At 62.4% G+C, this 57,671-nt stretch carries 44 protein-coding genes and 3 pseudogenes (2 of these 47 cut by a window edge); 10 read left to right on the top strand and 37 right to left on the bottom strand.

Annotation, left to right across the window (positions count from 1 at the left end):
• The 4 genes and pseudogenes from gabP to BKX96_RS02350 form a co-directional block, all read right to left on the bottom strand.
• Window positions 1-416, bottom strand: the start of a protein-coding gene (gene gabP, locus BKX96_RS02360; protein WP_077182566.1) for a GABA permease. The gene continues 985 nt to the left of window position 1, outside the view; the window shows 416 of its 1,401 coding nt (coding positions 1-416); it begins with the start codon at window positions 414-416; its stop codon lies beyond the left edge, outside the window.
• Window positions 417-567: 151 nt separating this feature from the next.
• A complete protein-coding gene (locus tag BKX96_RS33460) occupies window positions 568-1,353 on the bottom strand; it encodes a methyl-accepting chemotaxis protein (protein ID WP_410454516.1) in 786 nt (261 codons plus the stop codon).
• A gap of 78 nt (window positions 1,354-1,431) precedes the next feature.
• A pseudogene (locus BKX96_RS33455) lies at window positions 1,432-1,620 on the bottom strand (HAMP domain-containing protein); the annotation flags it as partial.
• Between the two features lie 1,097 nt (window positions 1,621-2,717).
• A complete protein-coding gene (locus BKX96_RS02350; protein ID WP_046815118.1) occupies window positions 2,718-3,188 on the bottom strand; it encodes a MarR family winged helix-turn-helix transcriptional regulator in 471 nt (156 codons plus the stop codon).
• Between the two features lie 289 nt (window positions 3,189-3,477).
• Here BKX96_RS02350 and BKX96_RS02345 point away from each other — a divergent pair, with 289 nt between their 5' ends.
• From BKX96_RS02345 to BKX96_RS33055, 3 genes and pseudogenes are all read left to right on the top strand, one after another.
• Complete coding sequence (locus tag BKX96_RS02345; protein ID WP_077182565.1) at window positions 3,478-4,431, top strand: PDR/VanB family oxidoreductase; 954 nt, start codon at window positions 3,478-3,480, stop codon at window positions 4,429-4,431.
• Window positions 4,432-4,464: 33 nt separating this feature from the next.
• Entirely contained in the window at window positions 4,465-5,532 is a 1,068-nt protein-coding gene (locus BKX96_RS02340) for a Rieske 2Fe-2S domain-containing protein (protein ID WP_046815116.1), read from the top strand.
• A 70-nt stretch (window positions 5,533-5,602) separates the two neighbouring features.
• Window positions 5,603-5,749, top strand: a pseudogene (locus BKX96_RS33055) (MFS transporter); the annotation flags it as partial.
• Window positions 5,750-7,578: 1,829 nt separating this feature from the next.
• On the opposite strand, the gene BKX96_RS02320 reads toward BKX96_RS33055, so the two are convergent.
• From BKX96_RS02320 to BKX96_RS02260, 13 genes are all read right to left on the bottom strand, one after another.
• Window positions 7,579-9,222: an arylsulfatase gene (locus BKX96_RS02320; protein ID WP_077182562.1), complete on the bottom strand. Its 1,644-nt coding sequence runs from the start codon at window positions 9,220-9,222 to the stop codon at window positions 7,579-7,581.
• 44 nt (window positions 9,223-9,266) lie between these two features.
• The gene (locus tag BKX96_RS02315; protein ID WP_077182561.1) at window positions 9,267-10,061 is read right to left on the bottom strand and encodes a cyclase family protein; all 795 of its coding nucleotides are present in this window, start codon (window positions 10,059-10,061) and stop codon (window positions 9,267-9,269) included.
• The gene (locus BKX96_RS02310) at window positions 10,039-11,043 is read right to left on the bottom strand and encodes an NAD-dependent epimerase/dehydratase family protein (protein WP_077182560.1); all 1,005 of its coding nucleotides are present in this window, start codon (window positions 11,041-11,043) and stop codon (window positions 10,039-10,041) included. Before BKX96_RS02310 ends, BKX96_RS02315 begins: the two co-directional genes overlap by 23 nt.
• Window positions 11,044-11,053: 10 nt before the next feature.
• Window positions 11,054-12,037, bottom strand: coding sequence for a fumarylacetoacetate hydrolase family protein (locus BKX96_RS02305; RefSeq protein WP_046815109.1), 984 nt, complete (start codon window positions 12,035-12,037; stop codon window positions 11,054-11,056).
• Window positions 12,034-12,615: a cupin domain-containing protein gene (locus BKX96_RS02300; RefSeq protein WP_046815108.1), complete on the bottom strand. Its 582-nt coding sequence runs from the start codon at window positions 12,613-12,615 to the stop codon at window positions 12,034-12,036. Before BKX96_RS02300 ends, BKX96_RS02305 begins: the two co-directional genes overlap by 4 nt.
• 13 nt (window positions 12,616-12,628) lie before the next feature.
• Window positions 12,629-13,879 carry an MFS transporter gene (locus BKX96_RS02295; protein ID WP_077182559.1) on the bottom strand — a complete coding sequence of 417 codons (1,251 nt, stop codon included), beginning with the start codon at window positions 13,877-13,879 and terminating at the stop codon, window positions 12,629-12,631.
• On the bottom strand, window positions 13,869-16,334 hold the full coding sequence (locus BKX96_RS02290; RefSeq protein ID WP_077182558.1) for an efflux RND transporter permease subunit: 2,466 nt from the start codon (window positions 16,332-16,334) through the stop codon (window positions 13,869-13,871). Before BKX96_RS02290 ends, BKX96_RS02295 begins: the two co-directional genes overlap by 11 nt.
• A 4-nt stretch (window positions 16,335-16,338) precedes the next feature.
• On the bottom strand, window positions 16,339-17,442 hold the full coding sequence (locus tag BKX96_RS02285) for a WD40/YVTN/BNR-like repeat-containing protein (RefSeq protein ID WP_046815105.1): 1,104 nt from the start codon (window positions 17,440-17,442) through the stop codon (window positions 16,339-16,341).
• A 61-nt stretch (window positions 17,443-17,503) separates the two neighbouring features.
• Window positions 17,504-18,892, bottom strand: coding sequence for a DUF1329 domain-containing protein (locus BKX96_RS02280; RefSeq protein WP_077182557.1), 1,389 nt, complete (start codon window positions 18,890-18,892; stop codon window positions 17,504-17,506).
• Window positions 18,893-18,904: 12 nt separating this feature from the next.
• Window positions 18,905-20,602 carry a DUF1302 domain-containing protein gene (locus BKX96_RS02275; protein ID WP_077182556.1) on the bottom strand — a complete coding sequence of 566 codons (1,698 nt, stop codon included), beginning with the start codon at window positions 20,600-20,602 and terminating at the stop codon, window positions 18,905-18,907.
• A gap of 44 nt (window positions 20,603-20,646) precedes the next feature.
• The gene (locus tag BKX96_RS02270; protein WP_077182555.1) at window positions 20,647-21,771 is read right to left on the bottom strand and encodes an FAD-dependent oxidoreductase; all 1,125 of its coding nucleotides are present in this window, start codon (window positions 21,769-21,771) and stop codon (window positions 20,647-20,649) included.
• A gap of 87 nt (window positions 21,772-21,858) precedes the next feature.
• On the bottom strand, window positions 21,859-22,269 hold the full coding sequence (locus BKX96_RS02265; protein WP_077182554.1) for a Rieske (2Fe-2S) protein: 411 nt from the start codon (window positions 22,267-22,269) through the stop codon (window positions 21,859-21,861).
• Between the two features lie 15 nt (window positions 22,270-22,284).
• A complete protein-coding gene (locus BKX96_RS02260) occupies window positions 22,285-23,223 on the bottom strand; it encodes a VOC family protein (RefSeq protein WP_046815100.1) in 939 nt (312 codons plus the stop codon).
• A 257-nt stretch (window positions 23,224-23,480) separates the two neighbouring features.
• On the opposite strand from BKX96_RS02260, the gene BKX96_RS02255 reads away from it, so the two are divergent.
• Both BKX96_RS02255 and BKX96_RS02250 read left to right on the top strand, forming a co-directional pair.
• Window positions 23,481-24,443, top strand: a complete 963-nt coding sequence (locus BKX96_RS02255) for a LysR family transcriptional regulator (RefSeq protein WP_046815099.1) — start codon at window positions 23,481-23,483, stop codon at window positions 24,441-24,443.
• A gap of 60 nt (window positions 24,444-24,503) precedes the next feature.
• Window positions 24,504-25,661, top strand: a complete 1,158-nt coding sequence (locus BKX96_RS02250; protein ID WP_077182553.1) for an alpha/beta hydrolase family protein — start codon at window positions 24,504-24,506, stop codon at window positions 25,659-25,661.
• 474 nt (window positions 25,662-26,135) lie between these two features.
• On the opposite strand, the gene BKX96_RS02245 is transcribed toward BKX96_RS02250, so the two are convergent.
• The gene (locus tag BKX96_RS02245; protein WP_046815097.1) at window positions 26,136-26,522 is read right to left on the bottom strand and encodes a nuclear transport factor 2 family protein; all 387 of its coding nucleotides are present in this window, start codon (window positions 26,520-26,522) and stop codon (window positions 26,136-26,138) included.
• A 259-nt stretch (window positions 26,523-26,781) separates the two neighbouring features.
• Here BKX96_RS02245 and BKX96_RS02240 point away from each other — a divergent pair, with 259 nt between their 5' ends.
• Window positions 26,782-28,131, top strand: coding sequence for a metal-dependent hydrolase family protein (locus BKX96_RS02240; protein WP_077183111.1), 1,350 nt, complete (start codon window positions 26,782-26,784; stop codon window positions 28,129-28,131).
• Between the two features lie 11 nt (window positions 28,132-28,142).
• Complete coding sequence (locus tag BKX96_RS02235; protein ID WP_046815096.1) at window positions 28,143-28,589, top strand: GlcG/HbpS family heme-binding protein; 447 nt, start codon at window positions 28,143-28,145, stop codon at window positions 28,587-28,589.
• Here BKX96_RS02235 and BKX96_RS02230 read toward each other — a convergent pair.
• Window positions 28,574-29,509 (bottom strand): LysR family transcriptional regulator, encoded by a 936-nt coding sequence (locus BKX96_RS02230; RefSeq protein ID WP_077182552.1) that lies wholly within the window; start codon window positions 29,507-29,509, stop codon window positions 28,574-28,576. The two genes, BKX96_RS02235 and BKX96_RS02230, sit on opposite strands and share 16 nt — an antisense overlap.
• 275 nt (window positions 29,510-29,784) lie before the next feature.
• Between BKX96_RS02230 and BKX96_RS02225 the strand changes: the two genes are divergently transcribed.
• The gene (locus BKX96_RS02225; RefSeq protein ID WP_077182551.1) at window positions 29,785-38,433 is read left to right on the top strand and encodes a glycoside hydrolase family 94 protein; all 8,649 of its coding nucleotides are present in this window, start codon (window positions 29,785-29,787) and stop codon (window positions 38,431-38,433) included.
• Window positions 38,434-38,460: 27 nt separating this feature from the next.
• On the opposite strand, the gene BKX96_RS02220 is transcribed toward BKX96_RS02225, so the two are convergent.
• Window positions 38,461-38,640, bottom strand: a complete 180-nt coding sequence (locus BKX96_RS02220; protein WP_046815093.1) for a hypothetical protein — start codon at window positions 38,638-38,640, stop codon at window positions 38,461-38,463.
• Between the two features lie 147 nt (window positions 38,641-38,787).
• On the opposite strand from BKX96_RS02220, the gene BKX96_RS02215 reads away from it, so the two are divergent.
• Complete coding sequence (locus tag BKX96_RS02215) at window positions 38,788-39,513, top strand: Crp/Fnr family transcriptional regulator (RefSeq protein WP_077182550.1); 726 nt, start codon at window positions 38,788-38,790, stop codon at window positions 39,511-39,513.
• 21 nt (window positions 39,514-39,534) lie between these two features.
• Here BKX96_RS02215 and BKX96_RS02210 read toward each other — a convergent pair whose 3' ends face one another.
• On the bottom strand, window positions 39,535-40,428 hold the full coding sequence (locus BKX96_RS02210; RefSeq protein WP_077182549.1) for a LysR substrate-binding domain-containing protein: 894 nt from the start codon (window positions 40,426-40,428) through the stop codon (window positions 39,535-39,537).
• A gap of 155 nt (window positions 40,429-40,583) precedes the next feature.
• Between BKX96_RS02210 and ampC the strand changes: the two genes are divergently transcribed.
• A complete protein-coding gene (gene ampC / locus BKX96_RS02205; RefSeq protein WP_077182548.1) occupies window positions 40,584-41,741 on the top strand; it encodes a class C beta-lactamase in 1,158 nt (385 codons plus the stop codon).
• A 129-nt stretch (window positions 41,742-41,870) separates the two neighbouring features.
• On the opposite strand, the pseudogene BKX96_RS02200 reads toward ampC, so the two are convergent.
• From BKX96_RS02200 to tssK, 16 genes and pseudogenes are all read right to left on the bottom strand, one after another.
• Window positions 41,871-42,101, bottom strand: a pseudogene (locus BKX96_RS02200) (type VI secretion IcmF C-terminal domain-containing protein); the annotation flags it as partial.
• Between the two features lie 90 nt (window positions 42,102-42,191).
• On the bottom strand, window positions 42,192-42,338 hold the full coding sequence (locus tag BKX96_RS32760; RefSeq protein ID WP_179092117.1) for a hypothetical protein: 147 nt from the start codon (window positions 42,336-42,338) through the stop codon (window positions 42,192-42,194).
• Entirely contained in the window at window positions 42,326-42,898 is a 573-nt protein-coding gene (gene tli1a / locus BKX96_RS02195; protein ID WP_082240442.1) for a Tli1a family immunity protein, read from the bottom strand. The genes BKX96_RS32760 and tli1a (BKX96_RS02195) overlap by 13 nt, the downstream gene beginning before the upstream one ends.
• Window positions 42,885-43,160, bottom strand: a complete 276-nt coding sequence (locus BKX96_RS02190; RefSeq protein ID WP_077182546.1) for a hypothetical protein — start codon at window positions 43,158-43,160, stop codon at window positions 42,885-42,887. Before BKX96_RS02190 ends, tli1a (BKX96_RS02195) begins: the two co-directional genes overlap by 14 nt.
• Complete coding sequence (tli1a, locus tag BKX96_RS02185; RefSeq protein ID WP_082240441.1) at window positions 43,148-43,720, bottom strand: Tli1a family immunity protein; 573 nt, start codon at window positions 43,718-43,720, stop codon at window positions 43,148-43,150. The genes BKX96_RS02190 and tli1a (BKX96_RS02185) overlap by 13 nt, the downstream gene beginning before the upstream one ends.
• On the bottom strand, window positions 43,707-46,007 hold the full coding sequence (locus tag BKX96_RS02180; RefSeq protein WP_077182545.1) for a T6SS phospholipase effector Tle1-like catalytic domain-containing protein: 2,301 nt from the start codon (window positions 46,005-46,007) through the stop codon (window positions 43,707-43,709). The genes tli1a (BKX96_RS02185) and BKX96_RS02180 overlap by 14 nt, the downstream gene beginning before the upstream one ends.
• A complete protein-coding gene (tli1a, locus tag BKX96_RS02175; protein WP_082240440.1) occupies window positions 45,995-46,579 on the bottom strand; it encodes a Tli1a family immunity protein in 585 nt (194 codons plus the stop codon). The genes BKX96_RS02180 and tli1a (BKX96_RS02175) overlap by 13 nt, the downstream gene beginning before the upstream one ends.
• Window positions 46,566-47,534 (bottom strand): T6SS phospholipase effector Tle1-like catalytic domain-containing protein, encoded by a 969-nt coding sequence (locus BKX96_RS33050; RefSeq protein WP_077182544.1) that lies wholly within the window; start codon window positions 47,532-47,534, stop codon window positions 46,566-46,568. The genes tli1a (BKX96_RS02175) and BKX96_RS33050 overlap by 14 nt, the downstream gene beginning before the upstream one ends.
• Window positions 47,522-48,019, bottom strand: a complete 498-nt coding sequence (tli1a, locus tag BKX96_RS02165; protein ID WP_077183108.1) for a Tli1a family immunity protein — start codon at window positions 48,017-48,019, stop codon at window positions 47,522-47,524. Before tli1a (BKX96_RS02165) ends, BKX96_RS33050 begins: the two co-directional genes overlap by 13 nt.
• A gap of 71 nt (window positions 48,020-48,090) precedes the next feature.
• On the bottom strand, window positions 48,091-48,861 hold the full coding sequence (gene tla1, locus BKX96_RS02160; RefSeq protein WP_077182543.1) for a toxin Tle1 chaperone Tla1: 771 nt from the start codon (window positions 48,859-48,861) through the stop codon (window positions 48,091-48,093).
• Entirely contained in the window at window positions 48,858-51,254 is a 2,397-nt protein-coding gene (locus tag BKX96_RS02155; protein WP_077182542.1) for a type VI secretion system Vgr family protein, read from the bottom strand. Before BKX96_RS02155 ends, tla1 begins: the two co-directional genes overlap by 4 nt.
• 2 nt (window positions 51,255-51,256) lie before the next feature.
• The gene (gene tssH, locus BKX96_RS02150; protein WP_077182541.1) at window positions 51,257-53,920 is read right to left on the bottom strand and encodes a type VI secretion system ATPase TssH; all 2,664 of its coding nucleotides are present in this window, start codon (window positions 53,918-53,920) and stop codon (window positions 51,257-51,259) included.
• 136 nt (window positions 53,921-54,056) lie between these two features.
• A complete protein-coding gene (locus BKX96_RS02145; protein WP_046817247.1) occupies window positions 54,057-54,548 on the bottom strand; it encodes an Hcp family type VI secretion system effector in 492 nt (163 codons plus the stop codon).
• A 34-nt stretch (window positions 54,549-54,582) separates the two neighbouring features.
• Complete coding sequence (locus BKX96_RS02140) at window positions 54,583-56,304, bottom strand: OmpA family protein (protein WP_077182540.1); 1,722 nt, start codon at window positions 56,302-56,304, stop codon at window positions 54,583-54,585.
• 10 nt (window positions 56,305-56,314) lie between these two features.
• Complete coding sequence (gene tssL, locus BKX96_RS02135; RefSeq protein ID WP_077182539.1) at window positions 56,315-56,995, bottom strand: type VI secretion system protein TssL, short form; 681 nt, start codon at window positions 56,993-56,995, stop codon at window positions 56,315-56,317.
• Window positions 56,992-57,671, bottom strand: partial view of a type VI secretion system baseplate subunit TssK gene (gene tssK / locus BKX96_RS02130; protein WP_046817244.1) — the 3' portion only. Its footprint extends 676 nt past the window's final position; 680 of the gene's 1,356 nt are visible here — the last part of the coding sequence; its start codon lies off the right edge, out of view — the gene reads right to left on this strand; its stop codon occupies window positions 56,992-56,994. Before tssK ends, tssL begins: the two co-directional genes overlap by 4 nt.

The following is a 57,671-nucleotide window of genomic DNA, read 5'->3' as shown; positions in this document are numbered from 1 at the left end:
GCAATGATCGACGCCAGGGCGAACAGCCAGGCATCGACCTGGGGAAACCACTGGTTCAGCACATGCCCGGCAGCCAGCGCCTCGATGGGAATTACCAGGACCCAGAACCACCAGTACAGCCAACCGATGGTGAAGCCGGCCCAGCGCCCGATGGCCTGGTCGGCATAGGTGGAGAAAGACCCGGTATCGGGATTGGCCACCGCCATTTCCCCGAGCATGCGCATGACCAGCACCACCAGCAGCCCGGAGAACAGATAGGCCAGCAAGACGGCCGGGCCGGCCGCCGCAATGGCATGCCCGGACCCGACGAATAATCCGGCACCGATGATGCCGGCAATGGAAAGCATGGTGACGTGACGAGGCTTGAAGCCCTGCGCCAATTGGCCGTTCGAATCCTTGGAACTCGGGCTTGTCATTGTGTGCACCGCGGCAAAAGATGCGCCACCTTACCCGGCTTTTCCGTCAAATCAGTTACCTGATCGCGCCGCCTCCGTACCTGATCTCGACACGCGCGAGCCATTCGTTCACGGCCAAGACTCATCGGTCATCAACGCAGAGCTGCTGGTTTCAGCTGTTTGCGCGAAACGCTCCGACCGCTGCGCCCAGGCTTGCACTGAGGCGCTGCAGGTCGCCATTGGCCATTTCCAGGCGTCCACACTCCTCGGCATTCTGCTCCACCACCAGGTCCACCTGACCCAAGGCAGCGTCGACCTTGCAAACCAGCTCATGCTGAGTCGCTGCCGCCTGTGCGATGCTCTGTCCGGTGTGTTCGACACGCGAGATCGCCTCGGTAATCGCGTCCAGCACCTGGTTCGCGCGCGCCGTCAGATCAACGCCCTCGGCGGTCAGGCGCTGGCTGTCACACAGGCTGGCGGCAGTCTCCGCGGTCACCTGGCCGAGACGCTGAATCATGCTGTCGATCTCCCCCGTCGACGCTCGCGTACGACTGGCCAGGGCCCGCACTTCGTCCGCAACCACTGCAAAACCACGCCCCTGCTCACCGGCACGGGCAGCCTCGATAGCCGCGTTCAACGCCAACAGATTGGTCTGCTCGGCGATGGCGCTGATCACGTCCAGCACACGGGTAATGGCCTGGCTCTCTTGTTCCAGCAGGTGCATGGAGCTGGCACTGCTGGTCATTTCCAGCGCCAACCGCTGCAAACTTTGACTGGCTTGTCGTACCAGATCGTCGCCCTGATGGATCAGCTCGCAGGTCGCACCCAGGGTTTTCTGGTTGTCTGCGACTTGCCGGGTCACCTGTGCCGCAGCCAGGGTCATATGCTGCATGGACTGCACGACCTGCGCGGCCTGTTCGCGCTGAGCCCGCACGCCCTGCCCTGTGCGCTCGACCATGGCGTCCAGGGTGATGGCAGCACCGTCAAGCTGTTGCACTTCGCTGCCGATGCGTCCGACCAGGTTGCGCAGCGCCTGCATCATCAGGTCGATCGCGTGGCCGAGCTGGCCCAGTTCGTCGTGCCGAGCGAGTAATCCGGGACGCTCTTGCAGGTCCCCCGCCGCCACCCGTTGCGCCAGCTCAAGCATCGACTTCAGCGGGGTAACAATCGAGCGCCGGATCAACAGGCAGGCACCGACACTGAGCACCACCGCCAGCAGCACCATCGCCGCCAGTTGCAACTGCAGACGTTGGCGGAGCAATTCGTAGGATTGCGCGGCCCTGACGCGCTCGTCTTCCAGCAGCATCGTCACTTTCTCGGCCGAACTCGACATGTTCAGCTGTTGCGCCATGGCCTGTTCGCCACTGGCGGCATAAGCCAGGAAGGCCTGTCGATATTCGCTGAGCGCGGCGCTGGCCTCATCCAGTGCCCGATGCCGATCGCCGTCGAGTTGCGCATTCAGGCTGTTCAGCGCCGTCGCCAGCTCACTGACCCGGTTGACCCAATCGTCCTGGTAGCGCTTCTGCGGGTCCAGGGAAAAAAACAGCTCGCTGTCGCGCAGGTTGGCCAGGCGTTCGCGTAAGGCCACCGCCTCTTCCAGTTGCTGCATGGACTGCGCATCGGGCAACCGCTGCTGCTCGAGATTCAGGTTGATATCGTCCAGTTGGTCGAGGAACACCTCGCCGAAACGTTGCCCCGCCGTCTGCGCCAGCTCTTGCATGCGCAGACGCGCCTGTAACGCCTGCTGGCGCGCCTCGGCATAGGCTTGGAACGCCTTCAGGTAACGCTCGGCGGCGTCCGAAAGCGCAGGTGCGAATTCCTCGCCCACGCCGGCGCGCAACTGACTCAACGCTTGCCCGACCTGCGCGGCAGCCTCCGCCGACGGCAGCAAACCGAAGTCCTTCTCCGCCAGCCGCGCCTGGGCGAGGCTGGCTTTCTGTTGGTCCAGCTCGCGTAAACGGGTGGCGCTGGCTTGGCTGACCTGCACCGCATACCAGGCGCTGAGCGCCATGCCCAGTGTGCAGACAAGCACCAGCCCGAAGCCGAGCGACAGCTTGCCGCCCACACTCAGGCGAATCGTCAAGGCACCGAGGAAGTGGCTGGTCATCGGCAGGAAAAACCTGGCACCCGCGGCGATGCAGCGATGGAGCAAATAGCCATCGAACGAACCCTCTTTTATTGTTTTTGTTGGCAGACCAAACGACGGATACAGGTTGCCGGGACAGAGGGGGGGATGACTAATCGCTTGTCGGGATGCGTCCTATCGGCAGGCGCAATACCTCAACGACGGGCGAGCGGAACCTCAGGTATTGATGCGCAGGCTCAAGCGTCGACCGGATCGTAGTCGTTCACGTTGGACACCTGGGCATGCAGGCGGCCCAACAACTCGATCAGCGTGTCCACTTCCTCGGCAGACAGCCCGCTGAGCAAGCGCCGCTCGCGCTCCAGTGCGACCTTGAGCACCCGGGCATGCAGGGCTTTTCCGCTGTCAGTCAGGCTGACGGTGTAGCGCCGCGCATCCTTGGAATCGACCTGACTGCAAATGTGCCCGGCCACTTCCAGCGACTGCAGCGAGCGGCTTACCGCACTCTTGTCGAGGCCGATCGTCTGGCAGATTCGATTGGCGGTGATGTCGTTTTCCACGGCCAGCATCGAGAGCATCCGCCACTCGACCACACCGATGCCGAAATGCTTGCGATAGCACTGCGATGCCCCGGAAGAGAGCTTGTTGGAGAGGAAATTCAGCAGTGCAGGGACGTAACGCGTCAGGTTCAGTTGGGCTTCTGCGGACATAGAGCAAACACCTTGGATCGGCGGGGCCTGAATATTAGTTGACACCGCAACTAAATAATCGGAGGATTTCTCTACCGAACGTCACGGGCGGGGACCTGCATGATAGGCCGTCGCCCTGACTCATAAAAATAATTATCAGGTCCTGGTCATGAACCCCTTCAATCTCATCGCCTTCGCCTTGCCCAAGCCAACGACCGTCCTCCACGCGCCAGCGCCCGGCTGACCCGTCCCCTCGCCTAAGCGCTAACCCATTTTTTTCAGCAGCCACTTCAGTGTGGAGGGATAAGTCATGCTTCAAGTCAACGTCACCCGCAAAGCGGACGAAGCCGAAGGCATCTGCAGTTTCGAACTATGTGCCGCGGACGGCAGCACGCTGCCGGCGTTCGAAGCCGGTGCCCACATCGACATTCACATAGCCGAGGGCCTCACCCGCCAGTACTCCTTGTGCAACGATCCCAGGGAACGCCATCGCTACATGATCAGTGTGCTCAAGGACCCAAGTTCCCGTGGCGGCTCCAGGGCCATGCACGAGCAGGTACGGTCGGGGCAAACGCTGACCATCAGTGCTCCGCGCAACCTCTTCCCGCTGGATCGCTCAGCCCGCCGACACCTGTTGTTTGGCGGCGGTATCGGCATCACGCCCATGCTGGCCATGGCCTATGAGCTGGCGCACCAGGGCGCCGACTTCGAGTTGCATTACTGCTTTCGCTCAAGCGCACGCGCGGCGTTCGTGGCGCTGCTGGCACAAACGCCGTTCGCCGATCGCATCAAGCTGCATGACGACAGCGGCTCGGCCCTGCAGAAACTGGATGCGCCCGCCCTGCTCGCCACACCCGACGCCGGCACCCACCTTTATGTGTGTGGCCCGGGCGGTTACATGAACTACATCCTCGAGGCTGCGCAGAACGCAGGCTGGTCCCAGCACCGCGTACACAAGGAGTTCTTTGCCGCAGACCCTGTCGATCAAAGCGCCAATGCGCCCTTCGAGGTCGAACTCGTACGCAGCGGCCAGGTTATCCAGATTCCAGCCGAACGCACGGTGTTCGAAGTACTGGACGAGGCCGGCATAACAATCGAGTCATCCTGCGAGCAAGGCGTCTGCGGCACCTGCGTAACCCGTGTGTTGAAGGGCATCCCCGAGCACCGGGACCAATTCCTGACAGCGGCCGAACGCGCCGCCAACGACCGCTTTACCCCCTGCTGCTCTCGCGCCAGATCGCCACGCCTGGTGCTGGATCTCTGAATCGAACAACAACATCAAACCTGGAGAACACCCATGAACATCCAGTCGCTTGCCGAAGAAATTGCAGCGCCGACCTTGCCTGCCTTTCCCCTGGACCAGTGGTACGTCGCGGCCCTCGGTTGGGAGTTGAAGGACAAACCCGTGGGCCGGACACTGCTCAACAAGCCGGTCGTGCTGTTTCGCAAACCCGACGGCGAGGTCGCTGCGCTGGAGGACCGCTGCTGCCACAGGGCACTGCCCCTGTCGAATGGCACCCTCGAAGCGTCTGGCATTCGTTGTGGCTACCATGGCCTGCTGTTCGATGAACGCGGCACATGCGTGGAAATCCCGGGCCAGGACAAGATTCCGAGCAAGGCCAAAGTGCCCGCCTATCATGTGCGAGAGCAGGACCAGATCGTCTGGATCTGGCTGGGCAGCGAGGCGCATCCCGAGCCGACCTGCGAGCCACCGACCTACCCTGTCCACAGCAGTGGCAAGTACTTGTTCGACGGCAACGTCTACCACTACGACGCGCCTTACCAGCTGATCCACGACAACCTGATGGACTTGAGCCACCTGGGTTATGTGCACCTGCACACCATCGGCGGCAACGCCAGCATCCACATGAATGCCCGCATGAGCGTGGAGAGTGAAGGCGATGTGGTGCGGGTCGTGCGCCACATGCCGGACTCTGTTCCACCCCCCACCTACACCGCCGCCTACCCGTTCAAAGGCACCGTGGACCGTTGGCAGGAAATCGAATTTCACGTCAGCCACCTGCGCATCTGGACCGGTGCGGTGGATGCCGGTACTGACAACCTGGACGACCCCGATCGTGGTGGTTTCCATATGCGCGGGTTCCACGGGGTCACACCCGAGACCGCCACCACCAGTCACTACTTCTGGACCATTGCCACCAACCCCGAAAGCGATCCCGAAGCCATCAAGGCCAAGGTGGTTGAGCAGACGATATTGACCTTCGACGAAGACAAGGTGGTGATCGAAGCCCAGTACCGAAACATGTGCCGGTTCGGCGTACGCCCGATGATCGACATCCATGTCGATGCCGGCGCCAATCGCGCCCGCCGCATCATCGAGCAACTGCGCCAGTCCGCTTCCTGAAGTCCCCGGCGCACGCTTACCGATTGAGTGTGCGTGCGCATTTTCCAGGCCCTTGCATGCTCCATCGCCGGGGGAGTACGCCAACTAGAAGTGGCGCAGCCTGGCCATCAGCCTGCAATCCACCGCCTACGCACTGGGCGCCACGATCGGCGGTCTCATCGCGGCGCAAATCATTCCGTCCCTGGGCTGGCGTTCAGTGTTCTTTTACGGCGGCATCTCGGCCTCCACCACGAAATCATATCGCCCTTAAGAGGTGTCCGGAATAATTAGGCCAGTTCAGACCCACCGCCTTCGCCGGCAAGCCGGCTCCTACAGAGGATTAGGCCCGGCGCAAATTCCGCTAGCGCCCAGTAAACCTGTAGGAGCTGGCTTGCCAGCGAAGAGGCCGACACAGCCAACATCTCCATCGCCTGACCCACCGCCTTCGCCGGCAAGCCGGCTCCTACAGAGGATTAGGCCAGACGCAAATTCCGCCAGCGCCCAGTAAACCTGTAGGAGCTGGCTTGCCAGCGAAGAGGCCGGCACAGCCAACATCTCCATCGCCTGACCCACCGCCTTCGCCGGCAAGCCGGCTCCTACAGAGGATTAGGCCAGACGCAAATTCCGCCAGCGACCAGCAAACCTGTAGGAGCTGGCTTGCCAGCGAAGAGGCCGACACAGCCAAGATCTCCATCGCCTGACCCACCGCCTTCGCCGGCAAGCCGGCTCCTACAGAGGATTAGGCCCGGCGCAAATTCCGCCAGCGCCCCGTAAACCTGTAGGAGCTGGCTTGCCAGCGAAGAGGCCGGCACAGCCAACATCTCCATCGCCTGACACACCGCCTTCGCCGGCAAGCCGGCTCCTACAGAGGATTAGGCCCGGCGCAAATTCCGCTAGCGCCCAGTAAACCTGTAGGAGCTGGCTTGCCAGCGAAGAGGCCGGCACAGCCAACATTTACATCGCCTGACCCACCGCCTTCGCCGGCAAGCCGGCTCCTACAGAGGATTAGGCCAGACGCAAATTCCGCCAGCGCCCAGTAAACCTGTAGGAGCTGGCTTGCCAGCGATGAGGCCGGCACAGCCAACATTTCCATCGCCTGACCCACCGCCTTCGCCGGCAAGCCGGCTCCTACAGAGGATTAGGCCAGACGCAAATTCCGCCAGCGCCCCGTAAACCTGTAGGAGCTGGCTTGCCAGCGAAAAGGCCGACACAGCCAACATCTCCATCGCCTGACAAGCCGGCTCCTACAGAGGATTAGGCCAGACGCAAATTCCGCCAGCGCCCAGTAAACCTGTAGGAGCTGGCTTGCCAGCGATGAGGCCGGCACAGCCAACATTTCCATCGCCTGACCCACCGCCTTCGCCGGCAAGCCGGCTCCTACAGAGGATTAGGCCCGGCGCAAATTCCGCTAGCGCCCAGTAAACCTGTAGGAGCTGGCTTGCCAGCGAAGAGGCCGGCACAGCCAACATTTACATCGCCTGACCCACCGCCTTCGCCGGCAAGCCGGCTCCTACAGAGGATTTGGTCAGACGCAAACTCCGGCAGCGCCCAGTAAACCTGTAGGCGCTGGCTTGCCAGCGAAGAGGCCGGCACAGCCAACATCTCCCTCGCCTGACCCACCGCCTTCGCCGGCAAGCCGGCTCCTACAGAGGATTAGGCCAGACGCAAACTCCGGCAGCGCCCAGTAAACCTGTAGGCGCTGGCTTGCCAGCGAAGAGGCCGACACAGCCAGCATCTCCCTCGCCTGACCCACCGCCTTCGCCGGCAAGCCGGCTCCTACAGAGGATTAGGCCAGACGCAAATTCCGCCAGCGCCCAGTAAACCTGTAGGAGCTGGCTTGCCAGCGAAGAGGCCGGCACAGCCAACATTTCCATCGCCTGACCCACCGCCTTCGCCGGCAAGCCGGCTCCTACAGCTGTGTGCACCTGCCCCTGCAGCTACTTGACTCCTGACGAAAGCGAGCAAATCGGCGTTGATGGTCGGCATACCGTTTAGCAACAGCCTGGCTGACCGTCAGGAAAAGTGCCTACCCTCATGCATCCGTAACGGTGCATGAGGGCAACCCGGTCAATGCGCTGGAAACACCACACCGACCCGCTCGGCATACGTCAACCAGGCAGCCTTGAGCCGTTGCACCGTTTCCGGTCGGTCGGCCGCCAGGTCGGTGGTTTCGCCGCGGTCCTGGGCCAGATCGAACAATTGCCATTGCGGCGGCTGCGCGTTATCGCCAAAGCCTGCCTGCGCGCGCATGCCCAGCAGCTTCAGGTTTCCCTCGCGGTAATAAGCATTGCCGAACAGCTCGCCGGCCAGGCTGTCGTTAATGTGCGGGCTGCCTTTGCCGGCGAACATTGGCAGCATCGATTTGCCGGTAATCGGATGTTTATTCGAGTCCGTTGGCGCTTCGATGCCCGCCAGTTCCAGGAAGGTCGGCGCCAGGTCATCCACCCGCGCAACGCCGCGTTCCACGCCCTGGCGACGCAGTGACTTGGGCAGTTGAACGATCGCCGGCACGCTGATACCGCCTTCTGCGGTGGTGCCCTTGAACAGGTGGAACGGCGCAGCGCTGACCTCGGCCCAGCGTACGCCATAGTCGATCTGGGAGCCCTTCTGCCCCAGGTTGGCATAGCTATTGTCGGTATGCGCGCCCGGCGGATAGAACTGGGCGTGATTCTCCCCCGCCGCGCCGTTATCCGACATGAACACGATCAGCGTGTTGTCGTACTGCCCGCTTTTGCGCAGGTAGTCGACCAGGCGGCCAATGTTATGGTCGAGGTTGTCGACCATGGCGGCGTAGATTTCCATCTTCCGCGCCTCGACCTGTTGCTGCTCAGGGCTCAGTTGCTCCCAGCCCGGCAGCTTGGGATTCACCGGTAGCGGCTTAGCCGGCTGGGCATCGCCTGCCATCAGGCCGAGCTTTTTCATCCGCTCGATCCGCGCCAGCCGTACGCTGTCATAGCCCTGATCGAACCGCCCTTTGTACTTGTCCAGGTACTCCTTGGGTGCTTGCAGCGGCCAGTGCGGTGAGGTAAACGCCGCGTAGGCGAAAAACGGCTTGCCGTCCTTCTGGCTGTTTTGCAGGTAGCTGATCAGTTTGTCGGTGTAGAAGTCCGAAGAATAGAAATTCTCCGGCAACTCCACGGCCTTGCCGTTTTCGCGGTAGTGCACCTGCTCGATCTTGGCCGGGTCGACACTGGCGGGTTTGAAGTGCGATGCACCGCCCTCCAGCAAGGTGAACGACTGCTCGAAACCACGTTGATCCGGCCCCTGGTCCGCCTCCAGGCCCAGGTGCCATTTGCCGACCATGAGGGTGCTGTAGCCGCCTTGTTTCAACAGTTCGGCGATCGAATAGGAACGCTGGTTCAGATAGCCCTCGTACCCCGGCTTGCCCCGTTGAAAGGGTTGCAGGGCTTCCGCCATGGTACCGAGGCCGGCGAGGTGGTTGTCGGTGCCGGACATCAGCATCGAGCGCGTAATCGAACAGGTCGGCGCGGCGTACAGGTTGGTGAACTGCAGGCCATCCCTGGCCAGTTGATCCAGGGTGGGCGTATTGATTTCGCCGCCGTAGCTGCCCAGGTCGGAATAACCCAGGTCATCGGCGACGATCAGCAGGATATTGGGCTTTGCCGAGTCGGCGCTGGCCGCCATGGCCAGGCTGCTGCCCAGTGCCAACGCGGTCGCCAGTATTGTTTGCGGCAGACGCAAAAGAGGCATGTGTTCTCTCTTATTGTTTAATCGAGGATTGTATCAGGCGTTGCTTACTCTTCGAAGATCGCCACCGCTCGCACAAAACCGGCCGATGCATGCTTGATCTTGTAGGGGAAGCAAGACACCACAAATCCACTGGCCGGCAGGGATTCCAGGTTGGCGAGTTTTTCCATTTGCCCATAACCGATATCGCGCCCGGCCTTGTGCCCTTCCCAAATGATCGAGGCATCGCCGTCGGCGGCAAAACGTTCGCGGGTGTACTTGAACGGTGCGTCCCAACTCCAGGCGTCGGTGCCGACCACCCGCACCCCACGTTCCAGCAGATACATCGTGGCTTCACGGCCGATGCCGACGCCGGCATCCAGATACCCCGGCTGGCCGAACAGCGCGCCGGCGCGGGTGTTGACCAGCACGATGTCCAGCGGCTGCAACTCGTGGCCGATTCGCTTAAGCTCCGCTTCGATCTCGGCAGCGGTCACCACATGACCGTCGGCCATGTGGCGAAAATCCAGCTTCACCCCCGGCTGCAAACACCAATCCAGCGGCAACTCGTCGATGCCAAAGGCCGGCTGGCCGCCGTCGGTGGTCGAGGCGTAATGCCAGGGCGCATCCATGTGCGTGCCGCTGTGGGTGGTGATGTGCAGTCGTTCGGCGGCCCAGGACTCGTTGCCCGGCATCTGTTCGAGTTGCAAGCCGGGGAACATCGCGGCCATCTCCGGCCAGCCTTGCTGGTGATCCATGTAATCGATCTTGGGCAACAATGGTGGCGGATCGGTGTAGGGGTTGTTGTCGAGCGTGACCGAGAGGTCGACAAGACGACGCTTAGGCTTGGTTGGCTGTGACATGAAAGGTCTCTCCGGTCAGCGGCAGAAGTCGGGGGGCCGAGGGGTTAAGGGCGTTGCGGACCAGCGCGGCAGCGTTGCGGTCATGGTTGAAACCGGCGGCGCGGGCTTGTGGGGTTTTCAGCGGCGGCATGCGCCCGAACAAGGCTTGCAGCCCGGCGTCAGGGGAAAAACTGATCAGCCTGCGGCGCTCTTGCCCATAACGCTCGGCCAGAGCGTCGATCACTTGGGCGATGGACAACTGCAGCACCGGCAGCTGCCATACCCGCTGGGCTCCGAGCACGGCGCCATTGAGTTCGGCAGCGTGGATCAGGTTGTTCACACAGCAGCGGGCCGACATCCACCAGGCCGTCGCCTGCGGCGAGACCGGACATTGATAGGCTTCGCCCTCGGCAAACGCGCGCATCAGGTCGCTCATGAACGCCGAGCGCAAGCCATTGGGCTCGCGGGGCCTGGCGACGATGCCCGGCAAACGCAACGCTCGACCATCGACATCGCCGCGCCGGGCCAGGTCGCTCACGGCACTTTCCACCATGGCCTTATGCGTGCCATAGGACAATTCGGGACGCAACTCGGCGGCCTCGCTCATGCGTTCCGGCAGATGACCGCCGTACACCGCGACGCTGCTGGCGTACACCAGAACCGGTGGCTGGTTCTTGTTGCGCAGTTGGTTGAGCAGTTCCAGGCTGGCCAGCAGGTTGACCTGATAGCCAAGCTCGTACTGCTCTTCCGCCGCACCACCGGGAATGCTGACCAGATGGAATACCACGTCGATGCCGTCGGCCAGCACCCGGCGCATCAACGCCGGATCGGTCACGCTGCCGAAATGACGACGCAGACGGGTGTCATCCGGCAAGCCTTGCAAATCCCTGTCCAGGACCAGCAACGAAGCAATGACCTGGCCCCGCAGGCTGCCCCGCGCCAGCAGGCAACGCACCAGCTCTCGTCCGACAAAACCATTGGCGCCGGTAATCAACACACGCATAGGGCGCCCCTCAGCCTTGGGCCTGAACGACACGTTGATCGATCGCGCCGAACAACGACTGGCCGTCGCGATCCAGGACGTCCATGTGCACGCGGTCGCCAAAGCGCATGAAGCCGGTTTGCGCGGCGCCCTGTTCGATCATCTCGATGGCGCGGCGCTCGGCGATGCACGCCGACCCCGCGCTGCGCTCGCTATTGGACACAGTGCCGGAGCCGATCAGCGTGCCCGCGCCCAATCGGCGAGTCAGCGCGGCATGGGCGATCAATTGGCCAAAACTGAAATTCATCTGGCCGCCGTGGGGCTGCCCAAACCATTGCCCATTCCAGTGCACGTGCAAAGGCAGATGTACCCGCCCGTCGCGCCAGGCATCGCCCAACTCATCCGGGGTAATGGCCAGCGGGGCGAAACTGGACGAGGGTTTGGCCTGCAGGAACCCGAAGCCGGTGCGCATTTCCCGCGGAGCCAGCGCGCGCAAACTGACGTCGTTGATCTGCAGGATCAATTTGATGTGCTGCAGCGCCTGTTGCGCGTCGCATCCCATCGGCACGTCATCGACCAGCACCACGAATTCGCCTTCGAAGTCGATGCCCTGGCTCTCGCTCGGCAATGCAATGTCGTCGCGCGGGCCGATGAAATCGTCACCGGCGCCCTGGTACATCAGCGGCGTGTGCTCGACGCCGTCGATGGGATCAAGATTGAAGGCTTTCTGCATCAAGGCACCGTGGCTGAGGAAGGCCGAGCCGTCGCACCATTGATAGGCGCGGGGCAACGGCGCCATGGCCTGGGCGGGGTCGAACGCAAAAGCGCCCGTCGCTGCACCCGCATTCAACTCACTCGACAGCGCCTGCAAGCGCGGCTCGACGCTGCTCCAGTTCTCGATCGCCTGTTGCAAGGTCGGCGCCACGGAACTGGCATCCAGTGCCCAGGCGAGATCCCGCGAGACCACGACGAGCCGACCATCACGACTGGCGTTTTTCAGGGTGGCGAGTTTCATGCCGATGCTCCTTGGGCAGGGCTCAATTCAGCGGCGAAGCGTCCGTCGAGCAAGATGAAGACCATGCGCGCCATCGCTTCGGTGCGGTTGCTCCAGGCATGGTTGGTACCGCGCTGCACCACGACGTCGCCGCGCTTGAGGTGCACTTCCTCCTCATCGAGCACCAGCCACACTTCGCCCTCGGTGACGATGCCGTAGTCGAGGGTCTCGGTGCGGTGCATCAGTTTATGTCGAGAGTCCGCTTTGCCAGTGCCGGCGTGGGACTCGCCAATTTCGGCGAACGCCGCCGCGGCACTTTCCGCGCTGACCTGGTTCTGTACGCTGTCCGGCGGAATATCCACCACCCGAATCACACTGCCCAGGGGGCCGGGGCTCAGTTGCAGGGGTTTGCTGCTGGGGTCACTGGCGTTGTCGAGCAAGGCCGGGCTGGTGCTGCTGTTCCACAGTTCGTAAAACACCGTGCCCGGCACCGACGCCAGCGGGAACACGTTCGGCGTCGGCCCGCTGCTGGCGACAATCGCCTGGCCATGCTGATCGTGACCGGTGACCACTCGTTTGAATTCAGGAAGCGCTTGCATGGAAAATCCTCATTCAGTTTCCGTCGCCGATGGTCGAGCCATCGACAACAATATTTGCGTGGGGCGCCAAACCACCGAGCCGCGGCACGGCCAGGCAAAACACTGCCACCAACAGTTGCAGCCCGCCCACAATGGCCAACGCATGGGGTAGCGCGGTGGCGACGCCACCGGTCATGCCGAGCACCACCAGGGGGCTGATGAATTCGCCGGCGAAGATGGCCGCGGTAAAACACCCCGCCGCCCGCCCGCGTTGATGGAAATCGACTTGCGCCATGATCCAGGTGATCAGTGTCGGCAGCATCAGGCCAATGCCCAGGCCGTTGATGGACACGGCGACCACGACCTGCACATGGGTCAAGGCGTCAGCCATCAACAACCCGCCGATGCCCGCCAGCACATAGGCAAGCAACAGCATGTGCTGCCCACGCATTGCGCTGAACAAGCGAAAACTCAACGCACCGACGAGTACGCCCAGCTGATTGGCGCCCATGGTCATGCCGATCTGTTGCGGGGCATCCACCTGCAGCAGGTTGAGCAGGTATCCGGCCTGCACCGGCACGATGAACAGGCTCAGCCCTGCCAGCAGCGACAACACATACAGGGGGGCGAGCGGGCGCCAGGGGAATTTGCCCGTGGGCATCGGCGGGGTGGTTGGCTCGGGTTGCGCAGCGGCCTGTGGCTCCCACAGTTTCCAGGCCATCAGCGGCAGGAAAACCAGGCCCACGGCGTACAGCGCAAACGGCGTACGCCAATCGTTTTGCCCGAGGAAACCACCCAGCGCGATGAACACCGCCGCCGACAACGAGGTGGCGACCATCTGCAAGGCAAACAGACGCTCACGCCGGGCGCCGCTGTAGTAGTCGCCCATCAGCGTGGTGCAGCAGGTCATGATGCCCGCCTCGGCCAAGCCGATGCCCGCGCGACTGAGCACGATCGCCGGCAGCGAGTCGAGCCACAGCGGCAGCACGCCGCAGAGCACGTACAGCGTCATGCTCGCCAGCAACAACGGCTTGCGTCCGAGGCGATCGGCGATCAGACCGGCGAACGGCGCCAGCAAGGCGATCACCAAGGCTGGTAACGTCAATACGATCGGAACCATTACGGCGCTGCCGGGCACGTCGGCAAAATGCGCCTGCATCCGCGGCAACACCGGGGCCAGCAACACCGCGCCCAGCACCGGCAGACAGCTGCCCAGCAGCAACAACAGCGATTGCGCCCATCCGGCTTGCCGGGTGGAATGTGCTACGAAGACATTAGCGACCATGGCACTGCTCCTTGATGCGCAGGTGAGGAACGTTGGCGACCACCGCCGTCTCGGAACCTGCGACGTTGCGCACCGCCACTGGACCTTGCGCCTCGCTGCGTGCGGGCAGCAGGAAGTACGCCAGCGCCGGCAGCAACACCAAGGCGCCAACCATGTTCCAGACGAACATGAAGGCCAGCAGCACGCCCATGTCGGCCTGGAACTTGATCGGTGAAAACGTCCAGGTCGCGACACCAATCGCCAGGGTGATACCGGTCAGCATCACCACCTTGCCGGTGGACACCAGCGCACGGTAATAGGCTTCTGACAGGCTCGACCCTTGGCGCAGATGGCCCAGCAGAATGCTCATCACGTACAACGCATAGTCGACGCCGATACCCACGCCCAAGGCGATGACCGGCAGCGTGGCGACTTTCACACCGATGTTCAGCCAGACCATCAAGGCTTCGCAGAGGATGGAGGTGAGCATCAGTGGAATCACCGCGCACAGGGTCGCGCGCCAGGAGCGGAAGGTGATCAGGCACAGCAGAATGACTGCTCCATAGACCCAGACGAGCATTTCGCGGTTGGCTTGCTTGACCACGATATTGGTCGCCGCTTCGATCCCGGCGTTACCGGCGGCCAGGAGAAACTGCACCTCGTCGGTGTTGTTCGCCGCGGCAAATTGCTCCACGTGCTCGACCAGGCGGGTCAGCGTCTCGGCCTTGTGGTCGGTGAGGTAGGCGTACAGGGTCAACAGGCTGCAGTCTTCGTTGTATAACCCGCGCGGCGCGCTGGCGGTGATCATGTTGAGCATCGCCTGGTTGTTCTGCAGCTCGTACCACTTCGGGTTGCCCTCACTGAGGCCGACCAGCATGCGCCGGTTGAGCAACGCCAGCGAGTTGGTCGAATCCACGCCCGGCAAGGCGCGCAGTTGCCAGTCCAGGGCATCGACCTTGGCCAGGATGTCGTAGCGCGCACAGCTGCTGGCCGGGGTTTTCACCATCACCGCGAACAGGTCGCTGCTGGCGCCATAATGACGGGTCAGGAAGGCATCGTCCTGGTTGTAGCGCGAGTCCGCGCGCAGCTCCGGTGCACCGGCGTCGAGGTCGCCGATTTTCAGTTGCAGGCTGACCACAAAACCGAGCGCCGCCAGCGCGAGGCTGATGGCGATGCACAGGCTCGCCCAGCGGCGATGGGTGAACAGGTCGAGAAAGCGCCAGAAGGCATGGCGGGTCTGACCGCTTTGCTCGGCCTGTTCGCTTTTGAGGCTCAGCTGAGCCGCCCGCGGCGTTACGCCGACATAGGAGAGCAACACCGGCAGCAGGATCAGGTTGGTGAAGATCAACACCGCGACGCCGATGCTGGCGATCACCGCGAGGTCTTGAATGACCTGGATCTTGATCAGCATCAGCACGGCAAAACCCACGGCATCGCACAGCAGCGCCGTCAGCCCGGCGAGGAACAGGCGCCGGAAGGTGAAGCGCGCCGCCACCACCCGGTGCATGCCTCGGCCGATGTCCTGCATGATGCCGTTCATTTTCTGCGCGCCATGGCTCATGCCGATGGCAAACACCAGGAACGGTACCAGCACCGAATACGGGTCCAGTTGGTAGTCCAGCAAGGGCAGCAACCCGAGCTGCCAGACCACTGCCACCAGCGAGCACAACACCACCAGCACCGTACTGCGCAGGCAGCGGGTGTACCAGAACAGCACGGCGGTGGTGATCAGGATCGCGACGGCAAAGAACAACAGGATCTGCTTCAGGCCGGCAATCAGGTCGCCGACCTTTTTCGCGAAACCGGTGATGCGAATGTCGATGTTGGCGCTTTGATAGGTGCTGCGCAGCGTCTCCAGCTGCTCGGACAACACCGCGTAATCCAGCGGCTTGCCGTCAGGGGTGGTGGCTAGCAATGGCACGTAGATGATGCTGGAGGTCTGGTCGAGCGCCACCAACTGACCGAGCTCATTGGAGCGCTGCACATTGCGCCGCAGCGATTCGAGGTTGGCGGCGGTGCCGCTGTAGTCGTCGGGAATCACCGGGCCGCCGTCGAGACCGTCCTCGGTTACGGCTACCCACCGCGTGGCCGGTGTCCACAGCGACTTCATGTAGGCCCTGTCGACACCCGGCAGCAGGTAGAGTTGGTCACTCAGGGCTTGCAGAGTCTTCAGGTACTCGGCGTTGTAGATATCGCCGTGCCGATTGGCCACCACAATGCGCAAGGCATTGCCCAGGCCCGTGAGTTGTTTCTGATGCTCAAGGTAGTTTGCAATGTAGGGTTGCTGTGTGGGGATCATCTTTTCGAAGCTCGCATTGAGCTCGATACGGGTGGCTTGATACCCGAGCACCAGGGTGGTCAGCACACACACCAACAGCACCCACAGGCGGTGGTTGAACAGCGTGCGTTCCACCACGGAACCAGAGCGCGGATCGAAATTCGCCAGGCTGGCCGTGGCGTTGTCGAAAGACTTCATAACCTCACTCCGAAGCGGTAGCGATTGACGGCGAGATGCGCGTCAACCCAGTGAAACCGGCCAGCGTCAGGCTGCCATCGGCGGCCTGGACAACACTGGCAACGGGCTTGCCGAGCGGCTTGCCGTACGGCTGGAGCAGTGCGCCGGGCTGGCTGTTGGTGCGAAACAGGGCGCCGCTCTGATTGACCAGCAACAACTGGCCGTCATCGGTGCGAATCCCGTCGCTGAACGACACCGGCATCGTCACCGACGCGGGCTGGAAGCTTTCGCCAAGGTCGCTGGAGACAAACGCATTACCCTTCAAGCCGGCCACCAGCAACACGCCGTCATCGCGCATTTGCAGGGTGAAAAAACTGCCCGCGTAAGGACTTTCCAACTGCGTGAATGACTTGCCGGCATCCGTCGAACGAGCCAGATAACCCTGCTCGCCGGCCAGGAACCAGTGCTCGCCTTGTTGAGCGATGGCCGACAAGTGCGCGCCCATCGGGTTATCGATTTGCCCCATGATGGATTGCCAGGTGGTACCGCCATCGTCGGTGCGAAACGCCAGGCCGTAAGCGCCAACAATCAGGCCGTGCCGGTCATCGACGAATTGCAGGGCGAGAAACGGTTTGTCAGCAGCCTCACCGGCAAGCCGTTCAGCCGTTTGCACGCGCGCGGCGGCGGCATCCGGATCGCTTGCAGATGGCAGTTGCTCGGTGGCGTCCGCCAACTCAAGTTGTGCCGCACGCAAACCGTCCAGTTGCACAACCCAGTGTTCACCTCCGTCGCGCGATGCCAGCACGACGCCGCCATGCCCCACGGCCCAGCCTGTGTTGGCGTCGACAAACTGCACGGCGGTCAGGCTGACCGAAACCGGCACCGCTGCCTGGCGCCAGCTCACGCCATTGTCATCGGACAGCAGCACGATGCCCCGCTCCCCCACCGCCACCAGCCGCGCGCCCGCCCGGGCCAGGTCCAGCAGCACCGCGGATTGCGCTTGCGGTGCCAGCATCGCCGGCGTATTGAGTGCGTCGCCCACCGCAGCGGCCTGCGCCAGGTTCAACGGCGCCAGAGGCAGCGCCATCAACCACATCAGCCGACCAACCACCTGACAGAATCTGTTCATACCGACCTCGAAAAACCGTTTGATACCGGATCACGCTGCGCCAGCCGCGACCCGGTCTGACTCAACGAACCCCGGCACCCGCCATCGCCGCAGGCGAGAACTCGGAGGCCTTGTAGCGATCCACCACGCCGTACTGTTCGGGCTGGCCGGTGTAGACGTTCTGGATAAACCAGGCGCCGGAGGTCAGGTCGTAAAAACCGGAAGACAATTGCGCTTGTGCAGGCAGGTCCGGCAGGACCGCGGGCAACGACCACAGGGTCTTGGCCAACTGGCCGTTGGCATCCCAACGGTCGCCCAACATGGCTTGCCAGGTGTCTTCATCGAGGTAATAGCGGCCCTTCGGCAACTGGTGACGCTTGCCCGGCGCCAGGTCCGCTTCCACGACCCAGACCCGGTGCAATTCCCAACGCACGTAATCAGGGTTCATGTGATGGGCGAGGAACAGGTCTTCAGGTTTGGCGGCGGTTTGCACCTTGTTGGTGTTGTAGGGGATGTACATCTCCTGCTTGCCCACCAGTTTCCAGTTGAAGCGGTCCATGCGGCCCTGGAACACGCTCAATTCGTCGAAGGACATCACCCCGGCAGTCGCCGGTGTCGGTGTATCGCAGCAGGCATTCGGCAGTTTGCGCACGCGACGTTGGCCGGTCAGGTAGACGTGGGCCTGGGACAAGTCGCCGTTGATGTTGGTACGGCCCATGATCTGCTCGCCGGCGCGCAACGGCGGCCCGACGTTGAGCAGGCGGAACAGCCAATAGTCACCGTCAAAAGTCTCCGGCGATCCGTCCTGGTAGTAATACGGCATCTCCTGAATGGCTTGGCCATCGGTGGTCATGACCGGCTTGCCATCGGCGGTCATCAGGTAGTGACGAAAATGCATCGACAGCGAGGTCCCGCGCCAATTCAGCACATGGTTCCACATGGCTTCGGCACCGTTTTTCGGCACCGGAAACGGAATACCGCCAAAGGCGCCTTCGGGGACGGGGCCGGCGCTGCTGTCGACCAGTTTGGCGCGGGTGGCGTTTTTCAGCGTGTTGTCATACACCCACTGCGGCGCGGCGGCGGTGCGACGGGTCTGGTACACATCGATGCGATAGGTGTCCGGGAAACGCTTGAACATTTCCTTGGTGCCATCACTGAGTTTGCCGGCGTATTGGGCCAGGTTCTTCGAAGTGATGCTGAACAGCGGTTTGTCTGCCGCAAACGGATCGGAACGCTTGCCGCCTTCCTTGAACGAAGGATCGACCTTGGTGTAACCACCGTCCCACGCCGGAATGGAGCCGTCGGCATTGCCGGCGCGCTCGGCGCCAAAAGGCGTCAGGTTTTTCGACAGTTTGGTCGCGTCTTCCGCCGTCGCAGCGCCCGCCATCTGGCTGCAAATGGCCAGGCTTCCCAGCAGTGCAAAGCAAAGGGTTTTGAGCTTGAAGGCTCCGGTTTTCTTGTTATGGGTCATGCGCAAGTCCTCTTAAAACGTGGTCTTGACGGAGAAAGACAGATAATCCCGGTCTTTCAGCGATTGCTTGTAATTGAACTGGCTGGCGGCGTTGAGGTTGGTGTCCTCGGCGCCGTAGTAATGCGTGTAGGTCAGCCCGGCGGTGACGCGATCCAGGTAGGTGGCGGTGATGCCGATGTTCATGTCGCCGCCGTTGTCCGGCCCGAACGAGCTGACAACCGCCGATTTGCCCAGTGGGAAATAACTGAGGCCGACCGGAATGCTGATATCGATGCCGGAGAAGAACTGGCGGTACGTCGGGGTGTAGACCACCTTGAAACCGAGGCCGTCATCGGTGGCATTGGGGTCAAGGGCCGCACGGTTTTTGGTGACGCTCAGCAGGCGGTTCCAGGCGATCTCACCGACCAGTCCGGATTCCCTGGCAAGGAAGTTCGGCCCGAACGACGCCAGGACGTTGAGGTTGACGTGGGCGGTACGGCCGACCGCGTAGAGGGCGTCGTCATCGTTGTCGGCGACCACGCCAGGCAGGACGGTTTGCCCGTTGGAAACCAGCGGCATGTTCCAGCGCATCGAGGCTTCACCGGCGAAGCTGTATTCGTCGACCGTGGTGGAAAAACTGGCGCCGAAGGCGCGAATGTCTTCCGGGTACACCCAGTAGTACTCGCCGATCTGGCCAGTGCCGAAGTTCGGCGCACCGGTGGAGGGTTTGAGATACAGCTTGGGTGTCTTGTCGTGATACTGGATCGCGTACAGGCCGTACTCGACCGTCTCGGCGCTGTACTTCAACTGCAGGCCACCCTGCCCCGAACTTTTCGCTTCCTTGTCATTGCCATGGAAGAACGCCGCCGGGCTGCCGGGATTGCCACCGAGGAACGCAGGAAATGGCGCGCCCACGATCAAGCGTTCGTTGCCTTCACCAATGGTGTCACTGGTGGAAAAGTAACTGCCGGCACCCGGCAGGCGTGTCTCTTCCCACTCCAGCTGGTAAAAGGCGCCGAGCGATACGTCGTTGGTCAGTTGAAACGTGCCGGACAGTTGATTGACCGGACGGGTGATTTCCTTGAACTGGGTGTTGGGTACGGACTGCGCCTTCACCACGTCGACCGGCGCCATGCCACCGGCAATGCCGTTGGCCCCGAAGAACAAGCTCTCGCCCCAGATCAAGCCGTGGCGACCGGCACGCACGGACGTGGCGTGGTCGGCCAGCTCGCCGTTCCAGTACACGAACGCATCGAGCAATTCGCCTTTACCGCCGTGCAGATGGCGAGTGTCGTCGGTGAATTCGTCATAGGCCACGGAACGGGCGTTGGCCCGGGCCGGGTCGTCGTTGTCGTTGTCCTGCTGGTATTCGGTGTCGTACCAGGCGGCGCCACTGAGGCGCGCGCCGACGTTCTTGAACGACATGTCCAGCTCGGAAAGGATGTCCGTGCGGTTGGAGATCAGGCCCTTCTTGAAGGCCCGGTCGCCGTCGTCCTGGTTGAGTGCTACCTGGCCCTCGCTCAATTTGCTGCTGGGATTTTGCGTGCGCCAGGCGGCGCTGTACTTCACCGTGTTGTCCCAACGCAGGTTGAAATCCGGATTGCCGGTGTCTACCGAAAAGGCCTGGGCAGCCTGACTGCACAGCACCAACGCCGCGGCGAGGGTGAAACCAAAGGGTGCAGAGGGGCTGACCGGGCGGCGCGCAAGCGTCGCAGTCGTGGAACTAACCATCGCGTTAACCTCTTGTTTTTATAGTGGTAACTGCTGTGGGTGAATCAGATGGGCTCGGCCGTCAGCGCGAGCATTCGCTTGACCAGGCCGATGCGGTCGAACTCACGGTCGTGTTGCATTTCCTTGTCGCCGGCCAGCACCGAGCTTTCGCTGATGAATCTGCAGCGCTCGAAACGGCGCGCCATGAAGCGCTGCAGCTGTTGCTCGACGTTGCCGTCACGGGTCAGTTCTTCACTGAGCACGATGGCATCTTCAATCGCCATGCCGGCCCCCTGGCCGAGGTGCGGCGTAGTCGCGTGGGCAGCATCGCCGATCAGCAGCACGCGACCGCGGTACCAGGGCTCATTGACGAAGACCACTTCCATCGGCTTGTAGACCACTTGGCTGCTGTCGGTGATCTGCTCGCGCAGTTCGCCGATGAGGCCGGTGAAACCCTGCAAGCGCTGGCGCATCTGCTCGGCCAGCGTGGCCGGGTCCATCCACGGGTTGGACGGTTCGTGGGACGTGAGGAACAGGTACATCAGGTCACCGGCCAGCGGCACCAGGCCGGCGTTGCCTTCGGCACTCTGGTAGTTGGCGAGGTGATCGATCTGCGGGTCACGCGGGAAGTTGTAGCGCCACACCGACTGGCCGGTGAAACGCGGTGTGTAGGTGTCGCCGAAGAGCAAATCACGAACCCTGGAGAACAGACCGTCCGCGCCAACCACCAGGTCGTAGACAGCGCTGCTGCCATCGGTGAACAGCGCATCGACGCTGTCGCCGGTGTCTTTCAAGGCTTCCACGCTAAGGCCCAGGCGTACTTGCGCGCCGAGTTCCAGCGCCGTTTCGCTGAGCACCTTGTGCAGCGCCAGGCGCGAGATGCCGACGTTGGCCGGGTACGCAGGCCCTGCCAGGCGCTGACCCGGAATGCGCGCCAGTTGTTGGCCGGCCGGGCCATAGATGGCGACGTCTTCAAAGGCATACGCCGCATCGAGATATCCATCCAGCACGCCAAGCTTGGCCATCTCGCGGACCACGTTGCTTTGCTGGATGATCCCGACGCCGTACACCGTCCATTCTGACTTGAGTTCGATCAGATCGACCTCAATGCCCTTGCGCCGCAGTGCGATGGCCGCACACAAGCCACCAATGCCACCGCCCACGATCAGAACTTTGTTCACTGCACTCATGGTTTTCTCACTTGTTATTCTTGTGATTCGATGCAGCGTCGGGCACTGCGTCGTTGGGTTCAGCTTCCCGTCAAACCAGGGATTTGACTAATCGCGAGTAGGGATGCGATGTATCTGCAAACGCGATACCTCGATCTGAGGCGGCGCGACCTCCACGCCAGGCATTTGCAGCACCAGCCAGCCCTCTTGCGCACGCCAGGGCAACGCCTCCAGCGTCTGGCCCAGACAGGGGCCGTAGACGCATTCGCCGGTACTTGGCAGGAACTGCGCACCGTGGGCGTAACAGACGATCAACTGGCCGTCGGCGGATAAAAAACGGTCTTTGCGGTACTCCAGGCGCACGTCCAGATGCGGGCAACTGTTGCGATAAATCCGCACCTGTCCCTCGTGCACTACGGCAAACACACTGTCTTTGCCGCGTTGCCATGGATCGAATCCGCGCGCCTGCCCTTCCACCAATTCATCCATCCGGCACAGGTAAAAATCGCTGTGGCTCATGGCAGACACCCGTGTTCAACCCTGTTTGGGTGGCGGGCCGCCGGGTGCCCATTTCGCCTTCGAATTGAACAGGAACAGCTGCGAGTTATCGGCAGACAAAGGCGCGCGACGGGCCTCCCAGGCGTCATCGTGTTTGTCCATGTCGGCGTCGTATTCAATGTGGCAACCCAGGGGGCTGTTGAAGTACCAGAACCAGTTGGAGCCAAAGAGGTGACGACCCGGGCCCCAGAAACTGGTCCAGCCCTTTTGCTCGAACCGCGTGCCGGCCAACAGCACTTCGGTGCCGCTGCCCATGTGAAAGGTGAAGTGTTCGCAGCCCTTCATGTGCGGCGGGGTCTGGATCATGAACAGGCAATGGTGATCATCGGAGCCCGCCGGGCGCATGAACGGCCCGGCGCCGATGAAGGTGTCCGTGGTCCGAAAGCCCAGGCGCTCGGCGTAGAACGCTTCGGCCTTGGCCGCGTCGGGGACGAAATACACCACGTGGGACAGGGTGCGCGGTACCGCGCTCATGTCGAGGGTAATGCCAGGCTGGTTCAGCGGGCGCTGCGGCGCATGGCCGGCGGCGTTGGTCAGGTCGTCCGGGGCGCTGTACGCCTTGCGCACGGTGACTTGGAATGCGATCGCGAACCCCATGTCGTCGACGCTGTGCAGCACGCCGTTTTCCCGTGAGACCTGGCGGTCGCGCGCCAACTCGTCTTCGATGGCGTCCAGGTCCGCCGCGCTGGCCACGCCATAAAGGGTTTCACGAATCGACGGCGCCGGGCCGATCGCCACCGGCAAGGTCGGATCGTCCGCACGGCGAATGATCACGGCGGTGCCGTCCAGTGCTTCAAAACGCCCGCCATCGCTGTCGACGTCAATCGGCGTCAGGCCGTAGTCACGCAGGCAATCGGTACAGGCTTGGATGTCATCGACGCCAAAGATCAGGGCGTCAAGGCCAATGATGTTCATGGCTACCACTCCATTGAAATTATGATCCGGAGACTGCTGCCGAACGCTCGACCAGGCCGATCGGCGATGCATGGAATCCGGTGGTGGTGTCGGCCAGAGGTCCGACTGCGGCGAAGATTGACGTGCGGCTGGGCAGCTGACTAATCGCGAGTGGGGATGCGACCTATCGGCAAACGCGATACCTGAAGACGGGGTTGACGGGACGATCAATTCACCGGAATGTATCGTGAAAATAAATACAAGAGCGGACCTGCCCGATGCGTTTCAACCACCTGGACCTCAATCTCCTGGTGGCACTCGATGTGTTGCTCGAAGAGCAGAACATCACCCGTGCCGCCGAACGCCTGCACATGACGCAGTCCGCAACCAGTGGTGTGCTCGGGCGACTGCGCAGTTATTTCGAAGACGAACTGCTGGTGCAGGTGGGGCGCAAGATGCAGCCCACGCCCTACGCCCGGGAACTCGCCAAACCGATCCGCGAAGTACTGCTGACCATTCAATCCTCGATCACCGCCAAGCCGGTGTTCGACCCCACCACCAGCAAGCGCCACTTCCGCCTCGTGACCTCCGATTACCTGATCAGCGTGCTGTTTGCCCAGGTGATTCAGAAGATCCATCAGGAAGCCCCGAACATCACGTTCGAGATGCTCGGCCCTGGCGACAATTCCGGTGAGTTGCTGATTCGCGGCGAGGTCGACCTGATGATCGTGCCAGAGCGCTACATCATCGACGGCCACCCCCACAAACTGCTGTTTGAAGAAGAACACGTCTGCGTGGTGTGGAACGGTAATACCCAGGTCGGCGACAGCCTGAGCCTTGAGCAGTACATGGACATGGGCCACGTGTCCGTCGGGTTTGGTCGCACCCGGCACTTGAGCATCGAAGAATGGTTCATGAACCAGTACGGGTTCAACCGCCGTATCGAAGTCATCACCAACGACTTCAACACCCTGCCGCAGCTGGTCGTCGGCACCCAACGCATCGCCACCATGCACCAGCGCCTGGCGCGTTTATACGCCGAGCACCTGCCGCTGCGCATCCTCAATCCGCCGGTGAAGATTCCGGTCATGCGCGAAGTCATGCTCTGGCACCGCAGCGTGGACGGCGACCCAATGCACCGCTGGCTGCGCGAGCGCATCAGCGAATTCATCCAGCATCTGGAACAGGATCCTATCGCCGCTCGCGATACCTCGCATCCCGAGTCACGATTGGTCAATTAGCCGGGGCGTCCTTAACGTGCCTTGTGAAAGCTCAAGGCAACCACAAGGACAACAACAATCATGTTCCGTTATTTCCCGACCAATTACGTGTGGAATCTCTCTGTCAACCTGGCCATCGAGATGGGCGCCCGCATGGGCGAAATCGAAGAGATGTGCGCACCGCTGCAGGAAGCCGCCCAGCAGCCCGACGCCGCTGGCACCAAGGCGTTCCGCGAAACCTGGGCGAAGATGGCCGACAAACTCTGCGGCCTGGCCGAGGAAGATGAAGGTAACGGCCGGCTGCTGTCCGCCGGCGAAAAATACAACCGTGCCGCCACCTATTACCTGACCTGCGAGCGCTTGCAGGCCCATGGTGCACCCGGTCGCACCGAGCTGTACCAGCGCTTTTTGCAGACCTTCAAACGCGGAGTCGAACTGTCGCGGGAGAACTGCGAGCGCGTTGAAATCCCCTACGAGGGCAAACATATTTCCGGCCTTCTGGTGCGTGCCGAAGGCGTGAGCGGCCCGGCGCCGATCCTGGTGCAGGTCAATGGACTGGATTCGACCAAAGAGATGAAATACCGCGTTGGCCTGCCCGCCTGGCTGGCAAAACGCGGCGTCTCATCGTTGATCATCGACCAGCCCGGCACCGGTGAAGCACTGCGCTTGCATAACCTGATCGCCCGTTACGACAGCGAGCACTGGGCCAGCCGCGTGGTCGACTGGCTGGAAACCCGCGACGACGTGGATGCCAAGCGTATAGGCCTGGAAGGCGTTTCACTCGGCGGTTATTACTGCCCGCGCGCAGTGGCTTTCGAGCCACGGTTTGCCTGCGGTGTGGTGTGGGGCGCCAATCATGACTGGCGCGATGTACAAAAGCGTCGCCTGGAAAAAGAAGGCAGCTTCCCCGTACCGCACTATTGGGCGCACGTGCAGTGGGTGTGGGGTGCCAAAGACATGGAAGAGTTCATGGCCATCGCCGAAAACGTACATCTGGACGGCGTGCTGGAGCGCATCAAGGTGCCGTTCCTGGTGACCCACGGTGAAAAGGATTCGCAGATCCCGCTGAAGTGGGCACACCGCACTTACGAACAATTGGTCAACAGCCCCAAGCGTGAACTGAAGATCTTCACCGAACGCGAAGGTGGCGTGCAGCATTCGAGCTTTGACAACAGCATCAACGCGGGTCAGTACATCGCTGACTGGGTTGCCGAAAACCTGGGTGGCCATACGGCTTGACCGGACTCGTGTAGGAGCTGGCTTGCCAGCGAAGGCGGCCTCACAGCCGCCACACCTCTCGCGGCTTCACCCGATCCATTGTAGGAGCTGGCTTGCCAGCAAAAGCGGCCTCACTGCCGCCACATCTCTCTCGGCTTTACCCGATCCATTGTAGGAGCTGGCTTGCCAGCGAAGGCGGCCTCACAGCCGACCTATTGTTTGTTGACCGCGTACATATCCATTTCTGCGGTAACGGCCACTTATGGTTTCGCCCTTACGGCGAGTCACTTGGAAAAACGGAACGCCGCCCGTCCCCAAGTAACCAAGGGCTCTTGCCCCTGGCGTTCGGTGCCTCGCTAATGCTCGGCATACCCTCGCTCCGGTCCTGCTCCGTGGGCCCGCCGCGATGGGCTTCTTCAGATGTGTGGGGTGACCAAAGCAAAACGCCGGAAGTCCTTAGGGCTCTCCGGCGTTTTAATTGAGCGTCGAATGAACTCAGTCAGGTGCACGCGTTCCATGGAACGAGCTGATCTGCCAACCCTCTGCGCCGAACGCCCAGACTTGGGTGGCAAAGCCCTCGCCGCGAATCGACTGGTCGCCGCCGCGTTTGCGCAAGGTGTTGCACTGCGTCCCGGTCATCACCGCCAGGTGTTCGCCGTAGAAGCGGATCTGCAATTGCCCACGCTCAATATCCAGATACTGCACGGCGCTTTTGGCGTACTCCAGGTAGTCCGCCTTGCCTTGCACCAATCCGGTGGTGTGCACATACACCAGGTCATCGGCGAACAGCTCGGCAACGCGTGGGTAATCTTCTTCAACCAAGGCCCGGCGGCGTTCCTGCTCAAGTGCCAGGAGTTCGGTTCTTGCAGTTGCGGTGGTCATGGGACGACTCTCTGTAGGTGAGGAACGCGCACCATAGACGTGCGATACAGCCGGTAAAAAATCGTCGATCACGATGCCAGCCATCGCCACTCGCGATACCCGCTCCCTGATCTCGCTCGGTGCCGCCAACGCCACGCCTCAGTTGGGATTGAGCAGCTATCGACGCCATCAATACGTGGGCATTGATGCAAGTTGCTGGTGGCGTTCATGGCCGCGCCCTAGCCTCGCTTTGCATAACTATCCGCAAAGTGAAAACGCCATGAATGCCCTGCACCTCAAATGCCAGACCTTGTTCGACGGTACCGGCCTGCAAACCCGCCAACAGCAAACCCTGGTGGTGGAGAACGGCCTGCTGACATACGTCGGCCCGACAGCCATGGCACCGCAACCACAAGCAGATGACAGCGTTGTGGACGCCGGCGATAACTTTGTCATGCCGGGTCTGGTGGACGTGCATACCCATCTGGCCTTCGGCAACGCGCAGAGCGAAGAAGACATCGATATCTGGACCAGCGACGAATTCCGCGCCCTGCGCGGCATGTTCTTCGCTCAGCATGTGCTGGCCGCTGGGGTGACCAGCATGGTTTGCCCAGGCGATAGCGGCCAGCTCAGCATCGCCGTGCGCAACGCAGTTGCCGCGGGCCTGTTCGAGGGTCCGCGCATCGCGGCCAGCAGCCGGGTCATCACCAATCGCCAAAGCCTCAATGACTGGTTTCCCAGCCGCGTGGGCGCCCCGGAATATTTCACCGCACGCCTGGTCACCAGCCGCAGCGAAGCCCTGGCAGAAATCCGCAAGCAGGCCAAGGATGGCGTAGACCTGATCAAGATCGCCATGGACGGCACCCACCGCCGCCCGAACGGCGAAATCATCGCGGCGTTCACCGCCGAAGAAACCCATGAGATGGTCGAGGAAGCCCATCGCCTGGGCTGCAAGGTAGCGACCCATGCCTATGGCCGTGAGGCGGTGATGTACGCAGCCCGCGCCGGTGTCGACCTGGTGTTCCACGCCTTCTACATGGACGACGCCTGTATCGAGGCCTTGCTCGAAGCGGGCAGTATCCTCGCGCCGACCATGACCTTCCCGCAGAACACCGTGGACTTTTGCCAGCCCCACGACCCGGCCATCAGCACCGGGTACGCCGGTTACTGCGCACGCACGCTGGAAGTCGGCTCGGCGGTGCTCAAGCGTGCCAAGGCCGCCGGCGTGCCGTTCGCCTGCGGCAGCGACAGCGGTTTCGCCGTGACGCCTTATGGCGAGTGGCATGCGCGTGAACTGGAACTGCTGGTCACTCGCCTGGGCTTCACGCCCGCCGAAGCCCTTTATGCCGCCACCGCCGTTGGTGCGCGCTGTATGCCCCGCGGTGAAACCATCGGCTCCCTGGAAGTGGGCAAGCAAGCGGATTTCCTGTTGCTCGACGGCTCGCCGCTGCACGACATCCGCATCCTGCAAGACCGCTCGCGCCTCAAGGCCGTGTACAAGGCCGGTCAGCCGGTGCGCATGGAACGCAGCCCCTACAACCCCAAGCAAGTGTCCGATTTCAATTCGTTGAAGTGGACTGACCTGTACACCCGCGACCGGGTCGCACAACTGGGCAAGTGGGCCGTATGAGGATCGACGTCATGCACACACTCGATTTGATCACAGCCACTCACATCGCCAGCAACGCGATCCGCATCGCCCGGCAAAGCGGGATCAAACCCCTGGCCGCCGCCGTGCTGGATGCGGCGGGTCATCCGCTGGCGGTGCTGCGTGATGAACAGGCCAGTTTCCTTCGCCCGCAGATCGCCACCGGCAAAGCGCGCGGCTGCCTGGGAATGGGCTTCGGCGGAAGGGAGTTGGCGCGGCGTGCGCAGGCCATGCCGGCGTTCTTCGATGCGATCAACAGCCTGACCGCTGGCGAAGTCATTCCGGTGGCGGGCGGTGTATTGATTCGCAATACCGAGGGGCAGATGCTCGGTGCCATTGGCATCAGCGGCGACACCTCGGACAATGACGAGCGCTGCGCCGTACAAGCCATTGACCAGGCCGGGCTGGTGGCCGATACCGGCGATCAGCCGACGGGTTGATCGAGTGACGCGGCCTGTTCCAGCAACAGGCCGCGAAACCACATCAGCGCCGGATCCCGCTCCTGATACGGGTGCCATTGCAGCACCTGCACAGCCTCCGGAAACGCCAGGGGGGCGGGGTGAATGCGCAGCGGATAACGCTGGGCAAAGCGCTGCGCTTGCCGGCGAAACACCGTGGCGATTCGCGCGGTACCGACAATGAACTCCGGCATCAACGCGAAGCTTTCAAGGGCCACCGCCACGCGTCGATGAACGCCCAACTCATGCAGATGCATCGCATCCATGGCCAGGTTTCGCCCATCGGCAAACTCACGCACTACATGTTCGGCGGTGCAGTAGCCCGTCAGGCTCAAGCCCCCGGCGAACTGCGGCTGTTGCGCACAGACGATGCAGCACAGCTGGTCACTCATCAAGGGAACGTGGGGATAAGCCGGGTTCAAGCGGCGCTGCGGCACAATCACACAATCACTGCGGCGATAGTCGAGCGCTTCGCTGACCACATCGCCATCGCGCGGCACGGGCAAGTCGCGCAGACTCAAACGCACACCCGGCGCGACGTGCGCCAGCGCAAGACTGACCGCTGGCAACAGCACTGCGGCCACATAATCGGAAGCCACCAGGGTAAATTGCCGAGTACAGGTGGCCGGGTCGAAATTCACCGGGGTATCGACAATCTCCCGTGTAAGAGCGAGGGCTTGCTGCACCTTGGGCATCAACTCCAAGCCCAATGCCGTCGGCTCAAGCCGCCGCCCGACCTGAACCAGCAACGGGTCATTGAAATGCTCGCGCAAGCGCCCTAGCGCCGAACTGGTCGCTGACTGGCCCAGGCACAGTCGTTCGGCGGCCCTGCTGACGCTGCATTCGCTGAGCAAGGCGTCCAGGGCTACCAGCAGATTCAGGTCAAGACGTCGATATCGCATGCTGTTTCCGCTGCAAAGGAATGGACAGTGGCAACTTTAATGACCCGGTATTGCTCCGGCCAATCGCGTGCTTCGCTAGAAGGTATCGCAACGGAAGATACCTGCCTCCAGCACCGCTTATGTTCGCTACCGAACAGACCCCACCCGCTCGAATAACTCACACTCGTCGGTGGAATGCTGCGCCCGGCGGCGCAATGCCCCGCACACCCAGCCTGGCGTAGAACCGCCTTCATTCCACATGCGACCCGCCCTGCGCGGGTCGTACGAAGGATTTCATGGAAAATATCCTGACTCGCACCCTGTCCAGCCTTTGGCGCTCACCGGCCATCTGGCTGCGGTGGAGTGCCGCGCGGCACAAGTTCGAGTACGAGCCCATCCTGCGTTCCGACCTGTTCAACGCGCAGCAGATGGCCGACCACGGAATCGTACTGGCCCGCCAACACGTGCTCGGTCGTCTTTCAAGAAAGGATGCCTTGCTGGGCCGCCTGACGGACAACCAACTGCTGCTGGAACGTAGCTGCGCAGCGCTCAAGACCGTGCAACTGTCCAGCCGACGCGCTACCCCGGCGGCGGAATGGCTGCTGGACAACTTCTACCTGATCGAAGAAAACATCCGCACCGCCCGGACCCACCTGCCCGACGGCTATAGCCGCGAGCTGCCACGCCTGGCCGAAGGTCCTTCGGCAGGCTTGCCGCGGGTCTACGACATCGCCCTGGAAACCATCGCCCACGGTGATGGCCGGGTCGACGCGCCGAGCCTGGATTGTTTCATCGCCTCGTACCAGACCATCACGCCGCTGGCCCTGGGCGAGCTGTGGGCCATCCCGATCATGCTGCGCCTGGCGCTGATCGAGAACCTGCGGCGCGTGGCGTCCCGGGTCATGGCCAACCGCGATGACCGTAACCTGGCCGATGACTGGGCCGATCGCTTGATCGAAATGGCCGAGCGCGACGCCAAGAGCGTGGTCTTGACCGTGGCCGACATGGCGCGCTCGGCACCGCCAATGACGCCGGCATTCGTTGCAGAACTGGCGCGCCGCCTGCACGGGCAAAGCGCCGCCCTGATCTTGCCCATGGCGTGGATAGAACAAACCCTCGGTGAGGCCGGCCTGACCGTAGAACGCCTGGTGCAGATGGATGCCCAGCAGCAATCCGGCGACCAGGTGTCCATCAGCAACAGCATCGCCAGCCTGCGCTTGCTGGCAGCGACCGACTGGCGCGAGTTCGTCGAGCTGCTCAGCCATGTCGAACAGGTCTTGTGCACGGACCCGGCGGCGGTCTACTCCAACATGGACTTTGCCACCCGCGATCGCTACCGCCATGTGGTCGAACGCCTGGCCCGGCATTGCTTGCAGTCTGAAACCCAGGTGGCACAAGCCGCCATCGAACTGGCCAGCAAGCCCGCGCCCACGGCCGGAGTGAGCGCACACGTGGGCTATTACCTGGTGGCCGACGGATTACTCAGCCTGGAACGAGCGCTGCACGCCAGCGTGCCGCTGCACGATCGATGGAAGCGCCTGCTGCAGAGCGCTCCATTGAAATTCTACCTGTGCCCCGCACTGCTGCTGACACTGCTGTTGGCCTGGCCATTTCTCAGCAGTGCATACCACAGCGGCACGCCAACCTGGGGCCTGATCCTGCTCGCCGTGCCCGCACTCTTGATGACCAGCCGCCTGGCGATCGGGCTGGTCAACTGGCTGGTGACCCTCACTGTAGTCCCGTCGCTACTGCCGCGCCTGGACTACAGCAAAGGCATACCGGCCGAGGCGCGCACCCTGGTGGCGGTGCCGACGATGTTTGCCAACGCCGGCGACATCGAGGCGCTGGCGGAAGGGCTGGAAGTTCGGTTCCTGGCCAATCGCGATGCCAACCTGCATTTCGCGCTGCTCAGTGACTTCATGGATGCCCCTGCCGAAGTGATGCCCGAAGACGGCGAACTGCTCGCCCTGGCGCGTCAACTGATCGAGGCGCTCAACCACAAATATGCCGATGGCCAGGTCGACCGTTTCTTCCTGCTGCACAGGCCCAGGCACTGGAGCTCGACCGAGCAGGTATGGATGGGGCATGAGCGCAAGCGTGGCAAGCTCGCCGAGCTCAACGCCTTGCTGCGTGGCCAAGGCCGGGAGCGCTTCGCCTTGATCGTCGGTGATGTCGCGCCGCTGATGGCGGTGCGCTTCGTCATCACCCTGGACACCGACACCCTGCTGCCACGGGATGTCGCGCGTCAGTGCGTCGGTGCCATGATGCACCCGCTGAACCATCCGGTCTTCGATCAACAGAGCGGCAAGATCGTCAGCGGCTACGCCATCCTCCAGCCCCGCGTGGGGATCAGCCTGCCCAGCACGGCACGCTCGACCTACGCCCGCCTGTTCGGCAGCGATGCCGGCATCGACCCTTATACCCGCGCCGTTTCCGATGTGTATCAAGACCTGTTTCGCAACGGGTCCTTCATCGGCAAGGGCATCTATGCCGTCGACGCCTTCGAACAGGCACTCAAGGGCTGCCTGCCCGACAACCGTATCCTCAGCCATGACTTGATCGAAGGCTGCTATGCCCGCTGCGGGCTGCTCAGCGATGTGCAGTTGTATGAGGAATACCCGTCTCGCTACAGCGCCGATGCCAAGCGCCGACATCGCTGGATTCGCGGCGACTGGCAAGTCCTGTACTGGGCCCTGCCATGGGCACCGAAACCCCAGGGCGGCTTCGCGGCCAATGGCCTGAGCAACCTGGCCCGCTGGAAAATTTTCGACAATCTGCGCCGCAGCCTGGAGCCGGGCGCCTTCCTGACCATGCTGGCATGGGGCTGGCTGGCTTCGGACGAGGCCGCCTCCTGGACGTTGGCGGTGGTCATTCTGGTGTGCCTGCAACCCGTGCTGCAGTCGGTCCTGGCGCTGGTGCAGAAAGCGGCCGATATTCCCCTGGGGCAACACCTGAGCGCGGCGCTGCATACCTCGGGCCAGCATTTCATGCGGGCACTGCTGTCGATTGTCTGGTTGCCCTCCGATGCGTTGTTGAGCGTCGATGCGATTGCTCGCTCACTGTGGCGCATGCTGATCAGCAAGCGCCACCTGCTGCAATGGCAACCTTCCCGTGAGGTGGAGCGCTCCAGTGGCAACGATCTGGCCGGCATGTATAAAAGCCTGTGGATTGCGCCTGCGCTGGCCCTGCTTCTATGTGCTGCCCTACTCCCCTCTCTCCACGTACTTGCCCTGGCGGCACCCTTGCTGCTGGTGTGGCTGGCAAGCCCGGCGATTGCCTGGTGGATCAGTCTGCCGACGACACCGAGCGGGTTCAGTCCGTCAGCCCAGGACCTGCGCTTTCTGCGCAGGCTGTCACGCCAGACCTGGGCGTTTTTCGATCGCTATGTGGGCCCTGAGGACAACTGGTTGCCGCCGGACAACGTCCAGGAAATACCCAAGCCGACCATTGCCCACAGGACCTCTCCGACCAACATGGGCATGGCCTTGCTCTCTCACCTGGCGGCCCACGATTTCGGTTACTTGAGCACCGCGCGCCTGCTTGAACGCATCACGGCCATGCTTGATAGCATGGCCAGCCTCGAGCGACACCAGGGTCACTTCTACAACTGGTACGACACCCAGACACTGCTGCCGCTGGCGCCGCGGTATGTGTCCACCGTGGACAGCGGCAACCTGGCGGGCCTGTTGCTCACCCTGCGGCCGGGGCTTCTGGGGTTGATCGATACCCCACTGTTCGACCGACGCGGTCTTGTCGGGCTGGGCGACACCCTCGATGTGCTGCAGCAAGCGCTACAGGGCGCGGGCCTCGATGACCAAGCCGTGCTTGAACTGCGCGAGAAGGTCGAATCGGCCATTGTCCACGGTACCCCGTACAATCTCCTGCCGCTGCTCGATCAGGTGCAGGCCCTGGCAATCGACGGCACGGCCGGGTCTGCCGAGGAAGCTCACTACTGGCTGCAGGCATTGCAGGCGCAGTGTGCAGACCTGCGGGCAGAACAACTGTGCTTCGAGTTGCCGCCGACACCGACACCCGCATTCACCTTGCGGCAAATGGCCGAGCTCGATACCACGCTGTGGCTGCCCGCCGATCAGGCGCAAGTGCAGGCGGTCCAACATCTGGCCCGGGCACGCATCAGCCAGATCGAGCACCTGGCCGAACTGTCCGCAGCACTGGCGAGCATGGATTTCACCTTCCTCTACGATGCCCAGCGCGACCTGTTCTCCATCGGCTACAACGCCGACGAACGCCGGCTGGACAACGGCTATTACGACCTGCTCGCTTCCGAGGTGCGCCTGACCAATTTCGTGGTCATCGCCCAGGGTCAGCTGCCGCAACAGGCCTGGTTCACCCTCGGGCGCCTGCTCAGCAACAATCGCGGGGTGCCGGTGCTGCTGTCCTGGTCCGGCTCGATGTTCGAGTACCTGATGCCCAACCTGGTCATGCCCAGCTATGAAGGCACGCTGCTGGAGCAGACCTGCCGCGCGGCCGTCGCCTTGCAGATCGAACATGGTCACCAGTTGGGCATCCCCTGGGGTGTGTCCGAGTCGGGCTACAACACCCTGGACGCCCATTCCAATTATCAGTATCGGGCGTTCGGTGTACCTGGCCTCGGTCTCAAGCGCGGGCTGGCCGAGGACACCGTGATTGCGCCGTACGCCAGCGCCCTGGCGCTGCTGGTCGAGCCGCAAGCGGCCTGTCGCAACCTGCAACGCCTGGCGGCCCAGGGCTCGGCCGGTCGTTATGGCATGTACGAAGCAGTCGACTACACCGAGGCGCGTCTGCCTCGCGGCCAGCGCTATGCGGTCGTGCGGTCGTTCATGGCGCACCATCAAGGCATGAGCCTGCTGGCCTTGACCAGCCTGCTGCTGGACCGGCCCATGCAGCGACGTTTCGAGTCGATCCCGGCCTTCCAGGCGACCCTCCTGTTGCTGCAGGAACGCGTACCGAAAACCGCCGCGCCCTACCTGCATGCGGCCCAGGCGCTTACCACTGCGCAAGACGGACAGGCACAGGAAACCAGCCTTCGCGTATTCGCCGATCCCGGGCGCAAACGCCCCGCCGTCCAGCTGCTGTCCAACGGCCGTTACCACGTCATGCTCAGCAGTGCTGGCGGCGGTTATAGCCGTTGCAACGACATCGCCGTGACCCGCTGGCATGAAGACGCGACCCGCGACAACTGGGGCATGTTCTGCTACCTGCGCGATGTCAGCAGCGGCGTGTTCTGGTCCTCGGCGCACCAACCGACCCGGCACCGGCCAGAAAGCCACGAGGCGATTTTCAGCGATGCGCGGGCCGAGTTTCGGGTTCGCGAGCTCGACTTCGATACGCACACCGAGATCGTCGTGTCCCCCGAAGACGATATCGAACTGCGCCGGCTGCACATCACCAACCGCGGCCGCGTACGGCGCAGCGTGGAGATCACCACCTACGCCGAGGTGGTCCTGGCACCGGCCATCAGTGATGCCATGCACCCGGCTTTCAGCAACCTGTTCGTGCAGACCGAACTGTTGCCGGCGTTGCAGGCCATCGTCTGCACCCGCAGGCGCCGTTCCACTGAGGAAGCCGTGCCCTGGATGTGTCATCTGCTGGCCGCCCATGGCGCGGACATCGACGCGATTTCCTACGAGACCGATCGCGCGCGCTTCATCGGCCGGGGACGCGACGTTGCAGCACCGGCGGCGCTCGATGGCCATGTCCAGCAGCTGTCCGGCACTGCCGGCTCGGTGCTGGACCCGATCGTCGCGATCCGCTGCCGCATTGCCCTGGAGCCCGGGCAAACGGCGACCATCGACCTGGTGACCGGCGTCGCCGACAGCCGTGAAGGTTGCCTGTACCTGATCAACAAATACCGCGACCGCCACCTCGCCGATCGCGTCTTCGACCTGGCCTGGACCCACAGCCAAGTGTTGCTGCGCCAACTCAATGTCACGCCGGAAGATGCCCGCCTGTTTGAACATATGGCCGCGTCGATCCTCTACGCCAACGCCGCATTGCGCGCCGAAAACAGCGTGTTGATGGCCAACCGGCGCAATCAATCGAGCCTCTGGGGCCAGGCGATCTCCGGCGACCTGCCCATCGTCCTGCTGCAGATCGCCACCGTGGAGAACATCGAGCTGGTGCAGCAGATGGTCAAGGCCCATGCCTACTGGCGACAAAAGGGCCTGATGGTCGACCTGGTGATCTGGAACGAAGACCAGGCCGGTTATCGCCAGCAACTCCAGGACCTGATCATGGGGGTGGTAACGTCCGGCAGCGAAGCCGCGCTGATCGACCATCCCGGGGGCATATTCGTGCGTCCGGCACAGCAGTTGTCGAACGAGGACCGCACGCTGATCCTGTCAGTGGCGCGCCTGGTGCTCAGCGAAAGCAAAGGCAGCATGGCCGAACAGCTGCAGCGCCGTCACGCCAGCCCGGTGGCCCCGGCGCTGGTCCCCACCCTCAAGCGCCAGGCCAAGGCAACGGCGGCCACGGCCCTGCCCGCCCTCGACGGCTTGCTGCTGGGCAACGCCTATGGCGGCTTCAGTGCCGATGGCAGCGAATACGTCATGACCTTGCAGCCTGGCCAGCCGACACCGGCGCCATGGGCCAACGTGTTGGCCAACCCGCACTTCGGCTCGGTGATTTCCGAAAGCGGTGGCGCCTACACCTGGATGGAAAACGCCCACGAATTTCGCCTGAGCCCGTGGCACAACGACCCGATCACCGATGCCAGCGGCGAGGCGATCTATGTGCGCGATGAAGACACCGGGCATGTCTGGTCGGTGACGCCACAGCCTTGTCCCGGCACGGGCGCGTACCGTACCCGGCACGGCTTCGGCTACAGCGTCTTCGAGCACGACCAAGACGGTATCCACACCGAGTTGTGGGTGTATGTGGCGCTGGATGCTTCGATCAAATTCTCGCACTTGCAGATTCGCAATCGCTCAGGCCGCCCAAGGCGCCTGTCGACGACCTGCTATGTCGAGTGGGTGCTGGGCGACTTGCGCAGCAAATCGGCGATGCATGTGGTGACGGAAGCCGATCCCACCAGCGGCGCATTCTTCGCCAGGAACGCCTATTCGATCGAGTTTGGCGAACGGGTCGCGTTCCTCGATACCGACTCGACCGACACCAGCATTAGCGGCGATCGCACCGAGTTCATCGGCCGCAACGGCAGCCTCAAGGCACCGGCGGGACTGCAGCAGGCACGCCTGTCGGGCCGTACCGGTGGCGGCTTCGATCCTTGCGGGGCGATACAGGTGGCCCTGGACCTCGACAACGGCGATGAGCAGGACGTGGTCTTCCGCCTCGGCGCAGCCAGGGACACGGCATCCGCCCTGCGCCTGGTTCAACAATACCGAGGCCTGGGGACGGCAACCGCGCAACTTGAGGCGGTGCGCGAGCATTGGCGTTCGCAGCTGGACGTGATCCAGGTCCAGACCCCCGACCCGAGCATCGATGTGATGGTCAATGGCTGGCTGATGTACCAGGTGATCGCCTGTCGCTTCCAGGCCCGCAGTGGCTACTACCAGTCCGGCGGAGCGATCGGCTTTCGCGATCAACTGCAGGACAGCATGGCGATGATCCATGCCGATCCCGCCAGCGTGCGTGGTCACCTGTTGCTGTGTGCGGCCCATCAATATGCCGAAGGCGACGTGCAGCACTGGTGGCACCCACCGCTGGATCGCGGTGTACGCAGTGGCTGTTCGGACGATTACCTGTGGCTGGCGCTAGCGACCAGTCACTACGTCAGCGTCACCGGCGACCTCAGTGTGCTGGCCGAACCCGCGGGCTATCTTGAAGGCCGGCCTCTCAATGCCGGGGAGGAGTCTTACTACGACCTGCCGGGCAAATCGCACCTCGAAGAAAGCCTCTATCAGCATTGTGTACGGGCCATCGAACACAGCCTGCAGCGCGGCAGCCACGGCCTGCCCTTGATCGGCACGGGCGACTGGAACGACGGGATGAACCGGGTCGGCCATCTGGGCCAAGGGGAAAGCGTGTGGCTGGGGTTCTTCAGCTTCGATGTCTTGCAGCGCTTTGCCCTCACCGCCCAATTGCATGGCGACCACGCTTTCGCACAGCGCTGTACCCAGCAGGCCGCCCTGCTGCAGGCCAGTCTGGAAGAACATGCCTGGGACGGCTCATGGTACCGGCGGGCGTACTTTGACGACGGCCAGGTCCTGGGCTCGGCCAACAATGACGAATGCCGCATCGACTCAATCGCGCAAAGCTGGTCGGTACTCTCGGGTGCCGCCCCGCAAACCCGGCGCCGTACGGCCATGGCCTCGGTTGAGCAGCACCTGGTTCGCCCCGACACCGGCGCGGTCCTGCTGCTCGATCCGCCCTTCGACACAGGTGTGCTCGAGCCTGGATATATCAAGGGCTATGTGCCGGGCGTGCGGGAAAATGGTGGCCAGTACACCCACGCCGCGGTCTGGGCCGGCATGGCGTTCGCCGAGCTGGGGGACAGCGCCAGGGCCTGGCGCTTGCTCGACATGATCAACCCGGCAGGTGGTGCAGTCGCCAACCGGCTCGAGACCTACAAAGTCGAGCCCTATGTCATGGCGGCCGACGTCTATGGCACGCCGCCCCATGCGGGACGTGGGGGTTGGACCTGGTACACCGGGTCGGCCGGCTGGATGTACCGCTTCATCGTCGAGTCATTGCTTGGCGTGCAGCGGGTCGGCACTTCGTTGCACATCGAACCGCTGCTGGCCCAGGGCTGGCCGGGCTACACGCTGCGCTATCGCCATGGGGCGACGACCTACCATATCGAGGTGCGCCCTGGCACGACCACCACGCAGGTGATCATGCTGGACGGCGAGTTGCTGGGTCACGATGCACTGCCATTGTCGGATGATGGCAGGGAGCATCAGGTGCTCGTGACCTGCCCGGTAAAAGCGCAGCAGGCGCTAATGCCTGGCTACGACAAGACCGTCGAAGCCGATCTTGAGCGCTGAGTTACAGCACGCTGGGTGGGTCAGGGTTCAGGCATTAGTGTTCGGGCCCTGGTGGTGCGGCTGCACGGCATCGCTCAGTTTGCTGTGAACCGGTTGGTTGGCCGCCTGCCCGTGCTTGGGATGCAGGGGCGGCGGCGTGCTTTGTGACTGTTTCGCCGTGGGCTTGCCGGGGCCCTGGCGAAGATTCGGATCAATGTGTTTGCTCATGGCAGTCTCCAACGTCCGGCGCTGCAGGTGCAGCGTCGCTCCCTCAAGCATCGCAGATGCCAGCGGCGACTTCGGTGCGTTGCCCCGCATAGTGCGCATTGGAGTAACCTGTCCCCTCAGGGAATTTTCCCGCGAAGGGTGGCTGATATGTTCGCTGTACCCAAGCCACAACAGAACTACCTGCTGGCCGCGCTTCCGGCGCCAGCGCTGGACCGCCTGCTGCCCCACCTCGAGCTGGTCGAGTTGCCCCTTGGCCAAGTGCTCTATGAATCCGGCGGCGCCCTGCGCCACGTGTACTTCCCCACCGATTCCATCGTGTCGCTGTTGTATGTGATGGAGAACGGCGCCTCGGCCGAGATTTCCGTGGTCGGCAACGAAGGCCTGATTGGCGTCGCAGTCTTCATGGGCGGCGAAAGCACCCCCAGCCGCGCCGTCGTGCAAAGCGCCGGGCATGCCTACCGGCTACCCGGCCAGCAACTCAAGGACGAGTTCAACCGCCACGAAGAAATGTTGCTGCTGATGCTGCGCTACACCCAGGCCCTCATCACGCAAATGGCCCAGACGGCGGTGTGCAACCGCCACCACGCCATCGACCAGCAGCTGTGTCGCTGGCTGCTCTTGTCGCTCGATCGCCTGCCCGGCAACGAGCTGACCATGACCCAGGAACTGATCGCCAACATGCTCGGCGTACGCCGTGAAGGTGTGACCGACGCCGCCGGCAAGCTGCAGCGCCTGGGGGTCATCGAATATACTCGGGGCCACATCAAGGTCCTCGACAGGACTCGTCTGGAGGCGCTGAGTTGCGAATGCTACGCCGTGGTCAAAAAAGAAACCGAACGCTTGCTGCCCTATTTTCCAATGCGGCGTGCCTGATGTCCGGCTTCTTGGCGGACATCAGACGTCTCGCAGGGCCTGGCTTTGCGCGGCGTCGACCAACCAGCTGCGAAACGCGGTCATCGCGGCAGTTTCCGGGCGCGATTGCAAGCGGGTCAGCCAGTAACTGCCGGTGGTAATGCCAATGGCAAACGGCTGATGGATCTTCTGTTCCGCCAGCTGCCGGGCGAACATCATCAGCGGCGCCAGTGCTACGCCGACGCCCTGAAGGGCCGCTTCCATCATCGCCAGCGACGAGTCGAACACGATGCTGCGCGGCGGCGCCACCGGGGCCGAAAGCCCTGCTGCCTGGAACCACTGCGACCACTCATCCGTGCGATACGAGCGCAATAATGTCTGCTGCAAAAGGTCGCTGGGCGCGTGCAACTGCCGGGCAATTTCCGGTACACAGAGCACCGACAACGGCGCATCGATCAGGCGCAACGCCTCGATCCCGTGCCATGCCCCCGCGCCAAAGCGAATGGCGTAGTCCAGCCCTTCGGCCGCCACGTCCACGCGGTTATTGTTGGTCGACAAACGCAGATCGATATAGGGGTAACGCGCCTGGAAATCCGTCAGTCGCGGCAGCAACCAACCCACCGCAAAGGTGCCGACTGCCCCCACCGTCAACACTTCACGCTGATGCCCGCCCTGCAGGCGTTCAAGGGTGTCGGCGATACGGTCGAAACATTCGCACAGCACCGGCAGCAGGTTTTCGCCCTCGCGGGTGAGCATCAATCCCCGAGGCAAGCGCTTGAACAGGGTGACGGCCAGCTGAGACTCGAGGCTTTTGACCTGATGGCTGACCGCCGCCTGGGTGACGCACAGTTCTATCGCCGCCCGAGTGAAACTCAAGTGACGCGCCGACGCTTCGAAAGCGCGCAACGCATTCAGCGGCAGGTGGGGTCGAATCATGCCTACTCCCTAGTTTTTCTAATGGCTCGTCCGAGATATCGTCGTTTGTCGTTCCTCGGCATACTGCCTAGATTTAGCGCGCCCAGCGCCAGGTCAAGCGGCGAACTGCGGCGAGCACAGCGCTGAACATCATACAATCGAAGGGAACGACACCCATGACGGATACCATCAAACTCGGCAGATTGAAGCTTTTAGCCGCCTGTGCGGCGATGCTGGCGGCAAGCGAGACGATCGCGCAGGATCACCTCGAATCGGTTGTCAACGACGCCGTGCGCCCCGTCATGCTCGCGCAAGGCATTTCCGGCATGGCCGTGGCCGTCACCTTCAATGGCAAACAGCAATACTTCAACTATGGCGTGGCGTCAAAAGAGACCGGCAAACCGGTGACGCAAGACACCCTGTTCGAGATCGGCTCGGTCAGCAAGACCTACACCGCCACCCTCATCGCCTACGCCCAGGCCACCGGCAAACTGGCATTGACCGACAAGGCCAGCGAGGTGCTGCCAGCCTTGCGCGGCAGCGCGTTCGACCACATCAGCGTGTTGCAGCTGGCCACCTATAGCGCCGGCGGCTTGCCCCTGCAATTCCCTGCCGAGGCAGACTCGGCCGATAAAATGCTCGGCTACTACCAGCAGTGGAAGCCGGTATACGCCGCTGGCAGCCACCGCCTGTATTCGAACCCCAGCATCGGGTTGTCCGGCTACCTCGCCGCCCAGGCCATGGGCCAGCCCTTCGATGTCGCAATGGAAAGCACCCTGCTGCCCAAACTCGGCCTGAAACACACCTGGCTCAAGGTGCCGCAGGATCAGATGGCGTTGTATGCCCAGGGCTACGACAAAGCCGACAAACCGGTGCGGGTCGGGCCGGGGGCGCTGGATGCCGAAGCCTACGGCGTGAAAACCAGTGCTGCGGACCTGATTGGGTTTGTTCAAGCCAACATGAAACCGGCCAGCCTGGACAAGCCCCTGCAACAGGCCATCGCCTTGACTCATACCGGGTACTACAGCGTCGGCGACATGACCCAAGGGCTCGGTTGGGAGATGTATCGCTACCCGGTCACACTGGATCGCCTGCTGGCGGGTAACTCGACGGCGATGGCCATGCAGGCGCATGAAGTCCAGTGGCTGAATCCGCCGCAATCGCAGGCTGGGAATGTGCTGTTCAACAAGACTGGTTCAACCGGTGGATTCGGGGCATATGTAGCGTATGTGCCATCGAAGGATATGGGGGTTGTGATTCTGGCCAATAAAAACTATCCGAATGCGGAGCGGATAAAAATCGCTCACCAGATTCTGAGCGCGTTGAGCGACTGAGGAGTAGACGTCAAAATCAAAAGATCGCAGCCTGCGGCAGCTCACATTGGAATGCATTCCCCCTGTAGGAGCTGCCGCAGGCTGCGATCTTTTAGGCCCGTCCATACAACATGGAACAGGCAAACCTGCCTATCCCCCTTTCCGAACCACCGCCGCACCACCCTCCCCCAGGAAGATCTGCGTCGGCAATTTAAAGCCGCGCAGCTTGAGCAACGCCAACGGCCCCGCGCCCAGTTCGGTGCGTAGGTACCAGGTCAGGCCAATGCCATCAGGGGCCTTGAGCACCACGCAAAAACGGCTGTCGCCGTCACCCAATGGCGTGACCTGGGCTTGTTCCAGCAGGCGGATCAGGCCCCAGGTGCGTTTTGCCGAGCAGGGTCAGCAGCGGGCCGAAGGTAGCGTCCAGGGCCTGGGTGATCAGTTTCAACGCCGAGCTTATCAGCGAGTCGGCTAACGCTTGGGTGCGCGTGCCGGCCTGCCCCAGGCCAGAGTGTTCATCAGGGCGATCAGGAGCGACTGGCCCACCTCGCTCATCAAAATCACCTGACTGGCTGCAGCGCAGCCCTTTCGCCCATCGGCGTGCTTCACTTCGGACATGACTGTGGCACCGGTAAATGCAACGGGGTCTTGATCGGGTATTCGGGGCTGCCGTAGGCGTAGCAGGAGGTGGTGACTTGCAGCTCTTCGCAGGGCAGGAAGTGCACGGTTAGGCCGCAGACTTTTTGGCCGGTGTAGTCAGGGAGTGGTATGACTTTGCTGTGTTGGCGTTTTTGTGAGTCGATCTGTTTTTCCCATGCCAAGTATTTCGGCCAGTCGGCATAACCTGGAAAGTTATCCGCGTAAGCCACTCCCGTCTCCCAATCGACACGCACCGTCATCCCCAGTCGCCAGCGCTGTGGTGCGATATAGCAACAGCCGCCCCCGCCCCCCTGATAAGGCCCGATGATGTCGATGCCCGAACGGCCATCGACACTGAAATGGTTGATCGCCCAGTGAGTGTGATTGATGGCTAGGAGAGTGCTGGCCTGGGCATCTTGTACAAGCAGGCTGCCAGCCAGAATGCCCACGACAACGGCCCCTTCGCGCCATGGGCTGGGTCTCGGTTCGGGTTTACAGCCATGCGTCAAGCCTAGAAAAAAAGGTTCAGGCCGATGCATTTTTCACCTCGCCAGCCTGGGCATAAAACGCGTCCCATAGCGCATCGATGTCTTGCATGGCCTGGGCCAGATGCTCGGCGTCCAGCACCACAGGTTGCGCGGCGCCGGGAGGCCCGGCATTCGGGTTGCGTATGCTCGGTTCGTGGTTCAGAGACTCGCGAGCCCGCTGTTGCCTGCGGCGTTTCACGGCCTCTGCCTGCAAACGGCCCTCGACCGGAAACGCTGGCGGGTTCCAAAGAGGAGCGTGTTTCACTTCGGACATGACTGTGGCTCCGGTAAATGCAACGGGGTCTTGATCGGGTATTCGGGGCTGCCGTAGGCGTAGCAGGAGGTAGTGACTTGCAGTTCTTCGCAGGGCAGGAAGTGCACGGTGAGGCCGCAGACTTTTTGGCCGGTGTAGTCAGGGACTGGTACGACTTTGCTGTGTTGGCGTTTTTGAGCTCTGATTTGTGCCGCCCAGACTTCGTACTTGACCTCATCCGTAAAACCGGGAAATCCATCGGGATAAGCCACCCCCGTCTCCCAACCCACACGCACCGTCATCCCCTGCTGCCAACGTGCTGCTGCGATATAGCAACAACCGCCCCCACCCCCCTGATAAGGCCCGATGATGTCGATGCCCGAACGGCCATCGACACTGAAATGGTTGATTGCCCAGTGAGTGTGATTGATGGCGTCGAGCGTGCTGGCCTGAGCATGTTGTGCAAACAGGCTGCCGATCAAAGCGCCCACGACGACGGCCCGTTCGCACCATGGGCGGGCTTTGAACTCGGCCCTGCGGTCCTGTGCCACGCCTWGAAAAAAAAGTTCAGGCCGATGCATTTTTCACCTCATCAGCCTGGACATGGAACGCTTCCCACAGCGCTTCGATGTCTTGCATGGCCTGGGCCWGGAGCTCGGCGTCCAGCGGTTGCGCGGCACCGGCAGGTCCGGCATTCGGGATGGTGCGCGCCAGCACTTCACCGTTCTCGCCATACAACGCCAGGTCGCGACGGCCGGCCTCGCCGAAAAACACCATGCGTTCGCCGAAATAACTGCCGGTCCTCTCACGTCCAAGTGTGTACATAAACCAGGCGCGGGAGTCGTGGACCTGATCGTCGAACAGTGCGCGTAACAGCCCTTCCGGATGCGCGGCGTTGCGGCTTTCGTCGACATTGCCGCGCCGGGTTTCATTTTGATGATTGATTTCGCGCAACGGTGGCGGGAATAGTCGACTGACCCGCGCCTGCCCCGAAGCTTTCATTCGCTGTCGCTCGAACCGCACCTCGGCGGTCAGTTTCTGATACAGAATCGATGTTGCGATGCCCATCGGTCCCGAGAGCTTCAAGGATTGTGGTAAACGTTCAGGGCCGCGGTAGTCTTTGCCGAACTCTTCGGCCGCTTCGCGCAACTGGGTTTGTGCCATATCGGCATCGAAATCCTTTACCCCGGGCTCCAGCGGCATGTTCGGTTCGCGGCCGAGAAACTCGCGTGCCCGTTGCTGCTTGCGGCTTTTTACGATCGCTGCTTGATTCTGGTCGCGTTCTTTTTCGGCGCGAGCTCGAACTTCCTCGTCGGCCTGGAGGTCGCTCGCCTGAAGATAGAACGGTGTATGCATCAAACTGGCGAACGCGTAGCGGTCGATGCGCCAGGCAGTGATCCAACTCATCTGCTCGCGTAGGGTCTGTTCCAGGCTAGTGGTTGCGGGTAATGGCTGGTAATGGTCAACCTGTTCAGCGGACAGCGGTTGTTGTGCTGGGGGCAAGCCCAGGGTTAGCTGACGCCAGGCATTGAAGCGATCAACTAAGGTGGGCGCGATAGCAAACTCCATCTCTCCCTCGAGATCCATCACTCTCCACACCTCATGGGTCATCTCACCCGACAAGGCAGTTTTGGGTGCTTTCAACGGAGCGCCATGAGCAAAGGCGTCGGAATAAAGATCATGCAGAGCAATTTGCGACAACAGCAAACGATCATCTCTACCTACGGCCTTACCCTGATCCCCCGGCGGATACCCCCCACCCTGATCCGAATGCACGCCCGGATAAATCACCTCCACACTATTCGCCGGGTAACCCCCCTTCTCACGGCGAATGGACTCCAACGGAAAACTCAACCGTTGCTCATGACTGGCAACGATATGCAGGCAACGCTTGACCAGGCTGCTGGCGGGCAGTTCCTGGTTGCCATCGGCCCAACTCATATGGCCGTTGGCCCCTGGTACGATATCGGCCAGGCCGACCGAGGCCACGGTGTCCAGCAGTCCCAGGTACTCGACGCTGACGGGCAGCCGCAGGTCGGACAATGGCAAGGCCAGCGCCGGCTCAGTCAGGGTCAACAGCTGGTTCAGCCAACTGATAAAGGCCCGCGCCGCCGATGCGCCACGGGAAAACCCATACACGTACAGCTTGATTCCCAACAGTTTGACCTGACCGGGTTGCGGTTGGGTCAGGGCAATGCGCAAGGGCTTTTCCAGGGCCTCGAACTGTTTGCGAAACTCACGACTGCGGGCGGCGAAGCCGGTTGCCCATTCCAGTCCGGGCGCCGTGCCCATGGCCTTCACCGCAGCGAGCAGGGCCGGGTTGTCCAGCCGTGGCAGCCCCAACGCACGGCGCAGGGCATCGAGGATCATCAACAGGCCCCAGTTGATCCGTTCCTCGCCATACCAGGCTCCCCCCAGTCCCAGAATGTTGTAGTCGAGGTCGCCGACTTCGGTAAATGGCGTGCCCACACCGGGCATGTAGTACTTGAAGTACTGGCCATTGCCGGTGCCTGCCGCATCCGTCAAACCCTTGGCAGCGGGGCTATGCCCGGTACCGCCGGCATGGCCGTCGCCAATGCTGGCGCGGAACATCCGGGCGACGTTGGTCGGGTGCCGGGGATCCGACAGGTAGAGGTCGTTATTGAGGTTATTGCCGGTGCCGTCGAAGAACAGGCTGATGTGCAAGGTCTTGCAGCACGGCGGCATCAACCGGCGCCCGGCCGCCACGCACAAGGCATCGTGGTAATCCGCCTCCAGCTGACACTGGCGCCGGTTATTTTGATGGACCTGCGCAGCGCTGCGAGGCAAACGGCCCTCGACCGGAAACGCTGGCGGGTACCACATAGAAGCGTGTTTCACTTCGGACATGACTGGGGCTCCGGCAATTGCAGTGGGGTCTTGATCGGGTATTCGGGGCTGCCGTAGGCGAAGCAGGAGGTGGTGACTTGCAGTTCTTCGCAAGGCAGGAAGTGCACGGTGAGGCCGCAGACTTTTTGGCCGGTGTAGTCAGGGACTGGTACGACTTTGCTGTGCTGGCGTTTTTGCGCCTCGACTTTGTCGAGCCAGGCGTCGTATTTGTCTTCATTTGCAAAACCAGGAAATTCATCAGCGAGACCACTTACCCCGCTGGCTCCAGTCTCCCAATCCACACGTAATGTCATCCCCGGTTGCCAACGTGCCGGCGCGATATAGCAACAACCGCCCCCGCCCCCTTGATAAGGCCCGATGATGTCGATACCCGAACGGCCATCGACACTGAAATGGTTGATTGCCCAGTGAGTGTGATTGATGGCTTCAAGAGTGCTGGCCTGGGCGTCTTGAACAAGCAGGCTGCCAACCAGAATGCCAACGACAAAGACCCGCTCGCGCCATGGGCGGGCTTTGAACTGGGGCCTGCAATCCTGTACCTCGCTTCTCACAAAAGGCTCAGGCCGATGCATTTTTCACCTCACCAGCCTGGGCATGGAGCGCTTCCCACAGCGCATCGATGTCTTGCATGGCCTGGGCCAGGAGCTCGGCGTCCAGCGGTTGCGCGGCGCCGGCAGGCCCGGCATTCGGGTTGGTGCGCGCCAGCACTTCACCGTTCTCGCCATACAACGCCAGGTCGCGACGGCCGGCCTCACCGAAAAACACCATGCGTTCGCCGAAGTAGCTGCCGAACCACTCACGTCCCTGCTTGTACATAAACCAGGCACGGGAGTCGTGGACATGATCGTCGAACAGCGCGCGCAACAACCCTTCAGGTTGCGTGGCGTTGCGGCTTTCGTCGACATTGCCGCGCCGGGTTTCATTCTGATGATTGATTTCGCGCAACGGCGGCGGGAATAGCTGACCGACACGCGCCTGCCCCGAAGCTTTCATTCGCTGTCGCTCGAATTGCACCTCGGCGGTCAGTTTCTGATAAAGAACCGACGATGCCATGCCCATCGGCCCGGCGAACTTCAAGGCCTGTGGAAAGCGATCGGCGCCGCGGTAGGCCTTACCGAACTCTTCGGCCGCTTCGCGCAACTGGGTTTGTGCCATGTCGGCATCGAAATCCTTTACCCCGGGCTCCAGCGGCATGTTCGGTTCGCGCCTGAGAAACTCGCGAGCCCGCTGCTGCTTGCGGCGTTTTACGACCTCTGCCTGATTCTGGTCGCGCTGTTCTTCGGCGCGCGCTTTGACCCCTTTGTCGGCTTCGAGGTCGCTCTCGAAGAACAGGCTGATGTGCAAGGTCTTGCAGCACGGCGGCCTCAACCGGCGCCCGGCCGCCACGCACAAGGCATCGTGGTAATCCGCCTCCAGCTGACACTGGCGCCGGTTATTTTGATGGACCTGCGCATCGCTGCGAGGCAAACGGCCCTCGACCGGAAACGCTGGCGGGTACCACATAGAAGCGTGTTTCACTTCGGACATGACTGGGGCTCCGGCAATTGCAGTGGGGTCTTGATCGGGTATTCCGGGCTGCCGTAGGCGTAGCAGGAGGTGCTGACTTGCAGTTCTTCGCAGGGCAGGAAGTGCACGGTGAGACCGCAGACTTTTTGGCCGGTGTAGTCAGGGACTGGTACGACTTTGCTGTGCTGGCGTTTTTGCGCCTCGACTTTACCGACCCAAGCCAAGTACTTCGGCCTATCAGCAAAACCGGGAAATTCATCAGCGAGTTCACTCACCCCGCTGGCTCCCGTCTCCCAATCCACACGCACCGTCATCCCCTGTTGCCAACGTGCCGGCGCGACATAACAGCACCCGCCCCCGCCCCCTTGGTAAGGTCCGATAATGTCGATCCCCGAACGGCCATCGACACTGAAATGATTGATGGCCCAGTGGGTGTGGTTGATGGCCTCAAGGGTGCGGGCCTGGATGTCCTGCGCGAATGCGGAGGCAGTCAGATCGATGAGCATGGCAACGATTACGTTGTTTACTGCGGGTATGGGCATGAAATTCGGCTCCTGTCTTGGCGGGGTCGAGGCACTCAGGCGATGCGCAACTTGTCGAGGGTGAAAGCTTCGCGTTCGGGCATCAGCAGCAATCCAGCCTGAGTGGCTTCGAGCATGGCGCCGTAGCAGGCATGAAAGTGCTGTTCGGCGCTCCGCTCGCAAGGCAGTGCATGGCCCAGGTTGTTCATGGCCAACGTGGCATCACTGGCACAACCGAGGGTGTCTACCTGGCTGTCGCTAAGTTCGATGGGACTCAACAGGGCGACGCTTTCGGGCGTATCGGGAGCCCCTGGAAAGTGCTGGGGAAGACCATCGCGATCGAGCCAGCTCCAGAACACGGCGGGACGCAGCCACGGCTGTTGCTGATCGGCTTGCAGCACATGGCTGAACAGCAGCGGGAACAGACGCGGATCGTAGTAGCGCAGCAACCCCGGATAGCCGCCATTGCGTGCTTCAAGACAGCGCCCCAGGTGCTCGGCCAAAGCCTGGAAAGGCCAGTGGGAAGCCAGCGCCAGCAGTTGCGAGCGACCCTGTAAGTCATGCATCAACCCCTTGAGCCACTGCCGCTGTAGCGGCTGCGCCAGGTCAACGCGCACCAGCAACGGCGCCAGCTCTTCGGCCCCTGCTTCCGGCAGCCCGGTGAACAACGAGTACCAGGTCAGTGATGGCTGCACACTGAGCACACTTGGGAGCAGTGGGCCATTGCTGCCCGCCTGGTCGATGATGATGTCCAGGCAGGTGATGGACGCCTTCGCGCACGAGGCCTCCAGCAAATCGATCCAGGTACCGAGCGGAGTGTTCGTCATGCTTGCGTCTCCCTGAGCACAAAGCCCTGCGCTACGGCCTGGGCTCTTTTCAGGCAGTCCTTGCACACTGAGCCGGGCAGTTCCGGTAGCGGATGGGTTTTGCTGGCGGCCGGGTTGAACTCGTGATGCGCCGCCTTGACCAGGTGATTGCCAGCCGTGCCCTTTTCGATGCCCCCCGCATCGAGGCTGAGATAGCTGCCCCCGCCGTTGAGGTAGATTCTCTTTTTCGCGGTCAGGTGGATTTCATCTTCGGTACTGGTGATTTCCAGGCCAAGACGGGCGATTAGCTCCAGCGTGCCGTTTTGCGCCTGCACGCTGATCGGGCCCTGGTTGGCAATCAACTTCATCCCCAGCTTGCGCACGAACATACTCAGTCCCTCGCCGATGCCGATGAACAGACGCTTGACCACGCTCAGATCGGCCTGGCCGCCGGCGTTGAGCATCAGGTTCTCCTGCGCCGCCAGTTGCAGGTGCTGGCCGCTGCTCAAGGCGATGCCCTGGGGCGCGCTGAGCAGGACCACCTGGGCCTGAAGTGCGTCGATTCGTTCATTCATAAGGGCCCACTGCGCCTGCACATCGGCGGGCTCGGCGTGGGCTGCCTGGGCATCGCTGGACAGGCCTTGCAGTTGGTCGCCGGCCTGTTGCAAGCGGCCCAGTGCGGCCTGCATGTCCAGCACCTGGCCCTGGGCTTTGGACTGCAGGTCGGCACTGATGAACACGCCCTTGCCCCCACGGATAGCGCCATACCCATCGCTCCTCAGCTCAAACCCCTCCCCCCGCTTCTGCTTCTGCGCATCCACCAGATGCCCCAGGTTCAACTGGCTCTTGCCACTGTGCTCGGTGCTGAGCTTGATGTGCTCCTCGCCGCGGTTGTCCTCCATGCGCAGCTTGTTGTTCGCCGGGGTGCGCAGCACGTTGCGTTTGTAGTTGCGCAGGGTCACGTGGTCCGGGTGGTCGCTGTCGTGCAGGGCGTGGGCGATGTAGGGGCGGTCCGGGTCGCCTTGTTCGAAGGCGATGGCCACTTCGGTGCCGCAGATCAGCGGCAGGTGCAGGCCGTGGGTGTCGCCGGCGTAGGGGCGTGCCTGGCGSAGCCACATGCTTTCCTGGCCGAGCTTCCASGGGTCGCGATCGAACAGGAAGTTGACCTTGTAGCGGCCTTCGAGGTCGATTTCGGCGTAGGGATCGTTGGCTTTGCCGCTGGTGACGCGGGCCGGCAGGGTGCCGGCGATGATCGGTTTGGGCGGGACTTGCGGGCGGAAGCAGACCATTTCCGCGTAGGGGATGGCCTCGAAATTTACTTCGATGCTGCGGTCGCGGGCCGCGCAGGTGTGCAGGCCGGTGATCACTGCGCCGGGGGTAAAGGCCTGGGGCGCGCCGGCGATTTTCAGCACCTGGCCCGGTGCCAGGGTGGCGCTGCTGCTGGCGCCGCTGAGGTGGGTCTGGTCGTTGAGGTAGCGTTCGTGGCGCAGGCGCGCGTAGAAAAAACCGCTTTCGCTTTGCAGGTCTTCGTCCTGGTCGAGGCGATCGCCGAGCACGCGGTAGGGTTCGGCGTAGTGGTAGGCCTCGCCGTAGGTGGTGGTCGTGGTGCCGCGAGTCTGGTCGACCTCGCCATCGAGCCGGGCCCGCGCATCGCGGTGATGATAGGCGCGAAAGTTGATGGATTTTTCCACCACCTGGTGGCGGGCTTGCAGGTCCCACACGCCGTCCTCGCCGCTGGCAAAGCCGGACGGTGGACGAAATGGCAGCTGCACGCCGAACTGGTAGTGACGCTGGTCGTCGTGGAATTCGACGACGTCGATCTGCAGGCGGTCGTCGTGGCTGAAGCGGTACCAGATGCCGACCTCGGCCAGCAGGCGCTCGATGAACTTGAGGTCGCTTTCGCCGTATTGCATGACCTGCTCGCGACGGGGGTATTCGCGCACCAGCTGGAACAGGAAATGCTGGCCGAGGAAATCGTGGCGGCTGCGCAGGATGTGCTCGACGATCTCCGGCACCGACTGTTGCTGGTACAGGCGGTACTGACGGCCGCGATCGAGCAGGGCCAGGCGCGGTTGCAGGGTGATTTCGTAGCGAGCTTCGTCGCGGGAGCTGGACAGGCGCTGGAAGGTGTTGACCACGCCATACAGGCTGCGCAACGGCTTGTACTCGGGCACTGGCAGGCCGGGGTAAGGCGGCTTTGGCGGCAACGGATACAGACTGAAGCGGGCGTCCTTGTTGAGTATTTGTTCGGCGCTGAGGTCCTGTTCGGCGCAGGTGAATTCGATGCGGTAGCTGAAGGGCTGGCTGAGGTGTTCCTGGCCTTCGAAGGCCAGGACGTCGAAGACGGCGTTGAATCGGTGGATGGTGAATATGTGGCGGCTGTGGTTGAAGAAGATGCGCGGTTGGGTGCTCATGGTCAGGCCTCCTCGACGATGCCCGGCATCGCTTCCTGTGTGTCGATGAACTGCAGCGTGATGCCGTCATCGTCGCTGTAACCCAGGGTCACCCCCAGGGCTTGCCGATGGGTCGCCTGGCGCTGCAGCAGTTGCTGGCTGAGCACCGGCAATATCTGTTGATTAAGCAGGCTGTCGATGTTGCGCGCGCCGGTATCGGGCAGCAGGCAGGCGGCAACCAGGGCCTGGTTGAGAGCGCTGTCGATCTGGCAGGTCAGGCCGTAATGTCGTTGCAGGCGCGTGGCGACCCGGGCGAGCTTTTGCGCGACGATGCGCTGCAGTGCGTCGACTTGCAGCGGGCGGTAGATCAGGGTCTGGAAGCGCGCGAGCAAGGCCGGCTGGAAGTGTTCGCGCAACAGTGGTCGCAGCAGCTCATGCAGGGTGCTGTCCGCTGCTTCAGGATGCTCTTGCAGGCAGGCTTGCAGTTCATCGCTGCCCAGGTTCGAGGTCATGAGAATGACGGTGTTGCGAAAATCGATTTCGCGCCCCTCGCCATCGCGCATGAAGCCGCGATCGAAGACCTGGTAGAACAGATTGAGTACGTCGCGGTGGGCCTTTTCCACTTCGTCGAGCAACACGACGCTGTGGGGGCGCCGGCGTACCGCTTCGGTGAGCACGCCACCCTGGCCGTAACCGACATAGCCCGGTGGCGAGCCTTTGAGCTGGCTGACGGTATGGGCTTCCTGATACTCGGAGAGGTTGAGGGTAATCAGCGACTGCCCGCCACCGAACAGGCAGTCGGCCAGCGCCAGGGCGGTTTCCGTCTTGCCGACGCCGCTGGTGCCGACCAGCAGGAACACGCCCAGCGGCGCTTGCTCCTCGGTCAGGCCGGTTTTGGCCGCACGCAGGCGCTGGGCCAGTGCGCCCAGGGGATGATCCTGGCCGACGACACGATCACTCAACTGCTGCTCCAGTGCCAACAGGCTGGCCTGCTCGTCCTTGAGCAGACTGCCCAGCGGCACGCCGGTCCAGTCGGCAATCACTTCAGCCACACTGCGCGGGTTGACGTCCAGCGAGAGCAACGGCTGGGCGCCCTGCACTTCGGCAAGCTGCTGTTGCAGTCGAGTACAAAGGGTAATCTGCAGGGGCTCAGCCTGACGTGCATCAAGCAATTGGCGGGTCAGGTCGAGTTCATCGCGGTATTGCCGCACCAGCGCACTGTGCTGGTCTTGCAGCTCGACAAGTTGTGCGTCGATCGAGGCAAGGCGCTCGTCGACGCTGCAGCCACCGAGTTGCGCATCCTCTGCCAGTGCTTGCCGTTCAAGCCCCAGGGCCGCCTGCCCGGCTTTGAGTCTGACCAGTGCCTGGGGTTCGCAGTCGAGGCCCATACGCACCCGTGCACTGGCGGTGTCGAGCAGGTCGACGGCTTTGTCAGGCAGCTGGCGACCGGTCAGGTAGCGCCGCGAAAGCGTGACCGCAGCCTGTACCGCCGCATCCTGAATGTGCACGCCATGATGACTGGCGTAACGCGCCTTCAAGCCACGCAGCATGAGACAGGCATCGAGGTCATCCGGCTCGTCGACCTTGACCTTCTGGAAGCGTCGTTCCAGGGCGGCATCGCGCTCGAAATACTGCTTGTATTCGCTCCAGGTGGTGGCGGCGATGGTGCGCAGCTCGCCACGGGCGAGTGCGGGCTTGAGCAGGTTCGCCGCGTCGGCACCGCCCGCCTGGTTACCGGCGCCGATCAGGGTATGGGCTTCATCGATGAACAACAGCACGGGATTCGCCGACTGCTGCACGGCATCGATGACGTTTTTCAGGCGTTGCTCGAACTCGCCCTTGACCCCGGCCCCTGCTTGCAGCAACCCCAGGTCGAGGGTCCGCACGCTGACTGGTTTGAGGCTGTCCGGAACATTGCCCTCGGCAATGCGTAGCGCCAGTCCTTCGACCAGTGCGGTCTTGCCGACGCCCGGTTCGCCGACCAGCAACGGGTTGTTCTTGCGCCGGCGACTGAGGATGTCGATGACCTGGCGTATCTCATCGTCACGGCCGAACACCGGGTCAATCCGCCCTTCCCGGGCCTTGACGGTAATGTCCTGGGTGAACCTGTCCAGCACGGCCTGCAAGGCCGCCTGGTTAGCGGTCGCGGGTGCAGGCGTGGCCAGCAGATCAGAAGCAACTTGTGCCTGATCAATGCCAGCCGCTTGCTGCGCCTGGGGACGTTCTTCGGAATGTTGATCGAGCAGTGCAGACAGCTGTTGTAACTGGGTTTCGCTGATGCTGAACAACGGCCAGGCGGCTTCGCAAGCCAGCAGGTCGGGTGACTCCAGCAGCGCGCCAAGCAAGTGCGCCGAGCGCAGGTGATCCTGGCTGTCCAGCGATGCACGCAGCCAGGCATCGCTGATCAATTGCTGCAGCTTGCCGCACAGCTGCGGCTTGCCCTGGACGCTGCGCGGCAGTGTGTCCAGGTGTTCAAGCAGCCCGCGCCAGAGTGCATCCAGGTCCCATTCGTAGCGACGGGCAATGAGCGTCAGGTCGCCCTCGCCCTGTTCGAATAATTTGAGCAGCCAGTGCTCGATACTGATGTAGCCATGGGCGCGACTTTGGCACAGCGTCGCCGCCGCGCTCAGCGCCTGGGCACAGTAGGAATTGAGACGGCGAAGCAAGCGGGAGGCGTTCTGTACCATGGGTACGTCCTTGTCTTGAGTGGGAGGCTGGTAATTAAAAAGAGCCCGGCTCGACGGGGTTGGCTGAGCGCCCGCGGACGGACGCTCAACACGGGACACTGGACCCGCAGGCAAGCATGCCTACAGGTTCAATGGGTTAAGCGCTCTGGCGTTCGTCCCAGGCATCGGAGTGACTGAAGTTGCCCTCGATGAACTTCCAGGTGATCTTCTCGAAGCGCAGCTGGACGTCTTCCAGGTGATTGTGTTTTTCCTTGGCCGGGTCCTTGATGTCGTGCATTTTCGTCACGACGCTTACGACCTTTACGTTCTCGAGCAGAGCGGTGTAGTAGACGACCTCCTGGCCTGCGTCATTGATGCGATACCACTTGAACTCGGCGCTCTTGAAGGTCTGCCCCTGGGACGCGCCCTTGAGCAGGTAGACGCTGGCGGCATCGATTTCCTTGGTGAACATGAACGGAGTGTGAATCCGTGTGCCTGTCAGCTTGCCGGTGTTGTTGTCAGTGGGAATGGTCAAGCCATGATCCTGGGCCAGCACTTCGATACTGCCCTCACGCCCTTGAACATCCACCGAACCCTTGATGTCGGCGCCGCCGTCATTTTTCAGCCACAGGTAAACGGGAATTGCCATGTGAAGCTCCTTCTCTCTGAACATGAATGCCGCGTTATGCGACAGGGGGTTGCAAATCCGGCCCCGCAGCGGGGAACACGCAGGCTCCAGGCTCCGGTACCAGACGAATATCAACTCGGCGATTGGCGCTGCGTCCGGTCTCATTGTCATTGCTGGCGATGGGCTGGCTGGCACCGAAGCCCTGCACCGCAAAGCAACTGGCGGGGATACCGCCCATGTGCTGCATCCAGTCGTGCACGGCGGCCGCCCGGGCCCGAGACAACTGCAGGTTTTGCTCGGCGCTGCCGGTGGCATCGGTATGGCCGCTGATCACGATGAGCCAGCCAGGCTGGGCCTTGATGTCGACCAGAGCATTGATAAGGACCCTGGTCGAGCCGGGTTTGAGCTGGGCGCTGCCGGTACTGAATAGCGACAGGCTGTCCAGGCGCACCGGCTTTGGATTACCCACAAGTCTTGGGGCCAGCGACGGATGACGGTGAGCGGCAATCGTCGACTGCAGCCTGATGCGCAATCGCTCGCCCCGGTAAAGGCCCAGCCCCAGCGAAAGGGGTGCGCCGTGTCGGTAGTAGCTGTCCAGTCGCAGGGCATCCTCGCGCAGCACCGCGAGAGCCTGCTCGCGCAGGATGAATTCAGGCCGATCGGGTTGTCCTGACGCGGGGATGGCGTGGTAACGACGCAGGTCATCACTGACCTGGCGGACCAGCAGGGTGTTCTGCCAGGCCGAGCTGGCCAGGGCCGTTGTCCCGGCAATGGCGAACATCCACAACGCGATGACGCTCGCGCGGCGCAATGGGACGCGTTGAGTCTGCGTGGGCAGCAGCGCCAATAAGGGATCGGGGAATGGCATTGACGTGCCCTGCCCTGGCTGCGCCTGCCTGACGTCATGCAGTGCAACCTTGTTGCGCAGCCATTGCTGCCACAGGTTACCCGCGACTGATTGCGCGAGCGCCGGTACGAAGGTGATGGCACAGACCCTCGGCAGGCTGTCGGGATCGCGCACATCGCGGGGGGCCAGGTGGGGCAGTACCGCGTTGTCCAGCCATGCCACGACACTGTTGAGCTTTACGCTGGTGTGCATGCGGGCAGCGCGCGTTGCGCTGTCTGAAGGCTGTCTTTGCCAGTCGTCCAGGCTGGCGCAGGTTCCGGCCTCGCGCACCCTGGGGCTGACTTCACCGGCCTCCCAACTGAACCAGGGGCCTTCTGCGGCCGAGACTTGCACATAGCTCGTCAACAATAGCGGCAACGCAACGCCGCCCTTTCGAATGAGGCCGACCTGATAGCGCAGTGCTCGCGCCTGTCCAGCCAGCACGGCGGTGTCGGCGTGTTCAGCCGGGTTGACGATGAACATGACGCTGAGCTGCCCACTCCATTCAGGACGCAGCGTCATCAGACTGGCGGTGACCGCAGGCAACTGCTCAAGCCCGGGCACCCGCAAATAGCAACCGTGACGGGTTGTGCGCAATGCCAGTTGTTCCACCGGCGTCGCGCCGAACAATCCCGTCAGGCCATCGCCACAAACCAGGACGACCGGTTGACGGTAGGCGGCCGGGGGCAGCGAGGTATTCTCGGCCAGGGTCAATGATGCGCGCATTGACGTTGCCCGGCGCCCAATCCGGTTCCAGGCTACACCCACGACGCACACAACGACCAGAACGGCCATGGCGCGCAGGCTCCAGGTCAACGGAAAGACAATCAGCAACACCAGTAAGAGCGCACCCGCCCATAACCAGAGACCGCGCATCAGTGTCGGCGTCATCGGTCCCACCTCAAGCCTCACCGGGCAAAACCGAGCTGAGGAGATTGGCCAACAGGTGGTCAAGCCCCCACCAGCAACCGACAAACAGCAGACCCACAAGCAGACCATGAGCCAGTGGCGAACGCGGCCATAGCGCAATGCGCAGTCCCTGTCCGAATGTCTTCTTCGTCGCCAGGGTCTGGCTGAGTGCCAAGGGGGCGACTTGCACTTGGAACGCGCTCAGCAACTGTTCGCGCTCAGGATCTTCGGCATCGTGGTAACGCCCCTGGAAGCCGAGCATCAGCACCCGATGGAACACCGTCAGCACCAGTGGATCAGGGGCGGGCTCGCGCAAGACTTCGCGCATGTCTTCATACAGGAACTCGCCCGCCTGGTGACGGCTGAAGAACTTCGCTTGCAAGGGTTCTTTCGTCCAGGCGTCGCGAGCCTGCTTATCGACACGCAGTACGGTTTCATCGAGCAAGGCGCACTGGGCATGGCTGATGTGATCGATGCTGCGCGGGCTCAGACCGGCATGCTCGAGCATCTGGCGAACATGTTCGACCTGCTTTACGCAAAGGTCCTTCAACGTCGGGCCATCGTGCGTCGATGCGCCCTTGCACAGTTCTACCACCAGCAGGTAGCTGTCCTGCAGCAACGCGTCGATATCCACCGCCATTGCGGTGGTTTTTCTTGAGGCATTCAGGTTCATGTGCGCAACACCGCAAACAGTTCAAGTTTCACCTCGGCCAGTGTGCTCGGGACGTAGAAGGCGCAGACCCCTGCAGCCAGCACCGCCTGCCCCTTGGCGTGGTCGAGATCCAGGGCGAAATACTGGTTCTCCAGTCGCAGCGGAATGGCTGCCGGTACATGGCTGAGCGACTGCAACGGCACTCCGTCGAGCGCGGCGTTGATCAAGTGATCGACATCGTCCGGCGTGCCGATCTTGCACAAGCGCGGGAACTGGCTCTGCACCTGTGCCGCCGGCAAGCGGCAACGCACCGACAGATAAAAATCAGCGCCTTCGCGCTCGCACAGACGTGGATCATTGAGGCTGACCTTCCAGCGGTTGGCGCCGTTCTCCTCCATCTCAAGGGCAATGACCCGCGAAGGCAGGCTGGCCTCAAGCAAGGTGGAGATCAGACGCAACAGTGGGGGAAAAACGCTTTCCAGCTGCTCATGTCGATAAGCCGGAATCTGCTCGATATCGTGTTCCAGGGAAAAGGTCAGCAGGCCGCCGGCCAACTTTGCCAGTTCCCGATATACCGGCTCGGGATGTCGTGCCGGGTGCGCCTTGATATCTGCCAGGATCGGCTGGTAGGTGTTCAAGGCATTGAGCAGCCAAAACAACGACACATCGGCCACGGCAAAATCGGCCATGCGCTGGT

Source organism: Pseudomonas putida, assembly GCF_001976065.1.
Classification (GTDB): Bacteria; Pseudomonadota; Gammaproteobacteria; order Pseudomonadales; family Pseudomonadaceae; genus Aquipseudomonas; species Aquipseudomonas serbica.
Note: the sequence above shows the minus strand (reverse complement) of the source record. Positions and strands in the feature narration are given on the sequence as shown.

Coding starts and splice junctions, on each gene's coding strand:
- BKX96_RS02285 (WP_046815105.1), bottom strand. CDS start 17,442: ATGAACAGATTCTGTCAGGTGGTTGGTCGGCTGATGTGGTTGATGGCG.
- BKX96_RS02240 (WP_077183111.1), top strand. CDS start 26,782: ATGAATGCCCTGCACCTCAAATGCCAGACCTTGTTCGACGGTACCGGC.
- ampC (WP_077182548.1), top strand. CDS start 40,584: ATGACGGATACCATCAAACTCGGCAGATTGAAGCTTTTAGCCGCCTGT.
- tli1a (WP_077183108.1), bottom strand. CDS start 48,019: ATGCTCATCGATCTGACTGCCTCCGCATTCGCGCAGGACATCCAGGCC.
- BKX96_RS02255 (WP_046815099.1), top strand. CDS start 23,481: ATGCGTTTCAACCACCTGGACCTCAATCTCCTGGTGGCACTCGATGTG.
- BKX96_RS02270 (WP_077182555.1), bottom strand. CDS start 21,771: ATGAGTGCAGTGAACAAAGTTCTGATCGTGGGCGGTGGCATTGGTGGC.
- tli1a (WP_082240440.1), bottom strand. CDS start 46,579: ATGCATCGGCCTGAGCCTTTTGTGAGAAGCGAGGTACAGGATTGCAGG.
- BKX96_RS02225 (WP_077182551.1), top strand. CDS start 29,785: ATGGAAAATATCCTGACTCGCACCCTGTCCAGCCTTTGGCGCTCACCG.
- BKX96_RS02190 (WP_077182546.1), bottom strand. CDS start 43,160: ATGTCCGAAGTGAAACACGCTCCTCTTTGGAACCCGCCAGCGTTTCCG.
- BKX96_RS32760 (WP_179092117.1), bottom strand. CDS start 42,338: ATGTCCGAAGTGAAGCACGCCGATGGGCGAAAGGGCTGCGCTGCAGCC.
- BKX96_RS02300 (WP_046815108.1), bottom strand. CDS start 12,615: ATGCAAGCGCTTCCTGAATTCAAACGAGTGGTCACCGGTCACGATCAG.
- BKX96_RS02350 (WP_046815118.1), bottom strand. CDS start 3,188: ATGTCCGCAGAAGCCCAACTGAACCTGACGCGTTACGTCCCTGCACTG.
- BKX96_RS02315 (WP_077182561.1), bottom strand. CDS start 10,061: ATGTCACAGCCAACCAAGCCTAAGCGTCGTCTTGTCGACCTCTCGGTC.
- BKX96_RS33050 (WP_077182544.1), bottom strand. CDS start 47,534: ATGTCCGAAGTGAAACACGCTTCTATGTGGTACCCGCCAGCGTTTCCG.
- BKX96_RS02310 (WP_077182560.1), bottom strand. CDS start 11,043: ATGCGTGTGTTGATTACCGGCGCCAATGGTTTTGTCGGACGAGAGCTG.
- BKX96_RS02265 (WP_077182554.1), bottom strand. CDS start 22,269: ATGAGCCACAGCGATTTTTACCTGTGCCGGATGGATGAATTGGTGGAA.
- BKX96_RS02305 (WP_046815109.1), bottom strand. CDS start 12,037: ATGAAACTCGCCACCCTGAAAAACGCCAGTCGTGATGGTCGGCTCGTC.
- BKX96_RS02290 (WP_077182558.1), bottom strand. CDS start 16,334: ATGAAGTCTTTCGACAACGCCACGGCCAGCCTGGCGAATTTCGATCCG.
- BKX96_RS02215 (WP_077182550.1), top strand. CDS start 38,788: ATGTTCGCTGTACCCAAGCCACAACAGAACTACCTGCTGGCCGCGCTT.
- BKX96_RS02230 (WP_077182552.1), bottom strand. CDS start 29,509: ATGCGATATCGACGTCTTGACCTGAATCTGCTGGTAGCCCTGGACGCC.
- BKX96_RS02220 (WP_046815093.1), bottom strand. CDS start 38,640: ATGAGCAAACACATTGATCCGAATCTTCGCCAGGGCCCCGGCAAGCCC.
- BKX96_RS33460 (WP_410454516.1), bottom strand. CDS start 1,353: ATGGTCGAGCGCACAGGGCAGGGCGTGCGGGCTCAGCGCGAACAGGCC.
- BKX96_RS02260 (WP_046815100.1), bottom strand. CDS start 23,223: ATGAACATCATTGGCCTTGACGCCCTGATCTTTGGCGTCGATGACATC.
- BKX96_RS02210 (WP_077182549.1), bottom strand. CDS start 40,428: ATGATTCGACCCCACCTGCCGCTGAATGCGTTGCGCGCTTTCGAAGCG.
- BKX96_RS02145 (WP_046817247.1), bottom strand. CDS start 54,548: ATGGCAATTCCCGTTTACCTGTGGCTGAAAAATGACGGCGGCGCCGAC.
- tli1a (WP_082240442.1), bottom strand. CDS start 42,898: ATGCATCGGCCTGAACCTTTTTTTCTAGGCTTGACGCATGGCTGTAAA.
- BKX96_RS02345 (WP_077182565.1), top strand. CDS start 3,478: ATGCTTCAAGTCAACGTCACCCGCAAAGCGGACGAAGCCGAAGGCATC.
- tssL (WP_077182539.1), bottom strand. CDS start 56,995: ATGAACCTGAATGCCTCAAGAAAAACCACCGCAATGGCGGTGGATATC.
- tla1 (WP_077182543.1), bottom strand. CDS start 48,861: ATGACGAACACTCCGCTCGGTACCTGGATCGATTTGCTGGAGGCCTCG.
- BKX96_RS02340 (WP_046815116.1), top strand. CDS start 4,465: ATGAACATCCAGTCGCTTGCCGAAGAAATTGCAGCGCCGACCTTGCCT.
- BKX96_RS02140 (WP_077182540.1), bottom strand. CDS start 56,304: ATGACGCCGACACTGATGCGCGGTCTCTGGTTATGGGCGGGTGCGCTC.
- BKX96_RS02320 (WP_077182562.1), bottom strand. CDS start 9,222: ATGCCTCTTTTGCGTCTGCCGCAAACAATACTGGCGACCGCGTTGGCA.
- BKX96_RS02280 (WP_077182557.1), bottom strand. CDS start 18,892: ATGACCCATAACAAGAAAACCGGAGCCTTCAAGCTCAAAACCCTTTGC.
- BKX96_RS02275 (WP_077182556.1), bottom strand. CDS start 20,602: ATGGTTAGTTCCACGACTGCGACGCTTGCGCGCCGCCCGGTCAGCCCC.
- tssH (WP_077182541.1), bottom strand. CDS start 53,920: ATGGTACAGAACGCCTCCCGCTTGCTTCGCCGTCTCAATTCCTACTGT.
- BKX96_RS02250 (WP_077182553.1), top strand. CDS start 24,504: ATGTTCCGTTATTTCCCGACCAATTACGTGTGGAATCTCTCTGTCAAC.
- BKX96_RS02235 (WP_046815096.1), top strand. CDS start 28,143: ATGCACACACTCGATTTGATCACAGCCACTCACATCGCCAGCAACGCG.
- BKX96_RS02295 (WP_077182559.1), bottom strand. CDS start 13,879: ATGGTCGCTAATGTCTTCGTAGCACATTCCACCCGGCAAGCCGGATGG.
- BKX96_RS02245 (WP_046815097.1), bottom strand. CDS start 26,522: ATGACCACCGCAACTGCAAGAACCGAACTCCTGGCACTTGAGCAGGAA.